The sequence below is a fragment of the Streptomyces sp. NPDC012637 genome (genome assembly GCF_042954805.1).
In the GTDB taxonomy this organism is placed as follows: domain Bacteria; phylum Actinomycetota; class Actinomycetes; order Streptomycetales; family Streptomycetaceae; genus Streptomyces.
On the sequence record NZ_JBIBDS010000001.1, the window covers coordinates 1,534,870 to 1,591,532 of the forward strand.

The following is a 56,663-nucleotide window of genomic DNA, read 5'->3' on the forward strand; positions in this document are numbered from 1 at the left end:
GACGTGGTGGTCGCCGTCGCCCGGACGGACGCATCGCTCGACGAGGTCATGCGGACCATCCAGCAGGCACTCAAGAAGGGCTGAACCGCCCCGACACCGCTCCACGGCGAAGGCCGCTCCCGGATTCCGGGGGCGGCCTTCGCCGTATCCGAAGGCTCATACGCCCAGTTCAGGCGCATTTTCGATCGATCATCGCTCATCCGTGACGAGCAGATTGCATCTGAGTGAAATTGTTGGCACGCAGTGCCTTGTCAGGTGACACGGCGTGCCATACGTTGATGCTGTCCGGGCGGCCGGCGCGCAGAGATCACCTCGTGCGCCGGCTGTCCCCACAAGCGATCCTGCTCGTGCGCCCGGACGCCTGCGTCACAGGCACCCTCGCGCCACGGCTTTGCTTCCTCGGCGCCTTTGTCACGAGCAGAGGCGGAACGAAGCAAAGCCCGGCGCCGCCACAGCACCACCTCGCCGAACCGACGGCACACCTCCACAGCAGCAACCCCGACGTAACCCTCAGCGCGTCCCCCTCAGACGCCGCACCGCCGGAGGCATCCCGTGAAGGACATCCTGGACGCGATCCAGTCGCCCGACTCCACCTCGGCCGACTTCGCCAACATCAAGCTCCCCGAGTCGTACCGCGCCGTGACCGTCCACAAGGACGAGGCGGAGATGTTCGCCGGGGTCGCCAGCCGTGACAAGGACCCGCGCAAGTCGCTGCACCTCGACGACGTCGCCCTCCCCGAGCTCGGCCCGGGCGAGGCACTGGTCGCCGTCATGGCCTCCTCCGTGAACTACAACTCGGTCTGGACCTCGATCTTCGAGCCCGTGTCGACCTTCGGCTTCCTGGAGCGCTACGGCCGTCTGTCCGAGCTCACCAAGCGCCACGACCTGCCGTACCACGTCATCGGCTCCGACCTCGCGGGCGTCGTCCTGCGCACCGGCCCGGGCGTCAACTCCTGGAAGCCCGGTGACGAGGTCGTCGCGCACTGCCTGAGCGTGGAGCTCGAGTCCTCGGACGGCCACAACGACACGATGCTCGACCCCGAGCAGCGCATCTGGGGCTTCGAGACCAACTTCGGCGGCCTGGCCGAGATCGCCCTGGTCAAGTCGAACCAGCTGATGCCGAAGCCGGACCACCTCAGCTGGGAGGAGGCCGCGGCCCCGGGCCTGGTGAACTCCACCGCGTACCGCCAGCTGGTCTCCCGCAACGGCGCCGGCATGAAGCAGGGCGACAACGTCCTGATCTGGGGCGCGAGCGGCGGCCTCGGCTCGTACGCCACCCAGTTCGCGCTGGCCGGCGGCGCCAACCCGATCTGCGTCGTCTCCTCCCCCGAGAAGGCCGACATCTGCCGGTCCATGGGCGCCGACGCGGTCATCGACCGCAACGCCGAGGGCTACAAGTTCTGGAAGGACGAGCAGACCCAGGACCCGCGCGAGTGGAAGCGCTTCGGCTCGAAGATCCGCGAGCTGACCGGCGGCGAGGACATCGACATCGTCTTCGAGCACCCGGGCCGCGAGACCTTCGGCGCCAGCGTCTACGTCACCCGCAAGGGCGGCACCATCACCACCTGCGCCTCGACCTCGGGCTACATGCACCAGTACGACAACCGCTACCTGTGGATGTCGCTGAAGCGCATCATCGGCTCGCACTTCGCCAACTACCGCGAGGCGTGGGAGGCCAACCGCCTGATCGCCAAGGGCAAGATCCACCCCACCCTGTCGAAGGTCTACTCCCTGGAGGAGACCGGCCAGGCCGCCTACGACGTCCACCGCAACCTGCACCAGGGCAAGGTCGGCGTGCTCGCCCTCGCCCCGGAGGAGGGCCTCGGCGTCCGGAACCCGGAGATGCGCGCCCAGCACATCGACGCCATCAACCGCTTCCGCAACATCTGACACCGCAACCTCTGACCCAGGGACCATAGATGACAGAGCGTCAGAAGGATCGGCCGTGGCTCATGCGGACCTACGCCGGCCACTCGACCGCCGAGGCGTCGAACGAGCTCTACCGGCGGAACCTCGCCAAGGGCCAGACCGGCCTCTCGGTCGCGTTCGACCTGCCCACGCAGACCGGCTACGACCCCGACCACATCCTCGCCCGCGGCGAGGTCGGCCGCGTCGGGGTGCCCGTCTCGCACGTCGGTGACATGCGGCGGCTGTTCCAGGACATCCCCCTGGAGCAGATGAACACCTCGATGACGATCAACGCCACCGCCATGTGGCTGCTGGCGCTCTACCAGGTGGTCGCCGAGGAGCAGGGTGCGGACATCACCCGGCTCCAGGGCACCACCCAGAACGACATCGTGAAGGAGTACCTGTCGCGCGGGACGCACGTCTTCCCGCCCGGCCCCTCGCTCCGCCTCACGACGGACATGATCGCGTACACGGTCAACCACATCCCGAAGTGGAACCCGATCAACATCTGCAGCTACCACCTGCAGGAGGCGGGGGCCACTCCGGTCCAGGAGATCGCGTACGCGATGTCCACCGCGATCGCCGTCCTCGACGCCGTCCGCGACTCGGGACAGGTCCCGGAGGAGCGGTTCGGCGAGGTCGTCGCCCGCATCTCGTTCTTCGTGAACGCGGGCGTCCGCTTCATCGAGGAGATGTGCAAGATGCGCGCCTTCGGCCGCATCTGGGACACGATCACCCGCGAGCGCTACGGGATCGAGGACGCCAAGCAGCGCCGCTTCCGTTACGGCGTCCAGGTCAACTCGCTCGGTCTGACCGAGGCCCAGCCGGAGAACAACGTCCAGCGGATCGTCCTGGAGATGCTGGCCGTGACGCTGTCGAAGGACGCACGCGCGCGTGCCGTCCAGCTCCCGGCCTGGAACGAGGCGCTCGGACTGCCGCGCCCCTGGGACCAGCAGTGGTCGCTGCGCATCCAGCAGGTGCTCGCGCACGAGTCCGACCTCCTGGAGTACGAGGACATCTTCGCCGGCTCGCACGTCATCGAGGCCAAGGTGGACGCCCTGGTCACCGAGTGCCTGGCGGAGATCGAGCGGATCCAGGAGATGGGCGGCGCCATGGCCGCCGTCGAGTCCGGCTACCTGAAGGCCCAGCTGGTCTCCTCGCACGCCGAGCGCCGCGCCCGCATCGAGTCGGGCGAGGAGAAGATCGTCGGCGTCAACATCTTCGAGACGACCGAGCCCAACCCGCTCACCGCCGACCTGGACACCGCGATCCAGACGGTCGACCCGGCCGTCGAGGCCCGGGTGGTCGGCGCGCTGAAGACCTGGCGCGACACCCGCTACCAGCCGCCCTTCAACCACCCCCGGCCGTGCAAGGCCCTGGAGCGGCTGAAGGAGGCGGCCAAGGGCAGCGACAACCTCATGGAGGCCACCCTGGAGTGCGCCCGCGCCGGCGTCACCACCGGCGAGTGGGCCGGGGCGCTGCGCGAGGTCTTCGGTGAGTTCCGGGCCCCGACCGGTGTCTCCTCCGCCCCGGTGGCCGTTCCGGCCGAGGCGGGCTCCCCGCTGGCCGAGGTGCGCGGCAAGGTGGAGCGCACCGCGCAGGACATGGGCGTGGGCAAGCTGCGCTTCCTGGTCGGCAAGCCGGGCCTCGACGGGCACTCCAACGGCGCCGAGCAGATCGCCGTGCGGGCCCGTGACGCCGGGTTCGAGGTGGTCTACCAGGGCATCCGGCTGACGCCGGAACAGATCGTGGACGCGGCCCTGGAGGAGGACGTGCACGCGGTCGGCCTGTCGATCCTCTCCGGTTCGCACGCCCAGCTCGTGCCGGACGTCCTCGACCGCCTCAAGGTGGCCGGCGCGGCCGACATCCCGGTCGTCGTCGGCGGGATCATCCCGAACGCCGACGCCGAGGAGCTCAAGGCGGCGGGCGTGGCCGCCGTCTTCACCCCGAAGGACTTCGGGATCACCGGGATCATCGGACGTATCGTCGACGAGATCCGCAAAGCCAACCAGCTCAGCCCCCTTGAAAGTACGGAGGTCCCCGCATGACCAGCCCCGTGAACCGCCTGCGCCCGCGTCGTTCGTGCCTCGCGGTGCCCGGCTCCAACCCGCGCTTCCTGGAGAAGGCCCAGGGTCTCGCCGCCGACCAGGTCTTCCTGGACCTCGAGGACGCCTGCGCGCCGCTGGCCAAGCCGGAGGCCCGGCACACCATCGTGAAGTTCCTGAACGAGGGCGACTGGACCGGCAAGACCCGGGTCGTGCGGGTCAACGACTGGACGACCCACTGGACGTACCGCGACGTCGTCACGGTCGTCGAGGGCGCCGGCCAGAACCTCGACTGCATCATGCTGCCGAAGGTGCAGAGCGCCGAGCAGATCGTCGCGCTCGACCTGCTGCTCACCCAGATCGAGAAGACCATGGGCTTCGAGGTCGGCAAGATCGGCATCGAGGCGCAGATCGAGAACGCCCAGGGCCTCACCAACGTCAACGCGATCGCCCAGGCCTCGCAGCGCGTCGAGACGATCATCTTCGGCCCGGCCGACTTCATGGCCTCCATCAACATGAAGTCGCTGGTCGTCGGCGAGCAGCCGCCCGGTTACCCGGCGGACGCGTACCACCACATCCTGATGAGCATCCTGATGGCCGCCCGCGCCAACAACCTCCAGGCGATCGACGGCCCGTACCTGCAGATCCGCAACCAGGAGGGCTACCGCGCGGTCGCGCAGCGCGCCGCCGCCCTGGGCTTCGACGGCAAGTGGGTGCTGCACCCGGACCAGGTCGCCGCGGCGAACGAGATCTTCTCGCCCTCGCAGGAGGACTTCGACCACGCCGAGCTGATCCTCGACGCGTACGACTACTACACGTCCGAGGCCGGCGGTAAGAAGGGCTCCGCGATGCTCGGCGACGAGATGATCGACGAGGCCTCCCGCAAGATGGCCCTGGTCATCTCCGGCAAGGGCCGCGCCGCCGGCATGCAGCGCACCAGCAAGTTCGAGATCCCGGAGGCCTGATCCCCGATGCAGTTCGGCCGCACCTACGAAGAGTTCGAGATCGGCGCCGTCTACAAGCACTGGCCCGGAAAGACGGTCACCGAGTACGACGACCATCTCTTCTGTCTGCTGACGATGAACCACCATCCGCTGCACATGGACGTGAATTACGCGGAGAACACGACGGACTTCAAGAAGAACGTCGTCGTCGGCAACTACATCTACTCGCTGCTGCTCGGCATGTCCGTGCCGGACGTCTCCGGCAAGGCCATCGCCAATTTGGAGATCGAGTCGCTGCGGCACGTGGCGCCGACCTTCCACGGCGACACCATCTACGGCGAGACCACCGTCCTCGACAAGACGCCGTCGAAGTCGAAGAGCGACCGCGGCATCGTCTACGTCGAGACCAAGGGCTACAAGCAGGACGGCACCCTGGTGTGCGTCTTCCGCCGCAAGGTGATGGTCCCGACCGCCGAGTACATCGACGCGCGCGGCGGCGAGCAGCCCGGCCGCCCCGAGCTGAAGGAACAGGGGAAGTAGTCATGGCGCGACTCGCCCAGACCCACGGTCTGACCGACGTCCAGCAGGAGATCCTCTCCACGGTCCGTGACTTCGTGGACAAGGAGATCATCCCGGTCGCCACGGAGCTCGAGCACCGTGACGAGTACCCCCAGCAGATCGTGGACGGGCTCAAGGAGCTCGGCGTCTTCGGTCTGATGATCCCCGAGGAGTACGGCGGCCTGGGTGAGTCGCTGCTCACCTACGCGCTGTGCGTGGAGGAGATCGCGCGCGGCTGGATGTCGGTGTCCGGCATCATCAACACCCACTTCATCGTGGCGTACATGCTGAAGCAGCACGGCACCCAGGAGCAGAAGGAGTACTTCCTTCCGCGGATGGCGGCCGGCGAGACGCGCGGCGCGTTCTCGATGTCGGAGCCGGGTCTCGGCTCGGACGTGTCGGCGATCACGTCGAAGGCGGTGCAGGACGGCGACGAGTACGTCCTGAACGGCCAGAAGATGTGGCTGACCAACGGCGGCACGTCAACGCTGGTCGCCGTGCTCGTCCGAAGTGACGAAGGACACCCCGAGGGCACCGCCCCGCACAAGTCGATGACGACCTTCCTCGTCGAGAAGGAGCCCGGCTTCGGAGAGGTGCGCCCCGGCCTCACCATTCCGGGCAAGATCGAGAAGATGGGCTACAAGGGCGTCGACACGACCGAGCTCATCATGGACGGACTGCGCATTCCGGCCAATCGTGTCCTCGGCGGGGTCACCGGCCGAGGGTTTTACCAAATGATGGACGGCGTCGAGGTCGGCCGGGTCAATGTGGCGGCCCGTGGTTGCGGCGTCGCGCAGCGTGCCTTCGAGCTGGGCGTCCAGTATGCCCAACAGCGTCACACTTTCGGAAAGCCGATCGCCCAGCACCAGGCGATTCAGTTCAAGCTGGCCGAGATGGCTACCAAGGTCGAGGCCGCTCATGCCATGATGGTGAACGCAGCACGCAAAAAGGACTCCGGGGAACGAAACGACCTCGAAGCAGGGATGGCGAAGTACCTCGCCTCCGAATACTGCAAGGAGGTCGTCGAGGATGCCTTCCGTATTCACGGCGGCTACGGGTTCTCCAAGGAGTACGAGATCGAGCGCCTCTACCGTGAGGCACCGATGCTGCTCATCGGCGAAGGTACCGCCGAGATCCAGAAAATGATCATTGGTCGTCGGCTGCTCGAGGAGTACCGCTTCCAGGGTTGATTGTCGCATTTAGGTCGGTATGGCCGCGAAGAAGATCACACCCTGTGTTCGGCTTCCGGCCTCCGACTCGGCTTCTCGCTTGCCCAGTTGCGGCTCGCAACCGATAGCATCGCCGGAAAGCCGCCGTCCCCCGTTGCCAGTGCGGCATCATCCGCTACGAAGGTCATCCATGCCCCACAGCCAAACCTCTGCACACCGCGACAGCCTCAAGGGCGCACGCATCGCACGCGGAGCATCGCCGTGGCTTCTGCCGACCGTCGCCACCGCGGCGCTGAGCCTTGCGCGCGCTCGCAAGTCGACCGCCGCCAAGGCCGTCGCCGTGCCGGCCACCGCTCTCGCGGCCGGCATGCTGTGGTTCTTCCGCGACCCCGAGCGCGAGATCGCTCAGGGCCGGGTCATCTCGCCCGCCGACGGCGTGGTGCAGAGCATCATGCCGTGGAAGGACGGACGCACCCGCGTCGCCATCTTCATGAGCCCGCTGAACGTGCACGTCAACCGCGCGCCGCTGGCCGGCACGGTGACGTCCGTGGAGCACGTCCCCGGCGGCTTCGTGCCCGCGTTCAACAAGGAAAGCGAGAACAACGAGCGCGTTGTCTGGCACTTCGACACCGAGCTCGGCGACATCGAGATGGTCCAGATCGCGGGTGCCGTGGCCCGGCGGATCGTGCCGTACATCCCGCAGGGGACGAAGGTCGAGCAGGGTGACCGGATCGGACTGATCCGCTTCGGTTCGCGCGTCGACATCTACCTGCCGGAGGGTGTCGAGGTCGCGGTCGAGGTCGGTCAGCCCACGACCGCGGGGGTGACTCGCATTGACCGTGATTGATCCCGACACTCGGGCGGCCGACTGGGTCGCCGAGGCGGAGGCGGACGGCGTCGACGAGGCCGAGGAGATGCCGCTGTCGATGAGGCTGTCCATAGCGGACGCCCTCACGCTCGGTAACGCCACGTGCGGCTTCATGGCGGTGTACTTCACCACCACGGGGATCCTCATCCCTCACCTCACGGGCAGCTCGGAGACCGGCATGGCGCGCAACAGCGCCGCCACCGCCGTGATCCTGATGCTGGCCGCGGCGATCTTCGACCTGTTCGACGGCATCGTGGCGCGCAAGCTGCGCTCGTCCCCGATGGGCGCCGAGCTGGACAACCTGTCGGACCTGATCAGCTTCGGTCTGGCCCCGGCCTACTTCGTCCTCGTGTACGGGATGGTCACGCCCGGCGCGCAGCAGAAGGTCTCGGCCGTGGCCGCGATCGTCGTGCTGCTGGCGGTGGTGCTGAGGCTCGCGAGGTTCTCCTGCGTGACGATGAAGGACGGCATGTTCCAGGGCATGCCGAGCCCCTTCGGCGCGCTGACGGTGGTCTCGATCGTGCTCCTCGAGCTGCCGTTCATCCCGACGCTGCTCGCGATCATCGGTGTCGCCTGGCTGATGGTGAGCCGGGTCGAGTACCCGAAGCCGCGGGGCATCCTCGCGGTGGCGATGCTCAGCTGGATCGTCGGCGCCATGGGCATGCTGGCGGCGTGGGCCTTCGACGCGCCGGGCGGGGCCTTCCTGCTCCAGACCGGCTGTGCTCTCCAGGTGGTGCTGGGCGCCGTGATCCCCCTCTTCGCGACGGCCCGGCGAGTGAACACCTTCCGCGACAACCGGCGCGAGAGCCGGGAGGCGCGGCAGGCGCAGGCGGCGCAGCTGCCGTAGCAGGACCGACGGAAAGGGCCCCGGACGCGGACAGCGTCCGGGGCCCTTTCCTGTGCCGTCGACAGCGCGCGGGGCCGTCAGCGGCCCAGGCGCTTGTAGTAGAGGGTCGTGGGGCGGAGGGTGCCGCCCGGGTCGGCGGCGAAGTCCGGGATGACGCCCGCCGCGGTCCAGCCGGCCGCGCGGTAGAGCCGTTCCGCGGGGCTGTCGGTCTCGGTGTCCAGGACCAGGAGGCCGAGGCCGGTCGCTGCGGCGTGCGCCTCGGCGGTCGCGAGCAGCCGGGCGCCGAGGCCCTGGCCGCGGGCGTCACGGTGCACCACGAGCCGTGCGATCTCGCCGCGGTGCCGCCCGTTCGCCTTGGCGTCGCGTACGAGGGTCACGGCGCCCAGGACCGCGTCCCCGGCGCCGTACGCGGCCCAGACCTCGCGCCCGTCGGCCACCTCGGTCCACCAGGCGGCGGCCTCCGCAGGGTCCAGCGGCGCCAGGAAGCCGATGGAGGCCCCACCGGCGACCGCGTCCACCAGGAGCGCGCCCAGACCGTCCGAGGCCCGCTCACGGACCTCCTCGGCCGTCAGGCGCCGGATCTCCGCCCCGCCGCCGAGCCGCTTCTCCCCCGGCCGCTTCTCCCCGAGCCGCTCCTCGCCGAGCCGCTTCTCTTCGCTTCGTGCGTCGTTCATGCGCCCGAGGCTCGCACCGGCGTGTTACGCGGGTGTGTCGCCGAGCGCACGGTGCCGCGCACAGGGCCGCGCGCACAGGGCCTCGCGGGTCACCACTCGCCGACGAGCGGCGTGTCCGGCTCGTGGGTGCGCCAGGCATCGTTGAGGCGGGTGAGACGGGCCGGGGCGGCGATGCCCCGTACGGTGGCGATCCTGCCGTCGGCGATGTCGAAGGTGACGGCACCGATGACCTGGTCCCCGACGACGAAGAGCATGGCGGGGGCGCCGTTGACGAGCGCGTAGTGGACGGTGGGCGTGCCGCCGGCGAGGCGCCGCTTCGCGCGCGTGGGGGTGAAGCCGGCCCGTGCGACGGCGGCGACGCGCTCCGGGGTGTCGAACCGCAGCAGCTTCGCGGTCAGGCCCGCGCCGTCGGAGACCGCGGTGACGTCGTCGGTGAGGAGCGCCACGAGCCGTTCGGTGCGGCCCGAGGTGGCCGCGGCGAGGAACTCCTCGACGATCCTGCGGGCGGCGGCGGGGTCGGCCGCGCCGTCCCCGCCACGACGGCGCGCGGTGGCGACGTGCCGCCGGGCCCGGTGGAGGTGCTGCTGGCTCGCGGCCTCGCTGACGTCGAGGATGTCGGCGATCTCGGCGTGGCTGTACGAGAACGCCTCGCGCAGGACGTAGACGGCCCGCTCGAAGGGCGACAGGCGCTCCATCAGCGTCAGCACGGCCAGGGAGACCGATTCGCGCTGCTCGAACGTGTCGGCCGGGCCGAGCATCTGGTCACCGTCGAGGAGCGGTTCGGGCAGCCAGGCGCCGGCGCTGCGTTCGCGGCGGGCCTGGGCCGAGCGGAGCCGGTCGAGGCACAGGTTGGTGACGACCTTGGTCAGCCATGCCTCGGGCACCTTGATCCGCTGCCGGTCGGCTGCCTGCCAGTGCAGGAAGGCGTCCTGCACGACGTCCTCCGCGTCGACGGCGGAGCCGAGGAGACGGTACGCCAGCGAGGCCAGCCGGTTCCGGCTGGCCTCGAACCGGCTGGTGTCGAAGCGGTCGGCGGTGGTGCTGTCCACGTGGGTCACCTTAGTGGCCGGCTACGCGGCCCGCCTGCTCGGCAGGGATCAACGCGGTTGCCACGAGGCGGTGTTGGCGCTTGGGGATGCCGAAGGTGGGGTGCGAGGTGGTCCACAGCGACATCCTGAGGATGCCCGCCTTGATCCGGGCGGCCTTCCGGCCGCCGAGGTACTTCGGCTTCGCGGTTCCCTTCCCGTCGACCATCTGCAGGATCCCGTCCCGCCGTCCGAGGCTGATGTGGTTGCCGAGGTAGGCAAGGCTGGTGCTACCGGTACTGCGGCCGGTCAGGCGCCCGAGGATCGCGTCGGTCGCCCGCATGCCGGTGTAGCCGGCCGAGGCGCAGGACATCGGCAGCGGCAGGCCGTTGTCGCCGATGGCGTACGCGGCGTCGCCGGCGGCGTACACGTCGGGGTGCGAGACCGACCGCATGGTGCCGTCGACGACGATCCGGCCGTCCGGGGTGACCTCGAGCCCGCCGGCGGCGGCGACGGGGCTCACCGCGAACCCGGCCGTCCACACGGTCGCGTCGGACACCAGGACGGTGCCGTCGGCGCACCGCACCCGCGTCGCCTCGACGGCTTCGACGACGGTGTGCTCCAGGACCGTGATGCCCAGCCGGCCGCAGGCCCGGCGCAGATGGTCGCGGGCTCCGGCGGAGAGCCGGGCGCCCAGCTCGCCACGGGCGACGAGCGTCACGGACAGGCCGGGCCGGGACTCGGCGACCTCGGTGGCGGTCTCGATGCCCGTCAGCCCGTCACCGACGACCAGCACGCTCCGGCCCCCGCCCTGCCCGGCCCGGCTCTCCAGACCGTCCAGGTGCTCGCGCAGGCGCTGCGCCGAGGGCCGGCCGGTGACGTCGAAGGCGTGCTCGGCCACACCGGGGACGCCGTGGTCGGCGACGCGGCTGCCGAGCGCGTAGACGAGCGTGTCGTAGCCGAGCTCGCCTGCGTCCCCGTCGGCGTCGGCCACGGCGACGACCCGGCGCTCGGGGTCGACGGCGGTGACCCGGCCCAGGCGCAGCCGTGCGCCCGTTCCCTCGAAGACGTCGGCGAGCTTCGGAGCCTCGATCTCCTGACCGGCCGCGTACTGGTGCAGCCGCAGCCGCTGGACGAAGTCCGGCTCGGCGTTGACGACGGTGATCTCGGTGTCCGCCGGGGACAGCCGGCGGGCCAGGTTCCCGGCCGCGTAGGCGCCGGCGTAGCCGGCGCCGAGGACGACGATGCGGTGCTTCATGCGTCTTCTCCTGTCGTTTCGCTTGCTCCCGGAGGTTGAGCGGGACAGCGAGGCGATTCCTGACAGGATCGGGGTGTGATGCGGGTCACATCTCGGGAAGGTCCGGCGGGGCGGGCCGTCCGCGGGGCCGCGGACGGTCCTCGCCCGGTGCTGCGAGCTGCCGCTACGCCAGGAAGTCCCGGGCGATGTCCGAGGCGACCTGCTCCAGGAGCGGGCCCGCGTTCGGGATGGACTTCGCGGGGTCGGGCTCCAGGGCGGAGAGCGGGTAGACACGGCGGATGCCGGCGGCGCCCAGGGTCTCGGGAGCCAGCGCGAGGCGGCCGCAGACCGCGACGACGTCCTTGCCGGCCGCGCGGGCGGCCGCGGCGACGCCCGCCGGGGCCTTGCCGTGCAGGGTCTGCTCGTCGAGGGAGCCCTCGCCCGTGATGACCAGCGTGGCGCGCTCCAGGGCCGGGGCGAAGCCCAGGACGTCCAGCATCAGCTCGATGCCGGGGCGGAAGCTCGCGCCGATCAGCAGCGCGCCGTAGCCGATGCCGCCGGCGCCGCCCGCGCCCGGGGAGGCGGCGAGCTCGGCGGCCTTGGGACCGATCGCCTTCTCCAGTACCTGCGCGTAGTGCGCGAGGGCCGCGTCCAGGGTCTCGACGTCCTGCGGGGAGGCGCCCTTCTGCGGGCCGTACACCGCGGCGCAGCCCTTCGGGCCGGTCAGCGGGTTGTCCACGTCGCTGGCGAGGACGAGGTCGACGTCGGCGAAGCGCGGGTCGACGTCCGACAGGTCGGCGGACGCGAGCCCGGCGAGGGCTCCGCCGCCGGGGCCGACCGGCTCGCCGTCGGCGTCGAGGAAGCGCGCGCCCAGCGCGGCGAGCATGCCCGCGCCGCCATCGGTCGTGGCGCTGCCGCCGACGCCGAAGACGATCGAGGTGGCGCCGGCGTCGAGGGCGGCGCGCAGCAGCTCTCCGGAGCCGTAGGTGGTGGCGGTGAGCGGGGCGAAGACCCCGGCCGGGAGCAGCTGGAGGCCGGAGGCCTCCGCCATCTCCACCACCGCGGTGGTCCCGCGCAGCGCGAACGCGGCCGTGACGGGCTCGCCGACCGGCCCGGTCACGGTGACCTCGCGCCGCTCGAACCCGGCCGCGACGGCCGCCGCCACGGTGCCGTCGCCGCCGTCGGCGACGGGCAGCGTCTCCACCTCGAGCTCCGGGACGACCCGTCGCAGTCCTGCTGTGACCCGCTCCGCGACCTGTACGGCCGTGAGCGAACCCTTGAACTTGTCGGCCGCGACGAGCACGCGTGCGACCTCAGTTACTGCTCCGTCCGTCACCTTGCATCCCTTGCTTTCGAACAGGCAGTCGCGCCGTGGCCGACCCTATCCGTACGGGAAGACGGCGTGCCACCCCCTGATAAGGCGATATTCCACACCATAGTGGGGCCACATGAGCACGGAACCGATCGATCAGAGACCCGGGCCACGCCCCGTCCAGGACCCCGGACCGGACCCGAAGGTCATCGGCATCGGGATGGCGGCCGTCGTCGCGGTGGTCGGCTGGGCGGCGCTCGGCGAGGACTCCTTCGACGACGCCTCCTCCACGGCCCTGCGCTGGGTCCTCGGCAACTTCGCCTGGCTGTTCGTGACGGCGGCGGACGTCTTCCTCGTGCTGTGCGTGGTGATCGCGCTGAGCCGCTTCGGCCGGATCCGGCTCGGCGCGGACGACTCGGAGCCGGAGTTCACCAACCTCGCGTGGATCGCGATGATGTTCAGCGCGGGCATGGGCATCGGCCTGATGTTCTACGGGGTGGGCGAACCGCTCCAGCACTATCTGAGCCCGCCGCCCGCGACCGGCGTCGAGCCGGGGACCGGCGCCGCGGCCCGGACCGCGATGGAGTACTCGTTCTTCCACTGGACCCTCACTCCGTGGGCCATCTACGGCATGGCGGGCCTCGCCCTCGCCTACGCCGGCTTCCGCAAGGGCCGCGGCAACACGCTGAGCGCCGCGTTCGTTCCGTTGCTCGGCGAGCGCAGGGCGCGGTCCTGGCCGGGCAGGTCGATCGACCTGCTCGCGGTGTTCGCGACGGTCTTCGGCACGGCCACCAGCCTGGGCCTCGGCGCGCTCCAGGTGGCGGAGGGCCTGAACATCACCGCGGGCGTGAAGGACTCCACGGCCACCGAGCTGATCATCATCGTGTCGCTCTCCGCGGCGTTCGTCCTGTCGGCGTTCTCGGGCCTGCACAAGGGCGTGAAGTGGCTCTCGACGCTGAACATCGTGCTCGCCGCCGCGCTGATGCTGTTCGTGTTCCTGCTCGGCCCGACCGTTTACGTGCTGGACACGATCCCCGCCTCGGTGGGCGGCTACCTGCACCAGCTGCTGCCGATGGCCAGCCGTACGGGCGCCTTCTCGGACCGCGCGTGGCTCGGGGCCTGGACGATCTTCTACTGGGCGTGGTGGCTGTCCTGGGCGCCGTTCGTCGGCACCTTCATCGCGCGGATCTCCCGGGGCCGAACCGTGCGCGAGTTCCTCTTCGGGGTGCTGCTCGTGCCCTCCGGCGCCACGGTGGTCTGGTTCTGCGTGATGGGCGGCACGGCGATCCGGCTCGACTCGACGGGCGCCGCCGACCTGGCGGGAGCGGTGAAGGACGGCGCGGAGGCCTCGCTGTTCGCGATGCTGGACGCCCTGCCGATCGGCACGGTCACCTCCTACATCGCGATGCTGCTGGTCATGACGTACTTCGTCACCAGCGCCGACTCGGCCTCGCTGGTGATGGGCTCGCTCACCAGCCGCGGCGCGCTGAACCCGCCGACCTGGCTGGTGGTCGCCTGGGGCGTCCTGATGGCCGCGGTCGCCGCCGTCCTGCTGGTCGCCGGCGGTCTGAACTCGCTGCAGACGGCGACGATCCTGGTGGCGCTGCCCTTCGTGCTCGTCATGCTGGGCCTGTGCTGGTCGCTCCTGAAGGAGCTGCGTGAGGACCCGGGCGCGGGCCCCGCCCGGCACCACGCGCCGCACGGCGTCGGGGACGCGGTACGGGCGATGGTCGGCGAGGCGGTCAGCCAACGGGCGGCCGGGACGGGAGCCGCCCGCCACCACCGGCTGCGCCGTGCGGCCGCGCGGTCGCGCACCGAGGGCGACGAGGAGCGGGAGCGCGGGGAGGTGGCGGCGGGCAGGGGCGAGGGCGGGGAGGAGTGATCGCGGAGAGCCGGGCGGGCGGGTCGGCGCGCGGCCCGGCGTCCCGTCGGTTACACCGTAGACATGGGTCAGCTCAAGCACAGTGAACTCGCCGACCGGATCCTCGGCGGCTGGACGGGGCGGATCGCCGGGAACATGCTCGGCAAGCCGGTCGAACGCGGTGACCACTGGACGACCGAGCGGATCGACGCCTATCTGCGGCTGACCGACGCCCTGCCGCTGACCGACTACCTGCCCCCGCCGCCCGCCGCCGGTGCCGACGGTTTCGAGCTGCGCCCCGAGTGGCCGCAGTGCGTGCGCGGCCGGATCAACGGCAGCTGCCGGGACGACGACATCGACTACACGATCCTGGGCCTGCACCTGCTGGAGACCCGCGGCTTCGCCTTCAGCACCGAGCAGGTCGGCGAGCACTGGCTGCTGCGGCTGCCGTACCTGCAGACGTTCACGGCGGAGCGGGTGGCCTACCGCAATCTCGCGAACGGCCTGAAGCCGCCGCTGACCGCCACCTACGACAATCCGTACCAGGAGTGGATCGGCGCCCTGATCAGGGCGGACGTGTACGGCTGGACCTCGCCGGGCGACCCGCGCCGGGCCGCCTCGCTGGCCCGCCGCGACGCGGTGCTCTCCCACACGGGCAACGGGGTGTACGGCGCGATGTGGGCGGCGGCCCTGATCGCCGCCGCGTTCACGGCTCCCGACGCGCGCTCCGCGCTGTCCGTCGCGCTGGAACGCGTCCCGGCGAGCAGCCGCCTCGCCAGGACCGTGCGGCACACGATGGCGCTGCACGAGGCCGGAGTGGAGTGGTCCGATGCGCTGGCCGAGCTGTCCCGGGAGACCGGTTCGCTGGGCTGGATCCACACGATCCCGAACGCCGCGGTGCTCACCGCCGGACTCCTCTACGGCGAGGGCGACTTCACTCGTACCCTCGCGCTGACCGTGCGCGGCGGCCTGGACACCGACTCCAACGGCGCCACGGCCGGCTCCGTCGCGGGCGTGCTGTGCGGCGCGGCGGCGATCCCGCCCCAGTGGTCGGAGCCGCTGCGGGACCGGGTGCACAGCGCGGTGGCGGGCTTCGACGGGTCCCGGATCAGCGAGCTGGCGGAGCGGACGGTACGGCTGGCTACGCTGACGGGATGACGACGTCCGACTACGCCACGTACATCGCCGGCCTGCCCCGGGTCCTGGCCGGGGCCGCCGCCCTCTTCCGGGACGCGGCCGGCCGCGTCCTGATCGTCGAGCCGAACTACCGGGAGGGCTGGGCCCTGCCGGGCGGCACGATCGAGTCCGACGCGGGCGAGACGCCCCGGGCGGGCGCCCGGCGCGAGACGGCCGAGGAGATCGGCCTCGACGTGGAGCTGGGCGCGCTGCTCGCCGTCGACTGGGTGCCCGGTCCGGGCCGTCCCCCGCTGGTGGCGTACCTGTACGACGGCGGGGTGCTGTCCGGTGAGCAGCTCGCGGCGATCCGGCTCCAGGAGGAGGAGCTGGTCTCCTGGAAGCTGGTGGAGCCGGCGGAGCTGCCCGCGTACCTGCCGGGCGGCCTGGGGCTGCGGGTGGTCGCGGCCCTTGCCGCGCTGGACGGCGGCCGCGGCCCGGTGGAACTGGAGAACGGCCGCCCGGTGCGGGTCGGGTCACGCCCTGGCGCCTGAGCACCCGGACGGGCGCCAGCCGTGTCCGGGTTCCGGTGGCGTGAGGCGGCCGGTGCGCGCGGACGTGTCGCGGGAGGCGGTGCGGGCCCCGGTGCGGCGGCCGCGGGCGATGAGGTCGCGGACGACCGCCTCGACGGCGTCCTGGGGCCTGCCGAGGCCGGCGGACCATGGCCTCGACCACGAGTTCGGCGTCGAGGGAGATGCTGACCTTGGCCGTGGGGGCGGACCCGGCAGCAACAAATCGGATCGCGGGAGGTCCACCGGCCCGCCTACGCTCGCCACATGACCATGGTGGCGATTCTCAGCGGAGCCGGTATCTCCACGGACTCGGGCATCCCCGACTACCGCGGACCCGACGGGGTGTGGCGGCGCGACCCGGAGGCCGAGCGGCTCGTCACCTACGGGCCGTACATGGCCGACCCGGAGATCCGCCGCCGCTCGTGGCGGATGCGGCTCGACCTGCCGGTCCTCCGTGCCGAGCCGAACGTCGCGCACCACGCCGTCGCGGCCTACGAGAAGAGCGGCAACGCGCTGCGGGTGATCACCCAGAACGTCGACGGGCTGCACCAGGCCGCCGGCGTGTCCGAGCGCAAGGTGCTCGAACTCCACGGCTCGGCGCGGTCGGTGGTGTGCACGGCCTGTCACGCCCGTTCGTCGATGGACGAGGCGCTGGATCGGGTGAAGGCCGGCGAGGACGACCCGGCGTGCCGGACGTGCGGCGGCATCCTGAAGGCGGCGACGGTGATGTTCGGGCAGCGTCTCGACCCGAAGGTGCTGGGCGACGCGATGTCGATCGCGAAGGCCGCGGAGGTGTTCGTCGCGGTCGGCACCAGCCTCCAGGTGCAGCCGGCGGCATCGCTCGCCGGGATCGCGGCCGAGCACGGCGCCCGGCTGATCATCGTGAACGCCGAGCCGACGCCGTACGACCCGATCGCGGACGAGGTCGTGCGCGAGCCGATCGGCACGGCGCTGCCCGCGCTGCTCGAACGGCTCCGCTAGAACAGGGCGTCGGGGGCCGCCGCGCCCGATTCGAAGGCCAGCAGCCGCTGCTTGCGGTCGAGGCCGCCGCCGTAACCGGTGAGCCCGCCGCCCGCGCCGATCACGCGGTGGCACGGGACGACGATGCTCACCGGGTTCTTGCCGTTGGCGAGGCCGACCGCGCGGGAGGCGCCGGGATTGCCGAGGGCCTCGGCGAGTTCGCCGTACGTCCGGGTCTCGCCGTACGGGATGCTGCGCAGCTGCTCCCACACGCGGAGCTGGAACTCGGTGCCGACGAGGTGCAACGGCAGGTCGAACTCGGTGAGTCGGCCGGCGAAGTACGCGTCGAGCTGCCGCACGGCCTCGGTGAACGGCCGCGGGTCGGGGCTGCCGAAGGTCTCCTCCGGCGGGCGGTGGCGCTGGCCGGTCATGTGGATGCGGCTGAGGACGCCGTCGACGGCGACCAGGGTCAGCGCGTCGTAGGGGCTGTCCACGACCGTGTGCCGGACGGTGGGAGGCATGGCGGAACTTCCTTACGCGGGCAGGTGGTTGATCGGGTGCTCGTCGGTGGCCCACAGGTACTGCACGGCGTACGCGCGCCAGGGCCGCCAGCGTGCCGCCCGGTCGGTGAGCGCGGCGGGCGTGGCCGGCAGCCCGAGGCTCTGGGCGGCGCGGCGGACGCCGAGGTCGCCGGGGAGGAAGGCGTCGGGGTCGCCGAGCGCCCGCATGGCGATGACCTCGGTGGTCCAGGGCCCGAAGCCGGGCAGGGCGAGGAGCCCGGCCCGGGCCTCGGCCCAGTCGCTCTCGGGTCCGAGGGCGAGGCTTCCGTCCGCGAGGGCGCCGATCAGGGTGATCAGGGTGGTGCGGCGGCTGCGCGGCAGGGCGAGGGTCTCGGGATCGAGCCCGGCGAGGGCCTCGGGCGTCGGGAAGAGATGGGTGAGGCCGCCCTCCGGGTCCTCGACGCGGACGCCGTGCGCCGTGACCAGGCGGGCCGCGTGGGTGCGTGCGGCGGCGGTGGACACCTGCTGGCCGAGCACGGCCCGTACGGCGAACTCGGCGGCGTCGACGGTGCGCGGTACCCGCCGGCCGGGCGCGGCGTCGACGAGCGGCGCGAGCAGCGGGTCGGCGCGCAGCTGGTCGTCGACGGCGACGGGGTCGGCGTCGAGGTCGAGGAGCCGGCGGCAGCGGCTGATGGCGATCGGGAGGTCGCGGGGATCAGTGAGCGAGAGCCGGCACAGCACGTGGTCGGGGCGCGGGGTCAGCGCGACGATGCCGTAGCCGTACGGGAGGGCGAGCGTCCTGCGGTAGGCGCCGTCGCGCCACTCCTCGACGCCGGGGACGGCGGTCGCGGCCAGGTGGCCGAAGAGGTTGGACGGGTCGAGCGGGGCGCGGAACGGCAGCCGGAGGGTGATGGTCCCGGGCGTGGTGGACACCCGGGATCCGTCGGCGCGGGGGCCCCTGGCGCGGGCCCGCAGCTCGCCGGGGGTGAGCGCGAAGACCTCGCGGACGGTGTCGTTGAAGGTGCGGATGGAGGAGAAACCGGCCGCGAAGGCGATCTGCGCCATGGGCATGGGGGTGGTCTCGATGAGCAGCCGGGCGGTCTGGGCGCGCTGGGCGCGGGCGAGTGCGAGGGGGCTCGCGCCGAGCTCGGTGAGCAGCTGCCGCTCGATCTGCCGCGTGGAGTAGCCGAGCCGCGCGGCGAGGCCGGGCACCCCCTCGCGGTCGACGACGCCGTCCTGGATCAGCCGCACGGCGCGGGCGACGGCGTCGGCCCTGACGTGCCAGTGGGGCGATCCCGGGCTGGTGTCGGGCCGGCAGCGCTTGCAGGCCCGGAACCCGGCCCGCTGGCAGGAGGCGGCGGTGGGGTGGAACTCCATGTTCTCGGGCTTGGGCGGCACGGCCGGGCAGCTGGGCCGGCAGTAGATCCGAGTGGTGCGGACGGCGGTGAAGAAGACGCCGTCGAAGCGGGCGTCCTTCGACTGGACGGCCCGCACGCAGCGCTCGGTGTCGGTGTGCATGCCTCAAGGATCGGTGATCGCGGGCGGGCCGGGCTGGCGAGAAAACGACATCAACGTCCGACGACCTGGCCGGCCTCCGCGCTCCGGGAGGGGCAGCGCCGGGCAGGCAGTGCGGGAAGAAGACCTGGGCGACGAGTTCGCGGCGGGACCGGACGCCGGTCTTGGTGAAGACCGTCTTGAGGTGGTCCCGGACCGTGAACGGGGACAGCCGGAGCCTGGTGGCGATCTCCGACGTGGGCGCGCCGCCGACCACCTCGGCGAGGACCTGGCACTCGCGCGGGCTGAGGGCGTAGGTCTCCATCAGGGCCGCGATGCGGTCGGGCAGCGAGGCGGGCCCATGGACAGGGCTTCCTGGGGCCGCTCCCCCGTGTCGAGCCGCCAGCCCTCGATGGCGGCCCAGCCGCCCGACCGGGTCGGCACGCAGACCCGGCTGCCACCGGTGGGACTGCATCACAGGGCGCGCTGAATGCCTGATCAACGTGCAGGCGCGGCCGGATCGTGACGGGCGGCGGACGCCGGGCGTCCGAGGGACGGGGGCGGCGACCGGTGGGCGGGCGGGCCGGAGGGTCAGCCCAGGGCGGCCTCGAAGGCCGCGTACGCGTTCTCGTCGAAGAGCACGAAGCGGACCTCCGCCACCGACGTGGTCGCCGCCCGGACGGTCTCGACGGCGATGCGGGCGCCGTCGTCCATGGGCCAGCCGTAGACGCCGGTGGAGACCGCCGGGAACGCGACGGAGCGCGCGCCGAGTTCGTCGGCCACCCGCAGGGACTCCCGGTAGCAGGAGGCGAGCAGCTCGGAACGGTCCTCCTGGGCGCTGTGGACCGGGCCGACGGTGTGGACGACCCAGCGCGCGGCCAGGTTTCCGGCGGTGGTGGCGACGGCCTTGCCCGTGGGCAGGCCGCGGCCGTAGTGGCCCGCGCGGAGCTTGCGGCACGCGTCGAGGACGGCGGGTCCGCCCCGGCGGTGGATCGCCCCGTCGACCCCGCCTCCGCCCAGGAGGGAGGAGTTGGCCGCGTTGACGATGACGTCGGTGTCCTGCCGGGTGATGTCGCCGCGGACGAGCACGATCTCGGGTCGGGTGGTCATGTCTCCATCGTCCCGCCGACGGGTGGGCGGGTCATCCGGGTTTTCGCCGCCTCATCTCCCCGCGGGCACGCGCAGCCGGCGCCAGACCGCCTTGGCCGCGTTGTGGCCGGACATGCCGTGGACGCCGGGGCCGGGCGGGGTGGCGGAGGAGCAGAGGAAGACCGCCGGGTGGGGCGTGCTGTAGGGGAAGAGGGAGAGCTTCGGCCGGAGCACGAGCTGCAGGCCGCGGGCGGCGCCGCAGGCGATGTCGCCGCCGACGTAGTTGGCGTTGCGCTCGGCGAGCTCGGGCGGTCCGGCGGTGGCCCGGGCGAGGATCAGGTCGCGGAAGCCGGGCGCGAAGCGCTCGATCTGCCGTTCGATGGCGTCGGTGAGGTCGCCGCGCCAGCCGTTGGGGACGTGGCCGTAGGCCCAGAAGACGTGCTTGCCCTCGGGGGCACGGCTCGGGTCGACCAGACTGGGCTGGGCGGTGATGAGGAACGGGGCGTCCGGGGCGGTACCGGAGGACGCCTGGTGCAGCGCCGTGTCGATCTCCCCCATGGTGGGACCGACCTGGACGGTGCCGGCCCGGCGCGCGGCGTCGGCGGTCCACGGTACGGGGCCCGACAGGGCGTAGTCGATCTTGAAGCAGCTGGCGCCGTAGCGGTAGCCGTCGTAGGCGGCGCCGAGCCCGGCGATCCTGGCGAGGGCGGTGGGCGAGGTGTCGAAGACGTAGGCGCGGGCCGGCGGCAGGTCGTCGAGCCGCTTGACCTCGAAGTCGGTGTGGACGGCGCCGCCGAGCTCCTTCAGATACGCGGCGAGGGCGTCGGAGATCGACTGGGAGCCGCCGCGGGGCAGCGGCCAGCCGCCCGTGTGCGCGGCGAGCGCGAAGACCAGGCCGACGGCCCCGGTGGCGAAGCCGCCGAGCGGGGCGATGACATGGCCGACGAGCCCGGCGAACAGGCCGCGTGCCTTCTCGTCCCGGAAGCGGCGCATCAGCCAGGTGGACGGCGGGAGTCCGGCCAGGCCGAAGCGGGCCAGCGTGACCGGGTCGCGCGGCAGCGCGGTGAGCGGCAGCTGCATGAAGTCCCCAACCAGGCTGTCCCACTTGCCGAGGAAGGGCGCGACGAGCCGCCGGTAGGTGCCGGCGTCGCGCGGTCCGAAGGAGGCGGCGGTCTCGGCGACGGAACGGGAGAGGACGGCCGCGGTGCCGTCGTCCCAGGGGTGGGCCATGGGCAGCTCGGCGTGCAGCCACTCCAGCCCGTGCCGCTGCAGCGGCATGGTCTTGAATACGGGCGAGCCGATGCCGAGCGGGTGCACGGCAGAACACGGGTCGTGGCGGAAGCCGGGAAGCGTGAGCTCCTCCGTGCGGGCGCCGCCGCCCACGGTGGACTTCGCCTCGAACACGGCGACCGAGAAGCCGCGGCGGGCCAGTTCCACGGCGGCGGTCAGTCCGTTGGGCCCCGCCCCCACGACGACGGCATCGAGCATCGACGGCACCTGGACTCCTTCGTCGGTCGGCGGGCCAGGTAACCCAGCATATTCCCGGCCTCGTACGGGACTTACCGGGCCCCGAGGAGTGACCGGATCCGTTCGGCGGTGGCGGCGTCGCGGGCCGCGGTGAACGGCAGCGTGTTGCCGCCGGTGATCCGGAAGCGCTCGCCGGTCAGGGTGAGGTCCGCGCCTCCGGCCTCCGCCACCAGCAGCAGCCCGGCGGCGTGGTCCCAGGCGTACTCCCAGGAGAAGGCGACCGCGTCGAGGCGGCCGCGGGCGACGGCCAGGTACTCCAGTCCCGCCGAGCCGCAGGGGCGCGGGCGGACGCCCTCGGTGCGCAGTCCGAGCAGGGCGCGCTTCTGGTCCGGCGTGGTGTAGTCCGGGTGGGAGGTGGCGACCTCCAGGACCGCACCGGACGCGGGCGCGCCCGACCGTATCGGCTCGCCGTTCAGGGTGGCGCCGTGGCCGCTCACCGCGACGGCGAACTCGTCGAGGGCGGGGGCGTAGGTCCAGGAGGCGAGGACCTCGCCGCGCCGGGCGAGGGCCACCAGCGTGCAGAAACCGGCCTCGCCGCGCACGAACTGACGGGTGCCGTCCACCGGGTCGACGATCCACACCGGGGCGTCGCCCTTCAGCGCCTCGTAGACCGCGGGGTCGGCGTGCACCGCTTCCTCGCCGACCACCACCGAGCCGGGAAGCAGCGCCGTGAGGGAGGCGGTCAGGTGGGCCTCGGCGGCCCGGTCGGCGACGGTCACCAGGTCGTGCGGCCCGTTCTTCTCGACGATCTCGTCCTCGTCGAGCTGCCGGAAGCGCGGCATGATCTCCGCGGCGGCGGCCTTGCGCACCGCCTCCTCCACCTCGGTGGTGCCGCCGGCGAGGACGTGGGCGAGGAAGTCGTGGGCTCCGGTCTCGGTCACGGTCTGTTCCGTCATGTGTCCATCCCACCACACCCGTCTGACAACGCGGGGGCTCCCGGGCGACCTGTGGACAACCGGCGGACGACCTGCCGGCCACGAGTACGCTTTGGTCGAGTTCACCCCCAAAGCTCCGTGCTCACCATCCAGGTAGGGCCCGTGCACGGCGAGTACAAGGTCCCGGGCGGCAAGCTGGTCGTCGTCGACCTCGACGTGGAGGACGGCGCGCTGCGCCGGGTCCGGGTCGCGGGCGACTTCTTCCTCGAACCCGACGAGGCGATCCTGGCGATCGACCGGGCCCTCGAAGGCGCCCCCGCGGACACCGACGCCGCCGGTCTCGCGGCCCGCATCGACCAGGCGCTGCTGCCGGGCACGGAGATGTTCGGCCTGACCACGGAGGGCATCGGCGTCGCGGTCCGCCGGGCGCTCGCGCACGCCACGGACTGGACGGACTACGACTGGCAGCTGGTCCACGACGCGCCCCAGTCCCCCGCGCTGCACATGGCGCTCGACGAGGTGCTGACCGCCGAGGTCGCCGCGGGCCGGCGCCCGCCGACGCTGCGGGTGTGGGAGTGGGGTTCGCCCGCCGTGGTGATCGGGAGCTTCCAGTCGCTGCGCAACGAGGTGGACCCGGAGGCGGCCGAGCGGCACGGCATCGAGGTGGTCCGCCGGATCAGCGGCGGCGGTGCCATGTTCATCGAGCCGGGCAACACGATCACGTACTCGCTGTCGGTCCCCGACGCCCTCGTCCAGGGCCTGTCCTTCACCGACAGCTACGCCTATCTCGACGACTGGGTGCTCGGCGCGCTCGGCGACATGGGCGTAAAGGCCTGGTACCAGCCGCTGAACGACATCGCCACCGACGCCGGCAAGATCGCGGGCGCCGCCCAGAAGCGCGTGGTCGCGGGCGAGGGCGCGGTGCTGCACCACGTGACGATGGCGTACGACATCGACGCCGACAAGATGACCGAGGTGCTGCGGATCGGGCGCGAGAAGCTCTCCGACAAGGGCACCAAGAGCGCGAAGAAGCGGGTCGACCCGCTGCGCCGGCAGACCGGTCTGCCGCGCGAGGCGGTGATCGAGCGGATGATCGACTCGTTCCGCGGCCGGTACGGCCTCACGGAGGGCCGGGTGACCGAGGAGGAGCTGGCGCTGGCGAAGGACCTGGCGGAGTCCAAGTTCGCGGCCCGGGACTGGACGGCCCGGGTCCCGTAGCGCCGCCCCGCCGGTGGCCGGCCGGCCGCCGCGCCCGTCGGCCGGACTGCGGGCCGTCCGACGGGTCACGGACCGTCGGACGGGCTGCGCGCCGTCGGACGGGCCACGGGCCGTCGGACGGGCCACGGAGATCACCCGCGCCCGGGTTGGCGTTCCGCGGCGGCACACGTGCCGGGCCGGGGGCCGTGGCCCGTCCCCTGACAGGACGGGTCACGGCCGGCCGGCCGCGTCAGGCCTCCGCGGGAACCCGGGCGACCAGGACGAACTCGTTGTACGGGAAGACCTTGCCCACGGACCGCGGGAACGGGAACGAGTAGGTGCGCTCGACGCCGAGCCCGACCTTCTCGGCGTGCGCGCGCATCCCGTCGAAGTCGACGAACCGCACGTGCGTGGAGTCGGTCTTGTAGCCGGCCTCCTGCGGACAGATCAGCACGACCGAGCCGCCCGGCTTCACCAGCGGCAGGTACTGCTCCAGGACCGAGTTCCCGAACGTCTCGTCCATGTGCTCCAGGACGTGCGCGCAGAGCAGGCTGTCGAAGGAACCGGGACCGCAGTCCGGGGCCTCGGCGAGCTCGTCCGGCGTGTAGGCGGTGAGACCGCGCTCACGGCAGGTGGCGACGGAGTGGGCGTTGTGGTCGACGCCCACGCTGTCGGGTCCGCAGTTCAGCAGGTTGCGGCCGAGACCGCAGCCGACGTCGAGCACCCGCCCTAGTCCGAGCCTCTTCAGGTTCCATCGATAGGGAGCTTGCGTGGGGAGCAACCGCTTGATTCCCGAGGTCTCGAGCCGCGCGAGACGCTGGGTGTAGTCGGAGGACTCCGTGCCGGACATTGACGACCGCCTTCGTTGCGTTGTGTAAACGCAAAACGACACCGTGATGGGCGAGTTACGGGGGCGCGAACACGTCCGGGCAGGTTGGGAGGGACCCGAAGTAGGCGACGCTGCCCCGCTTCTCGGTGTCTGCGAGGCTAGGGCATGACGCCGCCCCGGGTCCAGGGCTGCAGGCGGCGGCCCTGACGCGCCATGAGATCGGTGCACGGGAGCGGCTGGCCGACCGGTGGTGGAACGACTCCGAGCAGGGACCGCAGGGTGTCATGCCTGCCTCAAACGGGCGGGCCCGGACGGCGGGACCGCCGCCCGCTTGTCATCAGCGTCGTGCAGAGCGGGGAGGCGGCGAGCCCACCGCCCGGCCGTGGCCGGCGAGCGGCTCGAGGAAGGGATGGGGCCGCCCTCCGGGATCGGGCCCGTGCCGGGCGGCTATCCAGAGCCCGGCGGCCCGTACACACCGGCCAGCTCGACCGCCAGACGTGCGAGCCGCTCCCTTGCCTCCGGCGGATCCAGCACCTCGATGCGTGCCCCCAGCCCGGCCAGCTGTGCCGCGACGACCTCCGGCGTCGGCCCGTCGACCCGTATCTCCGTCCACCCGTCGTGGAGCACCGGACCGACGTGCAGACGCCCGCCGAACAGCCGCTCCAGGTTCGCCATGGCACCCGGCTCGACCCGGGCCCGAACCGTCGCCGCGTACAGCCGCTCCTCCAAGCGCGCGGCGAACGAACGCCAGACCGTGGGAAGGTCGAAGCCGGGCGGCCGTACGACGGGCTCGCCGGTTGCCTGGACCGAGGTGACCCGGCTGAGCCGGAAGGTCCGCAAGCCCCGCTCCGTATCGGCGACGAGGTAGTCGTGACCGGCCTTGGCCACGAGCCCGAGCGGATGGACGGTTCGCTCGCCGACGGGCTTGCCCGGCCCGGCGTACCCGAGCCGCACCTGGATCCCGTCCACCACGGCCCGCCGGAGCGCGTCGAGGTGCGGCCCGGTGGCCGTGACGTCGGCGCGCGACCAGTCCGTGCCGTCGGTAAGGCCGGCCCGCGACGCGGCCTCGGCTCCCGCACGCAGGGGTGCGGGCAACGCCCGAACCAGCTTGCGCAACGCCGCACGGAGTTCGGGCGTGGTCGACGACGGGCCCGCGAGCAGGAACAGCGCCCGGATCTCCCCGGCGGTCAGCCCGGTGAGGTCCGTACGGGCGCCGCCGACCAGCGACCAGCCGCCGCCGCGGCCACGCTGCGAGTAGACGGGGATGCCCGCGGTGGACAGGGCCTCCAGGTCGCGGCGTGCGGTCCGCGGCGACACTTCGAGTTCGGCGGCGACCTCGGCCACGGTCACACGGGTACGCGTTTGGAGGAACAACAGGGTTGCCACCAGGCGATCGGCTCTCATGCCGACGATTCTCTTCCGGAAAGTGGCCAGAAGATGACCTGTTCGGCTTCCAGGATGAGGCCATGACACACATCGAGAACACCGCGCGCTCCACTGTCACCCCTGACCTCACCGGCGACCCTCGTCAGGCCCTGCTCAAGGCGATCGCGCTGGCCGGACGCACCATCGCCGCAGTCCGGCCCGAGCAGTTCGACGCGCCCACGCCCTGCACCGAGTTCACCGTCCGGCGGCTGGCCGGACACCTCGTCGCCGTCCTGCGCCGGATCGCCCTCGCCGGGCGCGGCGGCGACGTGACGAGTCTCCCCACGGTCGCCGACGACCTCGCGGACACCGAATGGCAGGAGGCGTGGGACGCCGCGGTGCGTGAGGTCGAGGCGGCGTGGGCGGATCCCGCGGTCCTTGACCGGATCCTGACACTGCCGTTCGGTAGCCTTCCGGGTGCTGCCGCCGCGGCCGTCTGGACGTCGGAGTTCACGGTGCACACCTGGGACGTGGCCACCGCGACGGGACAGCTCCCGGACTGGGACCCCGAACTCGTGGCGATCTCGTACGCCGCCATGAAGCGCGGGCTGCCCGCCGGGCCGCGTGACGGTGCGCCGTTCGGGGCCGCGGTGGACGTCGACGCGGACGCGCCGGCCATCGACCGCCTCGTGGCGTGGTGCGGACGCAAGCCGTAATCAGCATCCGGAACAGGGAGGGCGGCCCCATGGCCGGGGTCGCCCTCCCTGTCACGTTCGGGCAGGACGGCGCCACGGCCCGGCGCCCTGCGCTGACGTTGCGCTCCTTCTCGCGCCGCGGCGGAATGCCGCCCTCCGACCAGCTGTCGCACTGGTCAGAGGGCGGGATCCCCTTGCGGCCGGCAGGCCGGCGCGGACGTCAGCCGCGTGTCCGCTCCGGTGGCGGCGTCAGGACGGGTCGCCGTACTGGAGGCCGCGGCCGTTGGTGCCGACGTAGACCCGGCCGTAGGTGTCCGGGTCACCGGTGATGACGCCGACGCCGCCGATGCTGCCCCACTGGTGGGCGTCGTCGTTGACGCGGAGCCAGGTGGCGCCCTTGTCGGTGGAGCGGAAGACGCCGGTGACGTCCTTGACGGTGCCGATCAGGTACAGGGCCTGGTAGGAGGCGCCGGGCGCGGCCTTGCCGAAGCCGAGGGCGGAGGCGGACTGCACCGTGGTGAGCGTGGTGAAGGTGCGGCCGCCGTCGGTGGAGTGCCGGAGCCCCTGGCCGCCGCCGGCGATCCACAGGTCTCCGGCGACGCCGGGGACGGCCGTGAGCCGGCCGGCGGGCAGGCCGGTCGCCCGGGCGGTGAAGGTCGCGCCGCCGTCGGTGCTGGCGTGCAGCGTGCCGCCGGCCAGTGAGTAGAAGGTCCTGGCCGAGGAGCGGTCGGCGACGACGACCGCGTCGGTGCCGAGGCCGCCGACCCTCGACCAGCTCGCCCCCTTGTCGGTCGACCGGTACGGGACCTGGCCGGCCTGGGTCCAGACGATGGCCGAGCCGTCGGCCGCGAGCGCGACACGGCCGTCCCGGGCACCGGCCACCGGCTCGGTCTTGAAGCCGTTCCAGCTGATGCCGCCGTCCGTGGAGTAGGCGCCGTCCTGTGCGCCGCCGTGGCCGACGCGGACCATCACCGAGGGATTGGCCTGGGCGAAGTCGATGTCCGTGCTGTTGGCCATCATCGGGTTGTCAAGCCGCCCGGCCGGGACCTTGGTGAGGTCCTCGTGGCGGAAACCGCCCTGGTCGCCCATGGCGGTGACGACGGCGGCACCCCCGGGCGGGGCGATCGCGTCCATCAGCGCGGTCTCCTCGAGGCCCCGCGCCCCCGCGGTCCAGTGGCTGGTGCCGCCGCTGTCGGTGGCGTTGGCGTCCTTGCTGCGCCAGATGCCGTTGCCCGTGCCGTACAGCACGTGCCCGGAGTCGAAGGGGTCGATGGCCAGGGCGGTCATCCAGTGCCCGGTGTGGGTGCCGACGTAGGGGGCGGCGGAGGCGTTCCGCACCGACCTGTCCGCCAGTGCCTTCCAGGTCGTGCCGCCGTCGGTGGTGCGGTAGATCTCGTCCTCGGGCCACCAGCGGTCGAGCGTGGTGACCATCACCGTGGACGGCTTGCGCGGGTCGACGGCCAGGCCGGAGAACCCGTAGCCGCCCTGGGACGGGGAGACGTTCTTCCACGTCCCGCCGGCCGGTGCGTACTTCCAGACCGAGCCCGCCGTCACGCCGTTGGGTCCGAGGGCGTTGGTGTACGTCAGGTACAGCGAGCCGTCACCGGAGAGCACTCCGTGCTGCGGCAACTGGCCCGTGGGCTGCCCGGGGACCGCCTGCCAGGTGCTGCCGCCGTCGGTGGAGCGGTAGAGGGAGGTGGACCTGTCGGCGACGCCGACGTAGACCGTCCTGCTGCCGGCCGGGCCGTACGTCACGAAGGAGATGCCCGCACCGCTGCCCGCACCGTCCTTGACGGGGAACGAGGAGACCTGCCGCCACGTCGCACCGCTGTCGGTGCTGCGCCACAGGCCGTTCTTACGGGTACCCAGCAGCAGGGTGCGGTTGTCCGAGGGGTCGATCGCCAGGCGTTCGCCGGCCCCGCGGCCGTCCTCGTTGCCGCCCAGCTTGAACGGCAGATCGGTGCGCTGGAAGGTGCGGCCACGGTCCGTGGAGCGCAGGACCGCGCCGTTGCCGGCCCACTCGTTGGTGTAGGTGCCGGTGGCGAGGTAGAGCCGGTCGGGGTCGACGGGGTCGGTGGCCAGCGCGTCGATGCCCAGCAGGTTCCAGTCCTTCTCGCCGAGCCAGTCGGTCAGCGGGATCCACTGCTCGGCCGCGGCGTCCCAGCGGTAGGCACCGCCCATGTCGGTACGCGCGTACAGCAGCCCCCTCTCCCGGGGGTTGAACACCAGCCCGGTGACGTAACCCCCGCCCACCACCTGGGCGTTCTTCCACACGTACGGTCCGGTCCCGGTGGCCGGGGCCTCGGCCGTCTTCACCAGCCTCCACTGCTGGTTGGTGCTGCCATGGCCGCCGTACTGGATGACCGCCGCGCCGTCGGCCGTGGACCCTCCCCGGACGTCCAGGACCTGGCCGCTCCTGCGGGAGGTGAAGGTGACGGCGCCGGAACCGCTCACCTCGTCGATCCGCCATTCCTGGGAGGCGGAGGAGCTGTCGGTCTGCTGCTCGGCGGCAGCCGCCTGCGCGGTCGAATCGCCCGCTATGCCGAGCACTTTGCCGCTGTTGCGGTTCACCAGCTCGTAGTAGCCGTCGCCGGTGGACCTCAGCCTCCACTGCTGGTTGGCGGTGTTCTGATCGGTCCACTGCTGGATGCGGGTGCCGTCGGCGGTGGAGAAGGCGTTGACGTCCAGCACCTTGCCGCTGCGCACCGAGACCAGCTTGTAGTAGGCGCTGTCGTCGACCGTCGCGGCCTGCGAGTCGTCCTGCACGAACAGGAGGTACGGCACGACGGTGGCGGGCACGCCGAGCAGCAGGGCGGTGGCGGTCCCGCGACGGCGGTGACGTCCGCGGCGCCCGGCGTTGGTGGGGTTGTTCATGGGGGGTGTTTCTCCTTGTACGACTGTGGATCGGGCAGGTCAGCGCTGCAGGGTGAGGACGCCCGGCCGGTAGGGCAGCCCGTCGTAGGGTCCGCCCGCGGTGGGGGACTTGCCCTGGTACAGGAACCGCAGGTTGCAGGGGTCGACGGTCATGGTCTGGTCGGGGTTGGTGCGGATCAGGTCACCGTGGCTGATGTCGTCGGTCCAGGTGGCGCCGCTGTTGGCCTTGCCCGCGAAGGGGTTGCTCTCGGTCGCGGCCTGCGGGGTCCACGCACCGCTCAGGCTGGAGGCCGTGAACGAGCGGAAGTAGCGCCGCTCGTTCGCACCGCGAGCCTCGACGATCATGAGGTACTGGTTCCGGCCCTGGACCTTGTAGACCTGCGGCGCCTCGAAGAGATTCTTGGCGGTGTCGCTCATGACCGTGGTGTACGACGAGCCGAAGTTGCCCGGGAAGTTCCCGATCGGCATGCTCGCCCGGTAGATCCTGCCGTTGTCGCCGGCGAAGAACAGGTACATGTTCTTCTCGTCGGCGATCAGGGTCTGGTCGATCGGTCCGGTGCCGGATTCGGTACGGGGGATGCTGCCGGTGAACAGCGGCCGCGGCGCGGACCAGCCGTCGGGGTTGGTGGGGTCGCTCGACGTGCGGTAGCTGAAGGGCGAGGCGCCCCACTGGTAGGCCAGCACCCAGATCCTCTTGGGTGCGAAGTAGAACAGGGTGGGCGCCACCGCGTTCTGGCCCATCCGGATCTGGCCGGCCGACGCCATGTCCGACCAGTTCGTGAAGGGGCGGAACGCCATCGAGCCGTACGAGGTGCCCGACGCGCTCGACGCGTAGACGAGGTGCTTGCCGTCGTGCATCACGTGGGTGAAGTCCTTCAGCGCGGCCCACCCGTTCGACGGCTGCGCGAGGGGACCCGTCGAACTCCACTTGTACGCCGTCGGGAGATCACACGTGCCGCTGCCCGTCCCGGACGGGGTGGTCCAGGTCCACTTCTGGTTGCCGACGGACGCGCAGGCGTACAGCTGGATCGTGGTGCCGTTCGCGGTGGCGGCGCCGACGGCGTCGAGGCACAGCCCGGACTGGACGCCGGTGATCGAGCCGTTGGAGTTGACGTCCCACTGCTGGTTGGCGCCGCCGTTGCAGTCCCAGACGATCACCGGCGTGCCGTTGGTGGTGCCCTTGCCCTTGGCGTCCAGGCACTTGTCGCCGTGCACCTTCAGCTGCTTGGCGGCGGTGTGGGTCCAGCGCTGGCCGGCCTGTCCACCGCAGTCCCACAGGTGCGCGCGGGTGCCGTTGGCGGTGGCGGAGCCGGGGATGTCCACACAGCGGCCGGAGGCCACGCCCTTGATCTCCCCGGTACCGCCGGTCGGCTTGCCCGGGGTCGTACCGGAGGCGGACGTGAGAGCGTTCATGACGGCGGTGTACGCGGGCTTGGGCCTGCCACCGCTGTCGAACAACAGCGGGCTCTCGCCGCTGCGCCAGGAGTCGCTGTCACGGACGCCCCACACCGTGATGCCGGTGCACCGGGCCACGGACAGGCAGGTGCTGACCGTGTTCGCGTAGTGGGTGGGTGACGCCTGGGCGATGTCCAGCTCGGTGATCTGGACGTCGACGCCCAGGTCGGCGAAGCCGGCCAAGGTGGTCCTGAAGCTCGCCGGCGGGCCGCCCGCCCCGAAGTGGCTCTGGAACCCGACGCAGTCGATGGGCACGCCGCGGGACTTGAAGTCCTTGACCATGCGGTAGACGCCCTGGGTCTTGGCGTCCGACCAGTTCTCGATGTTGTAGTCGTTGTAGCAGAGCTTGGCCGAGGAATCGGCCGCGCGGGCGGTGCGGAACGCCTCCTCGACGAATCCGTCGCCCAGCACCCGCTGGAAGACCGAGTCGCGGAGCCGGCCGCTGCCGCCGTCGGCGAACGCCTCGTTGACCACGTCCCAGGCGTAGATCTTGCCTTTGTAGTGGGTCATCTGGGTGGTGATGTGGTGGTTCATCACACCGCGCAGCGTCTGCGCGTCGCGGATGGAGCCGACCCAGGAGGGGAGCTGCGAGTGCCAGACCGTGGTGTGGCCGCGCAGGCGCTGGCCGCGTGCCAGGGCACGATCGACGATCCGGTCCGCGGGACCGAAGTTGAAATTGCCGCGGGACGGTTCGACGGTGTCCCACTTCATCTCGTTCTCCGGGGTGACCATGTTGAACTCCCGGTCCGCGATCGCGGTGTACGCGGAGTCGCCGAGCCTGCCGGCTGCCACAGCCGTCCCGAAGTACCTGCCCGAGGGGCCGGCCTGGGTGCCCAGGCCCGCGGCTCCGGCGGAGCTGGGGAGGAGCGTCACGACGCCGGCCACCAGCGCCGTGGCCGACAGTCCTATCGCCCATGTCCGGCGGCGCCGGTGGAGCCGGTGCAGGCCCTTCATGATTCTCCTCGGGGGCCCTGCGTACCGGTCGTTCTGGGCTCGTGGGTGTGTTGCGTCATGTGAGGGGCTTTCTTCAGGGGATCGTCGGTGGGGGAGGTCGGGACCCTGCCGCGTCGGCGCGTCATGACGGGCGGCGGGAGGGACACCCCTGAAGTGGAGGCTTCCGGGCACGCGGTCTCGTAACGGAAAAGCGGCGCCGTTCGCGGGATCGCCCGGTGATGCATCTCGCAGGCAGAAAGCGTTATGCCGGGCGCCGTGGCCTGGTCGCGCCCGTGGAAGAGGGGCGCCGCAGTGATCTGCGGTGGACGCCGGTCACGGCGTGGGGCGGGAACCGTGGGGGATCGGGCTGGAGGAGCACCAGCCGTGACGGTGCGGCTCGGTCGGGATCGCCCGAGGAGCGGTGCTCAGGCCCCGGAACCGCGCACGACGAAGGAAGCCTGGCCGGCGAAGGCCCGCGTGCCGTCGGAGCCGTCGAGCCAGATTCCGCCGTCGCGGTGGCGGAGGACCGATCCCGGATAGTTGTGCGCGTGCAGGGTCACGGACCCGGCGACCGCCCCGGGACGGGGACAGAAGGTGGCGTCTTCACGGAACAGTGCGCTGCCGTCGTCGGTGCTCAGCCGCAGCCGCAGGTAATGGTGGCGAAGGTACCGGCCGTCTGCGGCGCGGAAGGTGACGCACCGCGTGTCGGCCAGTCCCCCGACGACCGTGAAGGTGAACCGCTGGCGTGCCTGCGGGCCGCTGGACGCGGCGACGCTGCCGAGCGCCGCGAAGTCGCCGGTGTACGTGACGAACAGGCCGGGGCTGTCCGCGGACTCCAGCGACCGTGCGCCCAGCGGAACGGTGCCCGCGACGGCGGACGGGCTGACCGAGGGCGGGCTCACCGGGGACGGACTCGCCGGGGACGGTCCGGCCGACGTGGGGGTGCGCGAGGGAAGGGGCGTGGGAGTGCCGGCCGTGGGAGCGGCGGTGGCGCCGGGCACGCGAGGCGCCGGTTCGGGCCAGGTCGCGTAGGTGGCGGTCCCGGCGATGAGCACCGCGCCGGTCGCGAGGCTCACCAGCGGATGAGCCGTCACCGCCTGGAGTTTGCCGATCAGCGCGCCGTGGAGACCGCCTCCCCCCGTCGCCGCGCCGACGGCGACGGGGGCCGCGGCCAGCCCGGCGGCGCTCGCTGCCGTACTCGGCAGAAGGCCCTTGGCGGCCAGCGCGGCGATGAGTGCGGCCGGGACGGCCAGCGTCGTGAGGCTGAGGGGGAGCAGTTCGGCCGGAACCCGTTCTGGCGACGTCGTCGTGCAGACCGGGCAGTCACGTGTGTGCCGCGCGATCCGCTTGCGCCACACCGATGCCGGAAGGCCGTCCCAGCCGGCGACGGTCTCCCCCAGCTGCGGACAGCGCGGGTCGGCCTCCAGCGCGGCGACGATCGTCCGGCACGACTCCAGCTGCTCCCGCATGCGCTGGATGCGCACTCCGACGTGCGCGACCGTGAGCCCCATGGCGGCGGCCATGTCCTCCCGGCTGAGCAGGCCGACGCATTCCTGCCACCACAGCGACAGCAGCACCCGATGGTCCGGGTCGAGCCACCGGCCGGCTTCGACCACCCGTCGGCGCTCGTCCGACACGTGCAGCCGCAGGATCGTCACGTCCAGGGGCTGGGCGCCGGCGTCCGGCATCCGGCGCGCCTCGTCGATGACCGTGGTCCGGTCGGCGAGGGCGTGTTGCCGGTGCCAGTGGGTGTTGATCTGGCGGAGTGTGATCGACACCAGCCAGGACCGGAAGCTCTCCGGGGCACGCAGGGTGGGCAGGTCGCGCACCACGCGCAGCAGGGTTTCCTGGACCACGTCGTCGACATCCGCATGTCCGCCCAGCGCTCGCCCGACGATGTTGTACAGCAACGGCAGGTACGCGGCGATCAGCTCCTCGCGCGCCCGGTCGTCACCGGCCCGCGCCGCGACGACCAGCCCCACGTGGTCCGCATCGATGAGCCCCATTCCCACCTCCGTCAGGGGAGCGATCCGCCGAGTACGCGGCGGCACACCCTAGCCTCGACGACGGCATACGGCCAAAGCCTGCGCCAGGGGCGGACGGTCGGCCCCTGACCGCCGGCCGCTGCGAACGGGTCGGCGAGCAGGGTCTCCGCATACCTGGAGAAGGCAGCACAGCGGACAGATCGAGCGGGGCGGCGTCCTGGACGAGCTGATCACCGGCTTCGACGAGACCCACGTCCCCGCCGATCCGGAGGCCGTGGCCCCGGCCCGGGCTCTGCGTCAGCGAAGGGCGGGGATGATGTCGGTGCCGTAGGCGTCGATGGTGCCCTCGCGGTTGTCGTGCATGTCGTAGACCGCGAACTGGTCGACGCCGAGGTCCTTGAGGTGGCGGAGCTTGTCGAGGTGGGCCTCGGCGGGGCCCAGGAGGCAGAAGCGGTCGACGATCTCGTCGGGGACGAAGGTGGTGTCGGGGTTGTCGGCGCGGCCGTGGTGGGAGTAGTCGTAGCCCTGCCGGTCCTTGATGTACGCCGTCAGCTCCTCGGGGACCATCGAGGAGTGTTCGCCGTACTTGGCGACCAGGTCGGCGACGTGGTTGCCGACCATGCCGCCGAACCACCGGCACTGGTCGCGGGCGTGGGCGAGGGCCTGCGGGGAGTCGTCGGCGGTGACGTAGGCGGGGGCGGCGACGCAGATCGTCAGGGCGTCGGGATCGCGGCCCGCGTCGGCGGCGGCCTGCCGGACCGCCTTGACCATCCACTCCGTGAGGAACGGGTCGGCGAGCTGGAGGATGAAGCCGTCGGCCTTCTGCCCGGCCAGGGCCAGTGCCTTCGGGCCGTAGGCCGCCATCCACACCGGCAGCTTCCCCTCCTTGATCCACGGGATGCGGATCGGGTTGCCGTCCACCGTCGCCTCGCGGCCCTCGGCGAGGTCGCGGATGACGTCGATGGCCTCGCCGAGGCGGGCCAGGGTGTTGGGCTTGCGGCCGGCGACGCGCATGGCGGAGTCGCCGCGGCCGATGCCGCAGACGGTCCGGTTGCCGTACATGTCGTTGAGGGTGGCGAAGGTGGAGGCGGTGACCTCCCAGGTGCGGGTCCCCGGGTTGGTGACCATGGGGCCGACGTGGAGCTTGGTGGTGTGTTCGAGGATCCGGCTGTAGATGACGAAGGGCTCCTGCCACAGCACGGCGGAGTCGAAGGTCCAGCCGTAGCGGAAGCCGTTGCGCTCCGCCCGGCGCATCAGACCGACGACCTCCGAGGCGGGCGGGTCGGTCTGCAGGACGAGTCCGAAGTCCACGCGGGACCTCCAAGTTCAAGTCGGTGCGGCGAGATCCTGGGGTGGTTCAGCCCAGGTACTGGCAGGTGGAGCGGGGCACGAAGCTGCCGTGGCCGGCGCGCCCGGTGAACTTCCGCTGTTCGATGACGGGTTCGCCGCGGGAGAGGACGGTCTCGACCTGTCCGGTGACGGTCTTCCCCTCGTACGCGGAGTAGTCGACGTTCATGTGGTGGGTGGCCGCGGACAGGGTCTGCGTGGCGTGCGGGTCGTAGATGACGACGTCCGCGTCCGCGCCCGGCGCGATGGTGCCCTTCTGCGGGTAGAGGCCGAACATCCGGGCCGGGGTCGCGCAGGCGATCTCGATCCAGCGGCGGCGGCTGATGTGCCCGTCGACGACGGCCTGGTGGAGCAGGTCCATGCGGTTCTCTACGCCGGGCAGCCCGTTGGGGATCTTGGAGAAGTCGCCGACGCCGAGCTCCTTCTGGCCCTTGAAGCAGAAGGGGCAGTGGTCGGTGGAGACCACCTGGAGGTCGTTCGTCCGCAGGCCCCGCCAGAGCGCGGCCTGGTGTTCCTTCGGCCGCAGGGGCGTGCTGCACACGTACTTGGCGCCCTCGAAGTCCGGCTCCGCCAGGTTGTCGGTGGAGAGGAAGAGGTACTGCGGGCAGGTCTCGCCGAAGACCGGCAGGCCCTTGTCGCGGGCCGCGGCCAGCTCCGCTACGGCCTCCTCCGCCGACACGTGGACGACGTACAGGGGCGCGCCCGCGACGCGGGAGAGCTGGATCGCGCGGTGGGTCGCCTCCGCCTCCAGCAGGGCCTTGCGGACCTCTCCGTGATGGCGGGGATCCGTCTCGCCCCGGGCCAGGGCCTGCTCCACGAGGACGTCGATCGCGATGCCGTTCTCCGCGTGCATCATGATCAGTCCGCCGTTGGCGGCCCCGCGCTGCATGGCCCGCAGGATCTGTCCGTCGTCGCTGTAGAAGACTCCCGGATAGGCCATGAACAGCTTGAACGAGGAGATCCCCTCCTGGACGAGCCGGTCCATCTCCTTCAGGGTGTGCTCGTTGACGTCGGAGAGGATCATGTGGAAGCCGTAGTCGACGGCGCAGTTGCCGTCGGCCTTGGCGTACCAGGCGTCCAGGCCCTCGCGCAGGCTGTGCCCGACGGTCTGGACGGCGAAGTCGACGATGGTGGTGGTGCCGCCCCAGGCGGCGGCGCGGGTGCCGGTCTCGAAGGTGTCGGAGGCGAAGGTGCCGCCGAAGGGCAGCTCCATGTGGGTGTGGGCGTCGACGCCGCCCGGGATGACGTAGCGGTCGGTGGCGTCGACGACCCGTCCGGCGGTCCAGCCTGCGGCGACGTCGGAGCCGTGGGCGGCGAGGGCGGCGATCCTCCCGTCCTCGATCAGGACGTCGGCGTGCAGTTCGTCGGCGGCGGTGATGACGAGACCGCCGCGGATCAGGGTTCGGGTGCTCACGGACTTCTCCCTGCCGACTAGATGGAGCGGAAGGCCTGTTCGAGGATCGCCGCGCCTTCCTCGGCCTCGGCGACGGTGAGCGAGAGCGGCGGCGCGACGCGCAGGGCGGTGGTGTTGTGGCCGCCGCCCTTGCCGATGAGCAGGCCTCCCTCGCGGGCGGCCTCCAGGACGGCGCTCGCGGCGTCGGGGTTCGGCCGGTCGGTGCCGGGTTCGGTGAGCTCGACGCCGATCATCAGGCCGCGCCCGCGCACCTCGCGTACGGCGTCGATGCCGGCGGTGATGCCCCGGAGCCGTTCGAGGAGCAGGCCGCCGACCCGGCGGGCGTTGCCCTGGAGGTCGTGTTCCAGGAGGTAGGACAGGTTGGCGAGGCCGGCGGCCATGGTGACCGGCGAACCGCCGAAGGTGGAGATGGAGTTGGCGTCGAGACAGTTCATGATCTCGGCGCGGGCGACGACGCCGCCGATGGACATGCCGTTGCCGATGCCCTTGGCGAAGGTGAGCATGTCGGGCGGCCCGGCCTGGCCGTGGGCCTGCCAGCCCCAGAAGTGTTCGCCGGTGCGGCCCCAGCCGGTCTGCACCTCGTCGGCGATCCAGAGGATGCCGTGCCGGTCGAGGACGCGGCGGAAGGCCGCGTAGAGGCCGTCGGGCGGGGAGGTGAAGCCGCCGACGCCCTGGATGGGTTCGGCGATGAGGGCGGCGACTCCCGCGCGGGTCTGGCCGAGCACGTCCTCCAGGTCGGCGACGCAGGCCTCGGTGAACCGCTCGTCGGTGTACTGGGCGAAGGGGCCGCGGGAGCGGACTCCGCCGTGCACGTACAGGGTCTGGAGCGGGGAGAGGCTCGTCGGGGACCAGGCGCGGTTGCCGGTGATGCCGACGGTCGAGAAGGAGCGGCCGTGGTAGCTGTTCCGCATCGCCAGGAGCTGGTTGGAGCCCGTGTACGTGGTGGCGAGGAGGAGCGCGGCGTCGTTGGCCTCGGTGCCCGAGGTGGTGAAGAAGACGCGGGCGTCCGGGATGCCGGACAGGGAGGCGATCCGCTCGGCGAGCTCCACCATGGGGCGGTTGAGGTAGAGGGTGGAGGAGTGGATGATCCGCCCGGCCTGCTCGGCGACGGCCTTGGTGACCTCGGGGAGGGCGTGGGCGGTCATGGTGGTGAGGATGCCGCCGAAGAAGTCGAGGTAGCGCCGGCCGTCGGCGTCCCAGACGTGCCGGCCCTCGCCGTGGGTGATCTCGATCGGGTCCTTGTAGTACAGGGCGACCCAGTCGGGGATGACGGCGCGGTGGCGGTCGTAGAGGCTGCTCACGGCTGCACCAGCCCGTCGTACGCGTCGGGGCGGCGGTCGCGGTAGAACGCCCACTGCTGCCTGACCTGCTCGATGAGGCCGAAGTCGAGGTCGCGGACGATCAGTTCCTCCTCCTTGTCGGAGGCGACGTCGCCGACGAACTGCCCGCGCGGGTCGACGAAGTAGCTGGTCCCGTAGAAGTCGTTGTCGCCGTACTCCTCGATGCCGACGCGGTTGATGGCGGCGACGAAGTACTCGTTGGCGACGGCGGCGGCGGGCTGTTCCAGCTGCCAGAGGTAGGAGGAGAGGCCGCGGTGGGTGGCCGACGGGTTGTATACCAACTGGGCGCCGTTGAGGCCGAGTTGGCGCCAGCCCTCCGGGAAGTGCCGGTCGTAGCAGATGTAGACGCCGACCTTGCCGACGGCCGTGTCGAAGACGGGCCAGCCGACGTTGCCGGGCCGGAAGTAGTACTTCTCCCAGAAGCCCTTGACCTGGGGGATGTGGTGCTTGCGGTACTTGCCGAGGTAGCTGCCGTCGGCGTCGATGACGGCGGCGGTGTTGTAGTAGAAGCCGGCTCCTTCGACCTCGAAGACGGGCACGACGACCACCATCCCGGTCTCCCGGGCGAGCGCCTGCATCCTGCGCACGGTGGGCCCGTCGGGCACGGCCTCCGCCCAGCGGTAGTGCTCGGGCTCCTGCACCTGGCAGAAGTACGGGGCGTTGAACACCTCCTGGAACCCGATGACCTTCGCCCCCTGCCGGGCCGCCTCGCGGGCGTGTTCCTCGTGCTTGGCGATCATGGATTCGGTGTCGCCGGTCCAGGTGGCCTGGACGAGCGCGGCGCGTACGACGTCGGTCATGAGCTGCTCCTTCGGCGCGGCGTGGAGAGCCTCTACGCACGTAGACGCGATGCGTAGGAGGAGAACGTAAGCCCCGTCACACCCCGGAGCAAGACCACCGCCGTGAAGTAGCGGAGTCGATCATGTTTCATACCCGAGTGGTCCACGTCGGACACGTACCGACACGTCCCCGTGCGTCCGGAAGCGCGTTCGGGACCGCGCCCGCAGCCACGGTGGCGCCCGCGGGCCCCGCCGGTCCGGCGCCGCCGACGCTCCTACGCGAGTCCGGCGACCCTCAGCGCGTGCGCCAGGTCCCGCTCGCGGGCCGGGGAGGCGGCGCGGGCCGCGGCGAGCAGTCCGGGAACGAGGACGGCCGGGTCGGCGGCGGCGAGCCGGGCCGCGTCCTCGGGCGTACGGGCCCGGAGGAAGGCGGCCAGCAGGGCCTGGGCCTCGGCCCGGTGGCCCTCGGTGCACAGCGCCGCACAGGCCCCGGCCAGCTCCTCCACCGGGCGGGCGACGCCCTGCCGGAGCAGCTGTTCGCAGTCGTGCGGGCGGCCCGCGTCGGCGAGCGCTCCGGCGACGGCGGCGAGCCGGGCGGGCGGCAGGGTGGCCGCCTCCCAGAGCAGCGTGGCCCAGTCGGCGCCGAGGCCTGCGGCGTGCAGCTCCGCGGCGAGCACCGGAAGCCATCCGGGCGGCCCGGCCAGGGCCTCGCAGAGCAGCGCGTGCGCATCGCCGCTGCGCCCCTGGGCGCGCAGCCGCCGCAGCGCGTAGACGGCGTTGCCCGCGGCACGGGCGGCCTGCGCGGGATCACCGGCGGGCGCCGCCGGCCCGGCGGCGGGCGCGGCGGAGACCGGGGCGCCGCCGAAGCGCGCGCCGCGCGGCGCGGCGGCGGGCCCGACGGGCAGTTCGGGCGCGGGGAGCGGCTCGGGCACGGGAAGCGCCTCGGCCTCGTCCACGTACGCGTAGCGGGCTCCGCGCGGACGCCGCCGGGGACGCGGGGCGGGTTCGGCGGGCGAGGCGGGCAGGGTGGGTGCGGCGGGCGGGGTGGGCCGGGTGAGGGCGGAGGGCGCGGCGGGCGGAACGGGCGCGGAGCGATCAGTGCCGCCGATGCGGTCGAGTCGCTCCGTGAGCTCCGTGACCCTCGCCCGCGCGCGGGTGAGGTCGTCGCGGGCCCAGGACAGGGCAGCGGCGTGGCCGGTCGTCCCGGCGAGGTCGCGGATGCGGGACTCGGCGTAGCGGGCCTCGCGTTCCATCAGGTCCCGGCGTTCGAGCAGGGCCGCCGCGCCTCCGGGGCCTCCGTCGTGGACGGCGGCCGCGGCCCGGTGCAGCGCCCGGCCCCGCAGGCCCCGGGGGCCGTCCGCCGGCTCGCCGAGGTCCTGGAGCAGCGACTCGACGACGTCCCAGGGCAGGATGTCCGTACCGTCGAAGCAGGCCCGCATGCCCTCCGGGTCGCGGTCGGCGAAGACGCCGTACCAGCCACGTCCGGGGTCGAGCCGGCCGGCCAGTTCGCTCAGCCAGCCGGTGAACGCGGCCACTTCCGCCGGGAGTTGATGCACCGTCATTACACTGCCCCTTCGGTCCACCGGCATTGGACCGCAGGCGTGTTACGGGACGGCTACGCAGGGTTTTCGGTCTCGCTCACACCCTGGGTGAAGTTCACGACGATGCCGGTGTGCGGGCGCTTGCCCAGGCGGGCGATCGTCGCGGGCCAGTCGACCGCCCAGAACTGCCACGTGTACTTGCGGGACAGCAGCCGCCGCACCCGGCGCAGCTCCTCCCCCGTCACGAGCCGCGCGGTGCCCTCGGCCCGTACGGCGCCGTCGGCCACGTTGCCGCGCACGTCGCACACGGCGGCCACGACGCGGGGGTCGCGGCGCAGCCGCTTGACCTTCCAGGAGTCGGTGCGGGTCCAGGCGTACAGCTCGTCGCCCTCGACGGCGTACCAGACCGGCGTGGCGACGCCGGTGCCGTCCCTGCGGAAGGTGGTGAGGCTGACGTAGCGGCCGTGCCGCAGCTCTTCGGGTATCACGGCTCCCGAGCTTACGCAGCGGATGGATCGGCGGCGTGCGTGAGGGTCTCCCAGGCCGCGAACACGAAGAGGTCGTCGGTGCCGCCGGGCCGCCGGCCGCGTGCGGGCTTCGCGGTCTGCGGGAGCCGGCAGCGCATCCGCCGGGGCCTGTCAGGCTGGTCGGGTCCGTGACCGCGCCTCCCGCCGCTCGCGCGGGGGCGGGCCGGCGGATCAGGGCCGGACATGCCCTAGGCCGGCGTACCGGCGGCGGTGTCGTAGGTCTCGCGTGCCTCGGTGACGGCGGGTGCGTGGGCGCGGGTCCAGGCGCAGGCGGTGTCGAGCGGGGCGATGAGGGAGTGGCCTAGGCCGGTGAGGGCGTACTCGACGCGGGGCGGGTTCTCGTCGTGGACGGTCCTTGAGACGAGGCCGTCGCGCTCCATGGCGCGCAGGGTCTCGGTGAGGACCTTGGGGGTCACCATGTGGAGCGGGACGCGCAGTTCCGTGAAGCGCCGGGCCCTGCCGTCCTCCAGGCAGCGCAGCACCATGGCTGTCCACTTGCCGCCGAACACCCGGACGGGCTGGGGGCGGTCGGCGCACCCGGGGTCGTCGAACAGGGTGGGGCTCAGGGGCGGCTCGGTCATGGACCCGACGCTAGCCCACCGCCCCCAGTACCGTTGAAGTAACCGGGCACCCCGGTTCTACGGTCCCTGCCATGAACGACGTGACGAGCAACAGCAGCGGCAACAACGGCGGCGGCAGCGGCAGGAAGATCATCGTTTTCGGGGCGGGCGGCCGGGTGGGCCGCGCGGTGGTGGCCGAGGCGGTGGCCCGTGGCCACCGGGTGACCGCGGTGGTCCGGGACCCGGCGAAGTACCCGGACCTGGAGGGGACGGGCGTGGCGGTCGTGGGCGGCGACGCCACGGACCCGGACGCGGTGGCGGATCTGGCCGCGGGGCACGACGCGGCCGTGAACGCCTCGGCCCGGCTCGACGTCCCCTCGGAGCAGTACTTCACGGCCGCGGCCCGGGCCCTGGTCACGGGCCTGAGGAAGGCGCGCGTGGGGCGCCTCGTGGTCCTGGGGATCGCGACCACGCTGGAGACGGCGCCGGGGACACGACTGATGGATGCGCCCGGATTCCCGGCGGAGTGGCGGGCGTTCGCGCAGGGGCACGTGGCGGAGTTCGCGCTCCTGACCGCCGAGGCGGGCGACGGGCTCGACTGGCTGATGGTGGTCCCGCCGCTCGACCTGGACCCGGAGGCGCCGGTGACGGGCGGGTACCGCACCGCGGTCGGCAGGGTCCTGGACGGCCCGGGCCGCATCGCCCACGGCGACCTGGCCCGGGCGATCGTCGACGAGGTCGACGGTCCGCGGCACAGCCGGGTGCAGCTGGCGGTGTCGGTCTGAGGACCGCGGACGGACCGACGCGCTGGTCGGCCGGACGGGTCCGGGAGCTTGCCGGTGGCTGCGGGCCGGTCGGGGTTGCGGACCAGCGGGGGCCGGCCGCAGGTCGCGGGCCGGCCGGAGGTTACGGGCCGGCCGGGGCCGGCCGCAGGTTGCGGACCAGCGGGGGCCGCTCGCAGGTTGCGGGCCGGTCGGGCGCGGGACGCGGGCCCCGCGCCCCGGCACCCGGCGGGGCCGTGGCCGCCCCTACACCGGCACCAGCGCGCAGCGCGTCACGAGCTCGTCCATCGACAGGCCGAGCACGCCGGCGAGCGCGGCGACCGTGAAGAAGGCGGGGGTCGGGGCGCGGCCGGTCTCGATCTTGCGGAGGGTCTCCGCGGAAAGGCCGGCGGAGGCGGCGATCTCGGCCATGGAACGGTCGCCGCGGGCCTCGCGCAGCAGCTGACCGAGGCGTTCGCCGCGCTCGCGCTCTTCGGGGGTGAGGGGTGTACGCACCATGGCGCCCATTCTAATACCGGTATAGTAATTGGCATGGTGGAGATCAAGACCGATGCGACCCTGCTGGTGATGCGCGAGGCGGGGCGGGTGGTGGCCCAGGCCCTCGAGGCCGTACGGAACACGGCGGTGCCCGGGGTGACGCTCGCCGAGCTCGACCGGGTGGCGCGGGAGGTCCTGGCGGCCGCCGGGGCCGGCTCGCCCTTCCTGGACTACCACCCCGACTGGGCCCCGACGCCCTTCCCCGCGGTGGCCTGCCTCTCCGTCAACGACGCGATCGTCCACGGCATCCCGGACGGCACCCGCCTCGCCGACGGCGACCTGGTGAGCGTGGACTGCGGGGCGGTGCTCGACGGCTGGGTCGGGGACGCGGCCGTGAGCTTCACGATCGGCCGGGCGCGCCCCGAGGACGCCCGGCTGGTCGAGACGGCGTACGAGGCCCTGGAGGCGGGCATCGCGGCGGCCGTGGTCGGCAACCGCGTCGGGGACATCGCCCACGCCGTCGGCCGGGTCTGCCGCAAGGCCGGCTACGGCATCCCGGACGGCCTCGGCGGCCACGGCGTGGGCCGCACGATGCACGAGGGCCCGGACGTCCCCAACGAGGGCCGCCCGGGCCGTGGCATGCCGCTGCGGCACGGGATGGTGATCGCGATCGAGCCGATGCTGATCGGCGGCGGTCGCGACGACCACTACACGGCACGGGACGGCTGGACGATCCGCACGATCGACGGCTCCCGCGCGGCGCACACGGAGCACACGGTGGCCGTCACGGACGACGGCCCGAGGATCCTGACGGCGCTGTAGGGACGGTCCGGCGGATCACGGCCGATGCCGTGACCGCGCACCCCGCAGAGCCCGGCGCGGACACTGCGCGGACACTCCGCGGGCTCCGGGATACTCGGCGCCATGACGAGCATCCCGGAGCCCGCACCCTTCGACAGGCTGAAGATCCGCGTCAGCGCCCTGGTCTACTGCGAGGACGAGGTGGCCCTCATCCGCCGACGGCGCCCGGGCTCCGTCCACTACACGACCATCGGCGGCAACGTCGAGGCCGGTGAGGCACTGCCGGACGCCCTCGCCCGGGAACTGCGCGAGGAGTTGGGCCTCGACGTCGCCCGGGCGGAGGGCGGCGAGCTGGTCTGGGTGGTCGACCAGCGCGTCAGCCGTCCCGGCCCGACCCCGCCGCCGCGGAAGCTGCACCTGGTCCACCGCTTCCGCGTCACCCCGGAGGTCCGTGCCGGCCTGGCCACCGTGGAGTACGACGAACTGCCGGGCGGCGGCACGGAGGAGGGCCGGATCGTCTGGGTCGACCACCGTCGCACGGCCGACCTGCCGGTCTTCCCGCCGGTCGGCCCCCAGCTCGCGCGCCTCGGTCCCCGCACCGCCGTCACCGACGCGGCGCTTCCGGCCGTCACCGACGACAACTACCGCTGGGTGTGACGACGTGACCGGGCGAGGACGTGACCGGGTGAGGACGTGACCGGGTGACGGCCTGACGGACTGGTCGCGTGACGGACCGACGGAGTGACGACGCGATCGGTGGTACGGCGCCGTGGCTACGGTGCCGGCCGCACCACCATCGCCGATCCGCCGCCCCTGCGGACCGTCTCCGCTGCGGCCAGCCAGCGGCCGTCCGGGAGGCGCTGGACGCCGGTGGCCGCGCCGATCTCGGGGTTCTGGCGGAAGCCGTGGCCGATGGACTCGAGGGCGGGCTTCAGGGGGCTGTTCCAGAGGCCCGGTTCGAGTTCGGTGGTGGTCTGGTTGCGCTGGCTGGCACGCGGGGCGGCGATGGCGTCGACCAGGGGCAGGCCGCGGTCCACGACGCCGGTCAGGGTCTGGAGGACGGTGGTGATGATGGTGGCGCCGCCCGGGGAGCCGAGGGCGAGCACCGGGCGGCCGGTCCCGTCGAGGACGATCGTCGGCGACATCGAGGAGCGCGGGCGCTTGCCGGGGCCGGGGAGGTTGGGGTCGTGCACGGCCGGGTTGGCCGGTGCGAAGGAGAAGTCGGTCAGCTCGTTGTTGAGCAGGAAGCCGCGGCCGGGGACCGTGATGCCGCTGCCGCCGGTGGACTCGATCGTCAGGGTGTAGGCGACGACGTTGCCCCACTTGTCGGCGACGGTGAGGTGGGTGGTGTTCTCGCCCTCGTAGGTGGTGGGGGCGGCGATGCCGCCGCTCGCGCAGCCCCCGGCCGGGTCGCGCGGGTCGCCGGGCGCCAGGGGGCTGGTCAGTGCGGCGTCGTCGCGGATCAGACAGGCCCGGGAGTCGGCGTACCGCTGGGAGAGCAGGCCGCGTACGGGCACGTCCTCGAAGGCCGGGTCGCCGACCCAGCGGCCGCGGTCGGCGAAGGCGATCCGGCTCGCCTCGATGAAGCGGTGCAGATAGCCGGCCTGCGAGGCGCGCGAGAGGTCGGTGGACTCCAGGATGTTCAGCGCCTCGCCGACGCTGGTGCCGCCGGAAGAGGAGGGCGCCATGCCGTACACGTCGAGGCCCCGGTAGGAGACCTTGGTGGGGCGGCGCCGGATCGTCTCGTACGCGGCGAGGTCACGCTCCGTCAGGTCGCCGGAGCGGACCACCCGGGTGGCGCCCGCGCGGACCGGAGGCTGCTGGACGGTGTTCACGATGTCCCGGGCGAGCGGGCCCCGGTAGAGCGCGCCGACGCCCTCCCGGCCCAGTTTCTCGTACGTACGGGCCAGGTCGGGGTTCTTGAAGACGGAGCCGACCACCGGCAACTGCCCGCCGGGCAGGAAGAGTTCGGCGGATGCCGGGAAGTCGCGGAAGCGGGCCTCGTTGCCCGCGGTCTGGGCGCGGAAGGTGGCGTCCACGGTGAAGCCGTCCCGGGCCAGTCGCTCGGCCGGTTCGAGGAGCTTCGCGAGCGGCTTGCTGCCCCAGGCGTCGAGCGCGGTCTCCCAGGTGGCCGGCGTGCCGGGGGTGCCGACGCCGCGGCCGCTGGTCATGCCCTCCTCGAAGGGGATGGGCCTGCCGTTCTCGACGAAGAGGTTCGCGTCGGCGGAGGCGGGCGCGGTCTCGCGGCCGTCGATCGTGTGCACCGTGCGGGTCTTCGCGTCGTAGTGGACGAAGTAGCCGCCTCCGCCGATGCCCGCCGAGTAGGGCTCGGTCACCCCGAGCGCAGCGGCCACGGCGACCGCCGCGTCGACCGCGTTCCCGCCCTTCCGGAGCACCTCGACGCCGGCGGCGGAGGCGTCCGCGTCGACGCTGGCGACGGCTCCGCCCCAGCCGGCGGCGACGGGCACCTTCGCGGGGGCCGGGTGGTGCGGTGCGGTGGACGGTGGCGCGGCGGCGCCCACCGACAGCACCGTCGCGGCGACGGTGAGGATCGACCCGTGGCGTACGGCGCTGCGCCGCAACCGAAACTGCATCCCTACCTCCAGTCAACGACCGTCCGCGCAGCGTAACTTCCGCCCGTACCTCCCGTCAGGACCGCCACTCGAACAGTCGACCGGTCGCCCAGTAGCATGCGCGCCCATGAACGAAGACCTGCGCAATGTGGTGCTCGGTGTCCTTGCCACGGGCATCAGCGGCTCTCTCGGCTGGCTGACCCGTACCTACGCCTGGCGTCGCCGGCTGCGCAGGAAGCAGTCCTTCTTCGGGCTCCCGAGCGGCTCCGACTGCCTGCTGGTGGTCAACCGCCAGGCGGGCAGCGAACGTGCGGTGCACGCCACCGACGTGTCGGCGCTGCTCGAGCTCTCCGCCCTGATCAAGGACTGCGGGGCGCGGCTGCGGATCGTGCAGCACGACTCGGCCCGGCGCGGGCTCGGCGAGACGGCGGAGTTCTGCATAGGCGGCCCCTACTCCAACCAGCGCATGGCCGCCCATCTGTCGAACCTGCTGCCGGGGTTCACGATGAACGTGGAGTCCGAACCCCGGGAGGACCGGGGGATGTTCACCATCGGCGACCGGACCTACCGCGCGCAGTGGGGCGTCGCCGAGTACGTCGTCCTCGCCCGGTTGACGGGCGGCGAGGGCGAGCGGCCGGTGTTCCTGTTCTGCGGGCAGTCGGCGGTCACCAATCAGGCGGCGGCCCGCTATCTGTCCCGGAACCACGAGGCGCTGGCTCGCACGCACGGCCGGAACGGCTCGTTCGTGCTGCTCCTCAAGGTCGTCAACTCCGATGCGTACGGCCCCGATGTGGTGGAGCTGGTGGCGGACATCACGCGCGAGGCGCGCACGGCTCCAGCCGCAGTGGAAGCGACTTGATCCCGTTGATGAAGTTGGAGACGAGGCGCCGGGGCGGCCCGGCGGGCGCGAGGCCCGGCAGCACGGCGCGCACCTCCTCGTAGAGGACCCTCAGCTGGAGCCGGGCGAAGTGCGCGCCGAGACAGACGTGCGGGCCGTCGCCGAAGGAGACGTGCGGGTTGGGGGTGCGGGCGAGGTCGAGCCGTCGCGGGTCGGCGAAGACCCGCTCGTCGTGGTTGGCGGAGGCGTGGAACACGACGACCTTGTCCCCGGCGGCGATCGGCACCCCGGCCAGCTCGGTGGCGCGGGTCGCGGTGCGGCGGAAGGAGAGGACGGGCGGGTGCCAGCGGAGGAGTTCGTCCACGGCGGTGTCCGTCCCGACGTCCCCGGCCCACAACATGCGCTGCTGCGACGGGTGTTCGGCGAGGGCCAGCAGACCGCCGGGGGCCGCGCTGCGCACGGTGTCGTTGCCCGCGACGGTCAGCAGGAAGAAGAACATCTCCAGTTCGGCGTCCTGGAGTTCGGTCCCTGCGAGCACGGTCATGATGTCGTCGGCGGGGTGCGCCCTTTTGTGGGCGGCGAGTTCCTGCGCGTAGCCGAACATCTCGGCGAGCATGGCGGGTGAGCGCGGGTTGACCGGCCGGCCCCCGGCGTCGAGGACCGGCGGCTCGTCCGGGTCCTGGTAGGCGATGACCCGCTCGGTCCAGGTGTGGAGCAGCCCGCGGTCGGCGGCGGGCACGCCGAGGATGTCGGTGAGGTTGAGCAGGGCGTAGTCGTCGGTCACGGCCTTCACGAGGTCGATCTCGTCTTCGCCCGACTCCCTTGCGGTGGTGAGGAGTTCGCGTGCCCGGGCGCGTGCGGTGGCGGCGAACCGGTCGATCCTGCGGGGAGTGAAGGCGCGGCTGACGAGCCGGCGCAGCCGCCCGTGGTGAGGTGGGTCCTGGTTGAGCATCATCCGCCGGATGAACGGCAGGTCGGCCGGGTCGGGGTCGCGGATCTGGGTGGCTCCGAGGTGCGAGGAGAACCCCTCGGCGTCCTTGAGCACCCGTACGACGTCGGCGTGCCGCGTCACGGCCCAGAAGCCGGGTCCGGCGGGCCAGCCGAGTATCTCGCGTTCCTCCTGCCGGACGACCGGGTGGTGGTCGCGCAGGGTGCGGAAGCGGTCGTGCGGGATCCCGGCGGCGTAGATCCGCGGGTCGAAGACGTCGGGGACGGCCCCGGGTGCCTCGCTGTCGCCCACCGGCCCTCCCGTCGGAGTGAAGACGTCACCATCATGACAGGTCAGAGCCGGTTTTCGTAGGACGGAACGCACAGTTCGGGAGCCTTGTCCGGGCTGTCCCCCGACTCCCAGAATCTCCACTCGTGCATCACACGGAGACAGGGGGCACATGGCGAACGCGGGGAACACGGGGAAGACCGACCAGAACGCGGTGCTGCGGGCGCGGGTGCTGTTGCTGGGGTCGGGCGAGCCGGGCCTGTGGGAACGGATCGGGGCGTACCGGGTGCTGGCGGAGGTGAGCCCGAGGGCCTATCTGCCGAAGCTGGCGGACGCGCTGGTGGAGCGTGGTCAGGAGCTCGGGGATCCGGAGGTGAGGGTGCGGCTCTTCGCCGAGGCGGTGGAGGCGGCACAGCGGATCGAGGCCGGTGCGCCGGGCCGGGCGGAGCGGCTGCGCCAGGCCCTGGACGCCCACCAGGGGGCCCTTTTCGCGCTCGGCCGGCAGGACGAGGGGCGCGCGGCCTGCCTGGAGCCGGCGGCGGCCGGGTGGAGTGGCCGGCCGGCCCGGGTACCGGCCGAGGAGGGGCGGTTCGAGGAGGGGCGGTCCGAGGAGGCCGCGGAGCTCAACGAGCAGGCCGTACGGGACGGCGTGCGGGACGGCGTCCGGGGGCGCCCGACGGCCCGGGACGCCTCGCCCGGGCGCTGACCGACCGCGCGCTGTTCTTCGCCGCGGCGCGGACCTTCGGACCCGCACACGCGGACTTCGCGGAGGCCGTCGCCCTCCTCGACCGCCTCTGACGTCGCCCATCTCACATCCGACATCGCAGGAATAGGGCACATGTACGGAACCATCTCCGGCCGTCGGGACTCTCTCCCCTCGTAAGAGATCACCACCGGAGGTCGTTCCCGTGAGCCGTATACCCGTGCCCGCCGCCCTGTTCGTCACCGCCGCGCTCGCCGTCACCCTCGGCGGGTGCGGTGGCGGGGCGGGGGGCCCGGGCGGGGCGGGAGGGTCCGCGGAGGAGGCGCCGCGGACGCGGGTCTCGGTGAACCTGACCGGCGAGCGGGCGAAGGCCGGTGCACCGGTGGTGGTGACGCTCGCCGAGGGGCCGCGGCTCCAGCAGGTGACGGTGACGGACGACAAGGGCGGGAACCTGGCCGGAAAGGTCGGGGCCGACGGGAAGACCTGGACCTCGCTGCGTCCGGCCGCGCCGGGGACCTCGTACGCCGTCGAGGTACGGGACACGGACGGCGGCAGCGCCAAGGCGTCGTTCGCCACCGCCGAGCCGGAGCGGGTGAACAAGCTGACCCTGGCCCCCGGCAAGAACACCACGGTCGGCATCGGCCAGCCGCTGTCGATCGTCTTCGACCACCCGGTGAAGAACAAGGCCGCCGTGGAGCGGCAGTTGAAGGTGACCACCTCGAACGGCACCGAGGGTTCCTGGGGCTGGATGCAGGACTGGTCGGGCAAGGACCGGGTGGACTGGCGGCCGAAGGAGTACTGGAAGCCGGGCACCAAGGTGACCCTGAACGCCGAGCTCGACGGCATCGACTCCGGCGGCGCCGGCGGCTGGTTCGTGCGCGACTACACGACGGGCTTCACCGTGGGGAGGAACCAGCTCGTCAAGGTCGACCTGGACGCCCACCGGCTGAAGCTGCTGCGGGACGGACAGGTCGTCAAGGACGTGCCCATGTCGGCCGGGACGCCCGGCGGCGAGAAGGCCTCGTGGCGCGGGAAGACGGTGCTGATGGCGAAGGAGGGCACGATCAACATGCGCTCCGAGACCGTGGGGCTCGGGGACGCCTACGACAAGATGGTCGACTACTCGATGCGACTGACCTGGTCGGGGATGTACGCGCACGCGGCGCCGTGGAACGCCGCCTACTTCGGCAACGCCAACAAGAGCTCGGGCTGCATCGGGATGAGCGACGCGAACGCGCGGTCGGTGTACGAAGCGGTGCAGGTGGGCGACCCGTTCGAGATCACCGGCTCCGACGCCAAGGGCACGCAGGCCCTGAACAACGGCTACGGCGAGTGGAACCTGTCCTGGGCCGACTGGCAGACCAAGAGCGCCCTGCGCTGACGCGCCGTTCCCCCAATCGTTACCCATGCGTAACTTACCGACCGGTTACCTCGGGTAAGCGGCCACGGTTACCGTCGGGTCACTTTCACTGCCCCCCATTCAGTGAACCAGTGAGGAGTGACCCGTGCGCACAGCGCTGACCTTCGCCGTCTCGGCCGCCCTCGTGGCCGGCACGACCCTCGGGCTCGCCCCCGCCGCCGGCGCGGCCACCACCGCCGAGTCCGGCGGCACCCTGCGCTTCGTCGACATCGCGGGCGAGGGCGGCATCGTCCTCAAGGCCAACGTCGTCACCCCGGCCGGCGCCGACGGCTCCACCCGCTACCCGGTGATCGTGCTCCCGACCAGCTGGGCCATGCCCCAGGTCGAGTACCTCGCCCAGGCCCAGAAGCTCGCCGACTCCGGCTACGTGGTGGTGAGTTACAACTCGCGCGGCTTCTGGCAGTCCGGCGGGGAGATCGAGACCGCCGGACCGAAGGACATCGCGGACGCGTCCCTCGTCATCGACTGGGCCCTCGCCCACACGCCCGCCGACCCCGCCAAGGTCGGCATGGCGGGCGTCTCGTACGGCGCGGGCATCAGCCTGCTCACCGCCGCCCACGACAAGCGGGTCAGGGCCGTCGCCGCGCTCAGCGGCTGGGCCGACCTCATCGACTCCATCTACAGCGGCCGCACCCAGCACCTCCAGGCGGCCGCCCTCCTCGGCGGCGCCGGATACCTCACCGGCCGGCCCGGTCCCGAACTCCGGCAGATCCTGGGCGACTTCCTCTCCTCCAACCTGGACAAGGAGGACGAGATGATCGCCTGGGGCCGCAAGCGGTCCGCGGCCACGTACATCGACGCGATCAACGCCAACCGGCCGGCGGTCATGCTGGGCAACGCCTGGGGCGACACGATCTTCCCGCCCAACCAGTTCGCGAGCTTCTACGAGAAGCTCAGCGGTCCCAAGCGACTGGAGTTCCGCCCAGGCGACCACGCCACCGCGGAGGCCACGGGACTGCTCGGACTGCCCAACGACACCTGGACCAGCGCCCACCGCTGGTTCGACCACCACCTCAAGGGCGTGGACAACGGCGTCGACCGCGAGCAGCCGGTCCGGCTCAAGCCGCGCTCCGACGCGGGCTACGAGGGCTACCCGGACTGGAAGTCCGTCAACGCGGCCCAGCGGAAGTTCGCGCTCACCGACTCCGAGCACGTCTGGGCGAACATCGACTCCGGCGCCAACGGCGGCGTCGTGATGCTCTCCAACCTCCTTGACCAGTTCTTCCAGGCCCCGCCGACCGCCTCGGTCCCGCTGCTCCCCCGCGCCTTCGCGGCCGTGTGGCAGTCCGGCCGGTCCGACTCCGCGCAGCGGGTGCGCGGCACCGCGCGGCTGCACACCACGGTCACCCCGACCGCGGAGAGCGGCACCTTCGTCGCGTACCTGTACGACGTGGGCCCGCTCGGCATCGGCAAGCTGATCACCAACGCCCCGTACACCTTCCACGGCAAGCAGCCGGGGCAGCCGTTCGCCGTCGACCTGGACCTGTTCTCCACGGCCTACGACGTGCCGGCCGGGCACCGGCTCGCGCTGGTCGTCGACACCGTCGACCCGCTGTACATCGAGCACAACCCGACCGGCGCGCAGCTGACCTTCTCCTCGCCTGCGGCCGATCCGAGCTACGTGTCGGTGCCGTTGCGGGCGGAGTGATCACCGGCTGCAGCCGGGCGGGCAGGGCCCGTGCGGGGCGCCCGGGGGCTCAGAACTCGGCGGACTCCGCGTAGACCTGGGAGAGCTCGGGCGTCCCCGTCGCGGCCCAGTCGAGCCCTGCCGCCACCACGTTGATCTCGCGGCCGGAGGCCAGCAGCACCACCGGCTGGCCGTCCGGCCGGAGCCGCCATCCGGCGCCCGGCACGGTCCGTACGAGCACGGTGCCGAGATAGAGGCCGGCGTCGTTCCCGACCCAGGGCAGTTCCTCCGGGTCCTCCCGCCAGCGCGGCGGCAGCTGGTCGAGCGCCGCGAGCGAGCGCGGCGTGTCGTCGAGCGCCACCCCCGCCTCCTGGGCACGGGCGCGCAGCAGCTCGCACTCGGCGAGCAGTTCGGCGGCTCCCTCCGGATCCCGGTCGAAGACCGAAACCAGAGGGGACCGTTCCGCTTCATGTTTCTTGCGCCAGTTGTCCAGGAAAGGAATGTTCATCCGAACAGCGTCCCATTTCCCCCTTGGAGGGCACCACCCGGCACGCGGAGATCACCGGGCCGTGACGGCGCGGCCGGACGACGCCGAGGTCGCCGGCCGTCGAGGCTCCAGGGCCCGCCCGGCAGGGCCGGCGGGCGGGTCTTCCGGGTCTTGCCGGCGTCCCGACGCCCGCCCGATCCGAAGGAAGCGCCCTAGACGTCGAGGTCGACGACGACCGGGGCGTGGTCGGAGGCGCCCTTGCCCTTGCGCTCCTCACGGTCGACGTAGCTGTCCTTGACCGCGTCCGCGAAGGGCTTGTTGCCGTAGACCAGGTCGATGCGCATGCCCTTGTTCTTCGGGAAGCACAGCTGACGGTAGTCCCAGTACGTGTACGGGTGGTCGTACTTCAGCGGGCGCGGCACCACGTCGCCGAGGCCGGCCTCGCGCAGCCCGGCGAGCGCGGCCCGCTCCGGCTCGGTGACGTGGGTGGCGCCCTCGAACAGGGAGATGTCCCAGACGTCCTCGTCGGTCGGGGCGATGTTGAAGTCGCCGAGCACCGCGAAGGGCCGGTCGCCGGCCGCGTCCTCGGCGACGGCGGCCTTCAGGGCCTCCAGCCAGCGCAGCTTGTACGCGTAGTGCTCGTGCGCCACCTCCCGGCCGTTCGGCACGTAGACCGACCAGAGGCGGACCGGGCCGCAGGTCGCCGAGATGGCCCGCGGCTCCTGCAGGCTGTCGTAGTCGGGTCCGCCGGGCAGCCCCGTGACGACGTCCTCCAGGCCGACCCGGGAGACCAGGGCGACCCCGTTCCACCGGCCGGTGGCGTTGACCACCGACTCGTACCCCAGCTCGCGCAGCTCGTCGGCGGGGAACTGCTCGGCGGTGCACTTGGTCTCCTGGATGCACAGCACGTCGGTGCCGGTGTTCTCCAGCCAGGCCAGGAGCCGGGGCAGCCGGGCGGTGATCGAATTGACGTTCCAGGTGGCGATGCGCATGTGCGCAAGCCTAACGGCGGGGTGTGACAACCGGCGGTCCGCGGCGCCGGGCCGGTCAGAGCTCGGCGGAGTCGCCCGGGGCGAGCCTGCGGTGGTCGGTGCCGCCGAGGGCGCCGATCTGGCGGTCGTAGATCGGCCGGGCCAGGTCGGTGAGGAGCGCGTCGTGGATGTCGTACGCGCGGACCGGCTTGACCTCCCGCACGTAGTCGATCACCTCGGAGATCTTGTTCCACGGGGCCATGACCGGCAGGAACAGGGTCTCCACCGGCCGGTCGGGCACGGTGAGCGCGTCGCCGGGGTGGAAGACGGTCCCGTCGACGAGGAAGCCGACGTTGGTGATCCGCGGGATGTCCGGGTGGATCACCGCGTGCAGCTCACCGTGCACCTGTACGTCGAAACCGGCGGCGGAGAACGCGTCGCCGTCGCCGACGGTGTGGACGCGGCCGGGGAACGCCGCCGTCAGCTGCTCGGCGACGCTCCGCAGCGCCCACAGCTCGGTGGCCGGGTCGGCGTCGAGGGCCGCCCGCAGCCGTCCCTCGTCGAAGTGGTCCGGGTGCTCGTGGGTGACGAGGAGGACGTCCGCGCCGAGCGCGGCGTCCTCCTCCGTGAACATCCCGGGGTCGATGACGAGCGTCCGTCCGTCCTTCTCCAGGCGGACGCAGGCGTGGGTGTTCTTCGTCAGCTTCACGGCCGCAGCCTAGGGCCTGCCCGGTGCCCGGGCGGTGGGACGGAACCAGGGCGTGTCTTGCGGATCCTGGCCGGCGTTCCGGCGCCCGGCCTGATCCGCAGGACACGCGCCCAGGCCGTCCCTTGCGGATACCGGCCGGGTCCGCGGCGTCCGGCACGGCGACCTCGCCGGCCTGTCCGGCCCTGATCCGGAAGAAGCGGCCTAGGCAGGCGGTGTGGTGTCCTCCTCGATCACGCGGCGGACGACCCGCAGGGCGCTCTCCGCCGCGGGCAGCCCGCAGTAGACGGCGGTCTGGAGGAGGATCTCGCGCAGCTCGGCCGGGGCGAGGCCGTTGCGGAGCGCGGCCCGGGTGTGGTCGGCGAGGGCCTCGTGGTGGCCGCCGGCGATGAGGGCCGCGAGGGTGACGGCGCTGCGGGTGCGGCGGTCCAGGCCGTCCCGGCTCCACACCTCGCCCCACGCGAAGCGGGTGACCAGGCTCTGGAAGTCGGCGCCGAACGGATCGGCCAGGGCCTCGTCGACATGGGCGTCGCCGAGCACCTCCCGGCGCAGCTTGAGGCCGCTCTCGTACGGGTCGGGGCGGGTCTCCTCGTCCTCGTCCGGCGACGCCGGCTCGATCTCGGCCACCGGGACGACGGGGGCGGAGACCGGCGGCATGCCGGGCGGGGTCAGGGCGCCGTGGGTGTCCTGGGCGAGCGGCGCGAAGTGGCCGGTGAGCAGCTCCGTGACGGCGGCGGGCTGCTCGACGGGCGCGAGGTGGGAGGCGCCGGGAACGACGGCGAGCCGGGCGTCGGCGATGCCGGCGACGAGGGTGCGGGCCTCGGCGGGACCGGTGATCCGGTCGTCGGCGCCGACCAGGACCAGGGCGGGCACGCCGATCCGGTCCAGGGCCTCGCGGACGTCGAAGACGGCGAGTGCCTCGCAGGCGGCGATGTAGCAGCCGGGGTCGGTGGTGCGGACCATCTGTACGGCCCAGTCGACGATGGCGGGCTGGGCACCGGCGAAGGCGGGCGTGAACCACTGCTCGGGCGCGGTACGGGCCATGGGCTCGAGGCCGTTGGTACGGACGAGCACACCGCGCTGCCGGAACTCGTCGGCGCTGCCGAAGCGCGGCGAGGTGGCGACGAGGGCCAGGGACGCGACCCGCTGCGGCGCGCGCAGCGCGAGGTCGAGGCCGACGGCGCCGCCGAGGGAGCAGCCGGCGTAGCAGAAGCGCTGGATGCCGAGCTCGTCGAGGGTGGCGAGGAGCCGGTCGCCGAGCTCCGCGACGGATCCGGCCGGCTGCGCGGGCGCGCCGCCGTGGCCGGGCAGGTCGAAGCGGACGACCCGCCAGGTCCTTGTGAGCTCGGGTATCTGCCGGTCCCACATGTGCCAGGTGGTGCCGAGCGAAGGTCCCAGGACCAGGACCGGGGCGTCGTCTCGGCCGTCGACGCGGTATTGGAGGGTGTTCGTCGGTGTCTCACTCACCCGCCCGACCCTCTCATCTCCCGCCGGGGCCCCTGCGGCTGGGGTCGGAATGGCACGGTCCGTCCCGGGCCCCGCCGCGCGCGGCCGTTCGGCCTCCTCGGGGGCGTCGGTCCCCAACGGGTCGAGGGGGAACGGCGGGTCGGACGGATCCATGGCGTGCTCCTGGCGGATGCGGGCGGTCGCCGGTGGCGGTCAGCCCAGCGGGGGCCAGGTGAGGACCGCCTCGTTCTGGCTGGTGAACCTGGACAGGGGTGCGAAGCGGAAGTAGAGGTCGCGCATCCGGGCGGCGACCGGGCCCTCCAGCTGCTCGGTCTCGCTGAGCGCGCGGGCGGCGGCGACCAGGGCCTCGGTCCGCGGCCTGCGCTCGTCCTCGTAGCCGCGCAGGGCAGCGGACGGGTCCGTGGCTCCCCTGAGGTGCTCGGCGAGGACGACGGCGTCCTCGATGGCGAGCGCCGCGCCCTGGCCGAGGCTCACGAGCATCGGGTGCGCCGCGTCCCCGAGCAGGGTCATGCGTCCGCTGCCCCACCGCCGCAGGAAGGGGCGGTCCTGGGCGGTGATGCGGACGATCGTGTCCTCGGGCGTGACCCGGATCGCCTGGCGCACCTCGTCGGCCCAGCCGGCGAAGAGTCCGGCGATCTCCTTCTTGCCGAAGTCCTTGCCGTACGGGCGGCCTTCGGGGGTTCCCGCGGGGACGTTCTTCGTGCCCCACCAGTACGCCCGGCCGTGGCCGATGTCGGCGAGGCCGAAGCGCTGGCCCCGCCCCCAGTAGTGGGCGGCGTAGCCCTTGGTCAGCCGCGGGTGGCTGAAGGGCACGGTCGCCAGCCAGCAGACGTAGTTGCCGGGCCGGGGTTCGTCGGCGGACGCCACCTGCCGGCGGATCGCGGAGTTGAAGCCGTCCGCGCCGATCAGGATGTCGCCCGCGGCCTTCCGCCCGTCCTCGAAGGTCACCTCGACGCCGTCGTCGCCGGTGACGAACTCCTTGGCCGCGGCGTTCAGTTCGACGGCCTGGTCGCCGCCGATCGCGTCGAGGAGCGACTGCTGGAGATCGGCCCGGTGCACGGCGTAGTTCGGCGCGCCGAGCCGGTCCGCGAGGTCGCGGAACGGGATCGCCCTGATCGGCCGGCCGCGCCTGGTCAGGAACTTCAGCTCGTCGAAGACCTCGCCGCGCTTGTCCAG

Annotated in this window: 50 protein-coding genes and 1 pseudogene (2 of these 51 only partly in view); 21 read left to right on the top strand and 30 right to left on the bottom strand. The window is 72.4% G+C overall.

Annotation, left to right across the window (positions count from 1 at the left end; translation table 11 throughout):
* The 8 genes from ACFY8W_RS06975 to pssA all read left to right on the top strand — a co-directional run.
* Positions 1-84, top strand: the 3' end of a protein-coding gene (locus tag ACFY8W_RS06975; protein WP_391101158.1) for a TetR family transcriptional regulator. Its footprint begins 759 nt before the window's first position; 84 of the gene's 843 nt are visible here — the last part of the coding sequence; its start codon lies beyond the left edge, outside the window; the stop codon is at positions 82-84.
* A gap of 468 nt (positions 85-552) precedes the next feature.
* Positions 553-1,890: a crotonyl-CoA carboxylase/reductase gene (gene ccrA / locus ACFY8W_RS06980; RefSeq protein WP_391101161.1), complete on the top strand. Its 1,338-nt coding sequence runs from the start codon at positions 553-555 to the stop codon at positions 1,888-1,890.
* A 29-nt stretch (positions 1,891-1,919) separates the two neighbouring features.
* On the top strand, positions 1,920-3,956 hold the full coding sequence (locus ACFY8W_RS06985; protein ID WP_391101163.1) for a methylmalonyl-CoA mutase family protein: 2,037 nt from the start codon (positions 1,920-1,922) through the stop codon (positions 3,954-3,956).
* Positions 3,953-4,918, top strand: coding sequence for an HpcH/HpaI aldolase/citrate lyase family protein (locus tag ACFY8W_RS06990; protein ID WP_384419704.1), 966 nt, complete (start codon positions 3,953-3,955; stop codon positions 4,916-4,918). The genes ACFY8W_RS06985 and ACFY8W_RS06990 overlap by 4 nt, the downstream gene beginning before the upstream one ends.
* 6 nt (positions 4,919-4,924) lie before the next feature.
* Positions 4,925-5,437, top strand: coding sequence for a MaoC family dehydratase (locus tag ACFY8W_RS06995; protein WP_128981445.1), 513 nt, complete (start codon positions 4,925-4,927; stop codon positions 5,435-5,437).
* Positions 5,438-5,439: 2 nt separating this feature from the next.
* On the top strand, positions 5,440-6,645 hold the full coding sequence (locus tag ACFY8W_RS07000) for an acyl-CoA dehydrogenase family protein (protein ID WP_391101165.1): 1,206 nt from the start codon (positions 5,440-5,442) through the stop codon (positions 6,643-6,645).
* A gap of 169 nt (positions 6,646-6,814) precedes the next feature.
* Positions 6,815-7,471 (top strand): phosphatidylserine decarboxylase, encoded by a 657-nt coding sequence (locus ACFY8W_RS07005; RefSeq protein WP_128981441.1) that lies wholly within the window; start codon positions 6,815-6,817, stop codon positions 7,469-7,471.
* Positions 7,464-8,339, top strand: coding sequence for a CDP-diacylglycerol--serine O-phosphatidyltransferase (pssA, locus tag ACFY8W_RS07010; RefSeq protein WP_391101768.1), 876 nt, complete (start codon positions 7,464-7,466; stop codon positions 8,337-8,339). The genes ACFY8W_RS07005 and pssA overlap by 8 nt, the downstream gene beginning before the upstream one ends.
* Positions 8,340-8,416: 77 nt before the next feature.
* Here the strand turns inward: pssA and ACFY8W_RS07015 are convergent, their stop codons facing one another.
* The 4 genes from ACFY8W_RS07015 to ACFY8W_RS07030 all read right to left on the bottom strand — a co-directional run bounded on the left by ACFY8W_RS07015 (position 8,417) and on the right by ACFY8W_RS07030 (position 12,611).
* On the bottom strand, positions 8,417-9,013 hold the full coding sequence (locus ACFY8W_RS07015) for a GNAT family N-acetyltransferase (RefSeq protein ID WP_391101167.1): 597 nt from the start codon (positions 9,011-9,013) through the stop codon (positions 8,417-8,419).
* Between the two features lie 89 nt (positions 9,014-9,102).
* Positions 9,103-10,062 carry a sigma-70 family RNA polymerase sigma factor gene (locus tag ACFY8W_RS07020; protein ID WP_391101170.1) on the bottom strand — a complete coding sequence of 320 codons (960 nt, stop codon included), beginning with the start codon at positions 10,060-10,062 and terminating at the stop codon, positions 9,103-9,105.
* 10 nt (positions 10,063-10,072) lie between these two features.
* Complete coding sequence (locus ACFY8W_RS07025) at positions 10,073-11,296, bottom strand: FAD-dependent oxidoreductase (protein WP_391101172.1); 1,224 nt, start codon at positions 11,294-11,296, stop codon at positions 10,073-10,075.
* A gap of 163 nt (positions 11,297-11,459) precedes the next feature.
* Positions 11,460-12,611 carry a glycerate kinase gene (locus ACFY8W_RS07030; protein WP_391101175.1) on the bottom strand — a complete coding sequence of 384 codons (1,152 nt, stop codon included), beginning with the start codon at positions 12,609-12,611 and terminating at the stop codon, positions 11,460-11,462.
* Positions 12,612-12,723: 112 nt separating this feature from the next.
* Here ACFY8W_RS07030 and ACFY8W_RS07035 point away from each other — a divergent pair, with 112 nt between their 5' ends.
* From ACFY8W_RS07035 to ACFY8W_RS07050, 4 genes are all read left to right on the top strand, one after another.
* Positions 12,724-14,469 (top strand): BCCT family transporter, encoded by a 1,746-nt coding sequence (locus tag ACFY8W_RS07035; RefSeq protein WP_391101177.1) that lies wholly within the window; start codon positions 12,724-12,726, stop codon positions 14,467-14,469.
* A 63-nt stretch (positions 14,470-14,532) separates the two neighbouring features.
* The gene (locus ACFY8W_RS07040; RefSeq protein ID WP_391101179.1) at positions 14,533-15,606 is read left to right on the top strand and encodes an ADP-ribosylglycohydrolase family protein; all 1,074 of its coding nucleotides are present in this window, start codon (positions 14,533-14,535) and stop codon (positions 15,604-15,606) included.
* On the top strand, positions 15,603-16,115 hold the full coding sequence (locus tag ACFY8W_RS07045) for an NUDIX domain-containing protein (protein WP_391101181.1): 513 nt from the start codon (positions 15,603-15,605) through the stop codon (positions 16,113-16,115). Before ACFY8W_RS07040 ends, ACFY8W_RS07045 begins: the two co-directional genes overlap by 4 nt.
* A gap of 282 nt (positions 16,116-16,397) precedes the next feature.
* Complete coding sequence (locus ACFY8W_RS07050; RefSeq protein WP_391101183.1) at positions 16,398-17,114, top strand: Sir2 family NAD-dependent protein deacetylase; 717 nt, start codon at positions 16,398-16,400, stop codon at positions 17,112-17,114.
* On the opposite strand, the gene ACFY8W_RS07055 is transcribed toward ACFY8W_RS07050, so the two are convergent.
* The 6 genes and pseudogenes from ACFY8W_RS07055 to ACFY8W_RS07080 form a co-directional block, all read right to left on the bottom strand.
* The gene (locus tag ACFY8W_RS07055; RefSeq protein WP_391101185.1) at positions 17,111-17,614 is read right to left on the bottom strand and encodes a methylated-DNA--[protein]-cysteine S-methyltransferase; all 504 of its coding nucleotides are present in this window, start codon (positions 17,612-17,614) and stop codon (positions 17,111-17,113) included. The two genes, ACFY8W_RS07050 and ACFY8W_RS07055, sit on opposite strands and share 4 nt — an antisense overlap.
* Before the next feature lie 12 nt (positions 17,615-17,626).
* Positions 17,627-19,111 (bottom strand): AlkA N-terminal domain-containing protein, encoded by a 1,485-nt coding sequence (locus ACFY8W_RS07060; protein ID WP_391101188.1) that lies wholly within the window; start codon positions 19,109-19,111, stop codon positions 17,627-17,629.
* 142 nt (positions 19,112-19,253) lie between these two features.
* Positions 19,254-19,562 (bottom strand): annotated as a pseudogene (locus ACFY8W_RS07065) (LuxR C-terminal-related transcriptional regulator); the annotation flags it as partial.
* A 116-nt stretch (positions 19,563-19,678) separates the two neighbouring features.
* Positions 19,679-20,197: an O-acetyl-ADP-ribose deacetylase gene (locus ACFY8W_RS07070; protein WP_391101190.1), complete on the bottom strand. Its 519-nt coding sequence runs from the start codon at positions 20,195-20,197 to the stop codon at positions 19,679-19,681.
* 51 nt (positions 20,198-20,248) lie between these two features.
* Positions 20,249-21,673: an FAD-dependent oxidoreductase gene (locus ACFY8W_RS07075; protein WP_391101193.1), complete on the bottom strand. Its 1,425-nt coding sequence runs from the start codon at positions 21,671-21,673 to the stop codon at positions 20,249-20,251.
* Between the two features lie 62 nt (positions 21,674-21,735).
* Complete coding sequence (locus ACFY8W_RS07080) at positions 21,736-22,599, bottom strand: inositol monophosphatase family protein (RefSeq protein WP_391101195.1); 864 nt, start codon at positions 22,597-22,599, stop codon at positions 21,736-21,738.
* 141 nt (positions 22,600-22,740) lie between these two features.
* On the opposite strand from ACFY8W_RS07080, the gene ACFY8W_RS07085 reads away from it, so the two are divergent.
* Positions 22,741-23,796 (top strand): biotin/lipoate A/B protein ligase family protein, encoded by a 1,056-nt coding sequence (locus tag ACFY8W_RS07085; RefSeq protein WP_391101198.1) that lies wholly within the window; start codon positions 22,741-22,743, stop codon positions 23,794-23,796.
* A 229-nt stretch (positions 23,797-24,025) separates the two neighbouring features.
* Here ACFY8W_RS07085 and ACFY8W_RS07090 read toward each other — a convergent pair whose 3' ends face one another.
* Together ACFY8W_RS07090 and ACFY8W_RS07095 are read right to left on the bottom strand one after the other, a co-directional pair.
* Positions 24,026-24,625 (bottom strand): methyltransferase domain-containing protein, encoded by a 600-nt coding sequence (locus ACFY8W_RS07090; RefSeq protein ID WP_391101200.1) that lies wholly within the window; start codon positions 24,623-24,625, stop codon positions 24,026-24,028.
* 426 nt (positions 24,626-25,051) lie between these two features.
* Positions 25,052-26,008, bottom strand: a complete 957-nt coding sequence (locus ACFY8W_RS07095; protein ID WP_391101203.1) for a WYL domain-containing protein — start codon at positions 26,006-26,008, stop codon at positions 25,052-25,054.
* A gap of 62 nt (positions 26,009-26,070) precedes the next feature.
* Here ACFY8W_RS07095 and ACFY8W_RS07100 point away from each other — a divergent pair, with 62 nt between their 5' ends.
* Complete coding sequence (locus ACFY8W_RS07100; RefSeq protein ID WP_391101206.1) at positions 26,071-26,685, top strand: TIGR03086 family metal-binding protein; 615 nt, start codon at positions 26,071-26,073, stop codon at positions 26,683-26,685.
* Between the two features lie 228 nt (positions 26,686-26,913).
* Here ACFY8W_RS07100 and ACFY8W_RS07105 read toward each other — a convergent pair whose 3' ends face one another.
* The 10 genes from ACFY8W_RS07105 to ACFY8W_RS07150 form a co-directional block, all read right to left on the bottom strand.
* Entirely contained in the window at positions 26,914-29,538 is a 2,625-nt protein-coding gene (locus tag ACFY8W_RS07105) for an RICIN domain-containing protein (protein ID WP_391101208.1), read from the bottom strand.
* A 39-nt stretch (positions 29,539-29,577) separates the two neighbouring features.
* On the bottom strand, positions 29,578-31,947 hold the full coding sequence (locus ACFY8W_RS07110; protein WP_391101210.1) for a non-reducing end alpha-L-arabinofuranosidase family hydrolase: 2,370 nt from the start codon (positions 31,945-31,947) through the stop codon (positions 29,578-29,580).
* Between the two features lie 404 nt (positions 31,948-32,351).
* On the bottom strand, positions 32,352-33,932 hold the full coding sequence (locus ACFY8W_RS07115) for a sigma-70 family RNA polymerase sigma factor (protein WP_391101212.1): 1,581 nt from the start codon (positions 33,930-33,932) through the stop codon (positions 32,352-32,354).
* Positions 33,933-34,208: 276 nt separating this feature from the next.
* Positions 34,209-35,222 (bottom strand): TIGR03842 family LLM class F420-dependent oxidoreductase, encoded by a 1,014-nt coding sequence (locus ACFY8W_RS07120; protein WP_391101215.1) that lies wholly within the window; start codon positions 35,220-35,222, stop codon positions 34,209-34,211.
* 46 nt (positions 35,223-35,268) lie between these two features.
* Positions 35,269-36,672, bottom strand: coding sequence for a dihydropyrimidinase (gene hydA / locus ACFY8W_RS07125; protein WP_391101217.1), 1,404 nt, complete (start codon positions 36,670-36,672; stop codon positions 35,269-35,271).
* A gap of 17 nt (positions 36,673-36,689) precedes the next feature.
* Complete coding sequence (locus ACFY8W_RS07130) at positions 36,690-37,973, bottom strand: aminotransferase class III-fold pyridoxal phosphate-dependent enzyme (RefSeq protein WP_391101220.1); 1,284 nt, start codon at positions 37,971-37,973, stop codon at positions 36,690-36,692.
* Positions 37,970-38,812 carry a nitrilase-related carbon-nitrogen hydrolase gene (locus ACFY8W_RS07135; RefSeq protein ID WP_391101223.1) on the bottom strand — a complete coding sequence of 281 codons (843 nt, stop codon included), beginning with the start codon at positions 38,810-38,812 and terminating at the stop codon, positions 37,970-37,972. Before ACFY8W_RS07135 ends, ACFY8W_RS07130 begins: the two co-directional genes overlap by 4 nt.
* Before the next feature lie 254 nt (positions 38,813-39,066).
* Positions 39,067-40,353 (bottom strand): UL36 very large tegument protein, encoded by a 1,287-nt coding sequence (locus tag ACFY8W_RS07140; RefSeq protein WP_391101226.1) that lies wholly within the window; start codon positions 40,351-40,353, stop codon positions 39,067-39,069.
* A gap of 53 nt (positions 40,354-40,406) precedes the next feature.
* Positions 40,407-40,820, bottom strand: coding sequence for a PPOX class F420-dependent oxidoreductase (locus ACFY8W_RS07145; protein WP_391101228.1), 414 nt, complete (start codon positions 40,818-40,820; stop codon positions 40,407-40,409).
* A 227-nt stretch (positions 40,821-41,047) separates the two neighbouring features.
* Positions 41,048-41,440, bottom strand: coding sequence for a winged helix-turn-helix transcriptional regulator (locus tag ACFY8W_RS07150; RefSeq protein ID WP_391101230.1), 393 nt, complete (start codon positions 41,438-41,440; stop codon positions 41,048-41,050).
* 71 nt (positions 41,441-41,511) lie between these two features.
* On the opposite strand from ACFY8W_RS07150, the gene ACFY8W_RS07155 reads away from it, so the two are divergent.
* Complete coding sequence (locus tag ACFY8W_RS07155) at positions 41,512-42,204, top strand: NAD(P)H-binding protein (RefSeq protein ID WP_391101232.1); 693 nt, start codon at positions 41,512-41,514, stop codon at positions 42,202-42,204.
* 243 nt (positions 42,205-42,447) lie between these two features.
* Here ACFY8W_RS07155 and ACFY8W_RS07160 read toward each other — a convergent pair whose 3' ends face one another.
* Positions 42,448-42,699: a helix-turn-helix domain-containing protein gene (locus tag ACFY8W_RS07160; protein WP_391101233.1), complete on the bottom strand. Its 252-nt coding sequence runs from the start codon at positions 42,697-42,699 to the stop codon at positions 42,448-42,450.
* 33 nt (positions 42,700-42,732) lie between these two features.
* On the opposite strand from ACFY8W_RS07160, the gene map reads away from it, so the two are divergent.
* On the top strand, positions 42,733-43,500 hold the full coding sequence (gene map / locus ACFY8W_RS07165; protein ID WP_391101235.1) for a type I methionyl aminopeptidase: 768 nt from the start codon (positions 42,733-42,735) through the stop codon (positions 43,498-43,500).
* Between the two features lie 102 nt (positions 43,501-43,602).
* Positions 43,603-44,136 (top strand): NUDIX domain-containing protein, encoded by a 534-nt coding sequence (locus ACFY8W_RS07170; protein WP_391101238.1) that lies wholly within the window; start codon positions 43,603-43,605, stop codon positions 44,134-44,136.
* 116 nt (positions 44,137-44,252) lie between these two features.
* Here ACFY8W_RS07170 and ggt read toward each other — a convergent pair whose 3' ends face one another.
* The gene (ggt, locus tag ACFY8W_RS07175) at positions 44,253-46,061 is read right to left on the bottom strand and encodes a gamma-glutamyltransferase (RefSeq protein ID WP_391101771.1); all 1,809 of its coding nucleotides are present in this window, start codon (positions 46,059-46,061) and stop codon (positions 44,253-44,255) included.
* Positions 46,062-46,179: 118 nt separating this feature from the next.
* On the opposite strand from ggt, the gene ACFY8W_RS07180 reads away from it, so the two are divergent.
* Entirely contained in the window at positions 46,180-46,911 is a 732-nt protein-coding gene (locus ACFY8W_RS07180; RefSeq protein WP_391101240.1) for a hypothetical protein, read from the top strand.
* On the opposite strand, the gene ACFY8W_RS07185 is transcribed toward ACFY8W_RS07180, so the two are convergent.
* The gene (locus ACFY8W_RS07185; RefSeq protein WP_391101242.1) at positions 46,865-48,130 is read right to left on the bottom strand and encodes a cytochrome P450; all 1,266 of its coding nucleotides are present in this window, start codon (positions 48,128-48,130) and stop codon (positions 46,865-46,867) included. The genes ACFY8W_RS07180 and ACFY8W_RS07185 overlap by 47 nt on opposite strands.
* Positions 48,131-48,278: 148 nt before the next feature.
* Here ACFY8W_RS07185 and ACFY8W_RS07190 point away from each other — a divergent pair, with 148 nt between their 5' ends.
* The 3 genes from ACFY8W_RS07190 to ACFY8W_RS07200 all read left to right on the top strand — a co-directional run bounded on the left by ACFY8W_RS07190 (position 48,279) and on the right by ACFY8W_RS07200 (position 51,877).
* Complete coding sequence (locus ACFY8W_RS07190) at positions 48,279-48,812, top strand: hypothetical protein (RefSeq protein WP_391101244.1); 534 nt, start codon at positions 48,279-48,281, stop codon at positions 48,810-48,812.
* 202 nt (positions 48,813-49,014) lie between these two features.
* The gene (locus ACFY8W_RS07195; RefSeq protein WP_391101246.1) at positions 49,015-50,190 is read left to right on the top strand and encodes an Ig-like domain-containing protein; all 1,176 of its coding nucleotides are present in this window, start codon (positions 49,015-49,017) and stop codon (positions 50,188-50,190) included.
* Between the two features lie 124 nt (positions 50,191-50,314).
* A complete protein-coding gene (locus ACFY8W_RS07200; RefSeq protein ID WP_391101248.1) occupies positions 50,315-51,877 on the top strand; it encodes an alpha/beta fold hydrolase in 1,563 nt (520 codons plus the stop codon).
* A gap of 49 nt (positions 51,878-51,926) precedes the next feature.
* Here the strand turns inward: ACFY8W_RS07200 and ACFY8W_RS07205 are convergent, their stop codons facing one another.
* From ACFY8W_RS07205 to ACFY8W_RS07225, 5 genes are all read right to left on the bottom strand, one after another.
* On the bottom strand, positions 51,927-52,364 hold the full coding sequence (locus tag ACFY8W_RS07205) for a DUF6278 family protein (RefSeq protein ID WP_391101250.1): 438 nt from the start codon (positions 52,362-52,364) through the stop codon (positions 51,927-51,929).
* A gap of 191 nt (positions 52,365-52,555) precedes the next feature.
* Entirely contained in the window at positions 52,556-53,335 is a 780-nt protein-coding gene (locus ACFY8W_RS07210) for an exodeoxyribonuclease III (RefSeq protein WP_391101253.1), read from the bottom strand.
* A gap of 55 nt (positions 53,336-53,390) precedes the next feature.
* Positions 53,391-54,023 carry an MBL fold metallo-hydrolase gene (locus tag ACFY8W_RS07215; protein ID WP_391101255.1) on the bottom strand — a complete coding sequence of 211 codons (633 nt, stop codon included), beginning with the start codon at positions 54,021-54,023 and terminating at the stop codon, positions 53,391-53,393.
* A gap of 201 nt (positions 54,024-54,224) precedes the next feature.
* On the bottom strand, positions 54,225-55,487 hold the full coding sequence (locus ACFY8W_RS07220) for an alpha/beta fold hydrolase (protein ID WP_391101258.1): 1,263 nt from the start codon (positions 55,485-55,487) through the stop codon (positions 54,225-54,227).
* A 192-nt stretch (positions 55,488-55,679) separates the two neighbouring features.
* A protein-coding gene (locus ACFY8W_RS07225) for an FAD-dependent monooxygenase (protein ID WP_391101260.1) crosses the window boundary here: on the bottom strand, positions 55,680-56,663 show its 3' portion. It continues 204 nt past the right edge of the window; only the last 984 of its 1,188 coding nucleotides appear in the window; the start codon falls outside the window, past its right edge — the gene reads right to left on this strand; its stop codon occupies positions 55,680-55,682.

Bases quoted from the DNA above. Each gene is read 5' to 3' on its own strand.
- ACFY8W_RS06995 (WP_128981445.1), top strand. From the start codon at position 4,925: ATGCAGTTCGGCCGCACCTACGAAGAGTTCGAGATCGGCGCCGTCTAC.
- ACFY8W_RS07110 (WP_391101210.1), bottom strand. From the start codon at position 31,947: ATGAAGGGCCTGCACCGGCTCCACCGGCGCCGCCGGACATGGGCGATA.
- ACFY8W_RS07170 (WP_391101238.1), top strand. From the start codon at position 43,603: ATGACGAGCATCCCGGAGCCCGCACCCTTCGACAGGCTGAAGATCCGC.
- ACFY8W_RS07155 (WP_391101232.1), top strand. From the start codon at position 41,512: ATGAACGACGTGACGAGCAACAGCAGCGGCAACAACGGCGGCGGCAGC.
- ACFY8W_RS07045 (WP_391101181.1), top strand. From the start codon at position 15,603: ATGACGACGTCCGACTACGCCACGTACATCGCCGGCCTGCCCCGGGTC.
- ACFY8W_RS07080 (WP_391101195.1), bottom strand. From the start codon at position 22,599: ATGACGGAACAGACCGTGACCGAGACCGGAGCCCACGACTTCCTCGCC.
- ACFY8W_RS07015 (WP_391101167.1), bottom strand. From the start codon at position 9,013: ATGAACGACGCACGAAGCGAAGAGAAGCGGCTCGGCGAGGAGCGGCTC.
- ACFY8W_RS07000 (WP_391101165.1), top strand. From the start codon at position 5,440: ATGGCGCGACTCGCCCAGACCCACGGTCTGACCGACGTCCAGCAGGAG.
- ACFY8W_RS07060 (WP_391101188.1), bottom strand. From the start codon at position 19,111: ATGCACACCGACACCGAGCGCTGCGTGCGGGCCGTCCAGTCGAAGGAC.
- ACFY8W_RS07135 (WP_391101223.1), bottom strand. From the start codon at position 38,812: ATGACCGACGTCGTACGCGCCGCGCTCGTCCAGGCCACCTGGACCGGC.
- ACFY8W_RS07205 (WP_391101250.1), bottom strand. From the start codon at position 52,364: ATGAACATTCCTTTCCTGGACAACTGGCGCAAGAAACATGAAGCGGAA.
- ACFY8W_RS06985 (WP_391101163.1), top strand. From the start codon at position 1,920: ATGACAGAGCGTCAGAAGGATCGGCCGTGGCTCATGCGGACCTACGCC.
- ACFY8W_RS07050 (WP_391101183.1), top strand. From the start codon at position 16,398: ATGACCATGGTGGCGATTCTCAGCGGAGCCGGTATCTCCACGGACTCG.
- ACFY8W_RS07025 (WP_391101172.1), bottom strand. From the start codon at position 11,296: ATGAAGCACCGCATCGTCGTCCTCGGCGCCGGCTACGCCGGCGCCTAC.
- ACFY8W_RS07115 (WP_391101212.1), bottom strand. From the start codon at position 33,932: ATGGGGCTCATCGATGCGGACCACGTGGGGCTGGTCGTCGCGGCGCGG.
- ACFY8W_RS07035 (WP_391101177.1), top strand. From the start codon at position 12,724: ATGAGCACGGAACCGATCGATCAGAGACCCGGGCCACGCCCCGTCCAG.
- ACFY8W_RS07100 (WP_391101206.1), top strand. From the start codon at position 26,071: ATGACACACATCGAGAACACCGCGCGCTCCACTGTCACCCCTGACCTC.
- ACFY8W_RS07210 (WP_391101253.1), bottom strand. From the start codon at position 53,335: ATGCGCATCGCCACCTGGAACGTCAATTCGATCACCGCCCGGCTGCCC.
- ACFY8W_RS07095 (WP_391101203.1), bottom strand. From the start codon at position 26,008: ATGAGAGCCGATCGCCTGGTGGCAACCCTGTTGTTCCTCCAAACGCGT.
- ACFY8W_RS07055 (WP_391101185.1), bottom strand. From the start codon at position 17,614: ATGCCTCCCACCGTCCGGCACACGGTCGTGGACAGCCCCTACGACGCG.
- ACFY8W_RS07070 (WP_391101190.1), bottom strand. From the start codon at position 20,197: ATGACCACCCGACCCGAGATCGTGCTCGTCCGCGGCGACATCACCCGG.
- ACFY8W_RS07150 (WP_391101230.1), bottom strand. From the start codon at position 41,440: ATGACCGAGCCGCCCCTGAGCCCCACCCTGTTCGACGACCCCGGGTGC.
- ACFY8W_RS07190 (WP_391101244.1), top strand. From the start codon at position 48,279: ATGGCGAACGCGGGGAACACGGGGAAGACCGACCAGAACGCGGTGCTG.
- ACFY8W_RS07090 (WP_391101200.1), bottom strand. From the start codon at position 24,625: ATGTCCGGCACGGAGTCCTCCGACTACACCCAGCGTCTCGCGCGGCTC.
- ACFY8W_RS07180 (WP_391101240.1), top strand. From the start codon at position 46,180: ATGAACGAAGACCTGCGCAATGTGGTGCTCGGTGTCCTTGCCACGGGC.
- ACFY8W_RS07160 (WP_391101233.1), bottom strand. From the start codon at position 42,699: ATGGTGCGTACACCCCTCACCCCCGAAGAGCGCGAGCGCGGCGAACGC.
- ACFY8W_RS07040 (WP_391101179.1), top strand. From the start codon at position 14,533: ATGGGTCAGCTCAAGCACAGTGAACTCGCCGACCGGATCCTCGGCGGC.
- map (WP_391101235.1), top strand. From the start codon at position 42,733: ATGGTGGAGATCAAGACCGATGCGACCCTGCTGGTGATGCGCGAGGCG.
- ACFY8W_RS07105 (WP_391101208.1), bottom strand. From the start codon at position 29,538: ATGAACAACCCCACCAACGCCGGGCGCCGCGGACGTCACCGCCGTCGC.
- ACFY8W_RS07140 (WP_391101226.1), bottom strand. From the start codon at position 40,353: ATGACGGTGCATCAACTCCCGGCGGAAGTGGCCGCGTTCACCGGCTGG.
- ACFY8W_RS06990 (WP_384419704.1), top strand. From the start codon at position 3,953: ATGACCAGCCCCGTGAACCGCCTGCGCCCGCGTCGTTCGTGCCTCGCG.
- ACFY8W_RS07005 (WP_128981441.1), top strand. From the start codon at position 6,815: ATGCCCCACAGCCAAACCTCTGCACACCGCGACAGCCTCAAGGGCGCA.